A 48,437-nucleotide genomic window follows, 5' to 3' on the forward strand; every position below is an offset into this window, starting at 1 on the left:
TCAATTCGTGTATTTACCGAGATGGGGTTCAAGCTGTATTCACTCCTAATCATTACTTTGCAGATATAATGGCTTGAGTTTTATTTAAATGGAATCTTTCCCTGTGAAAATAACAACAATAATTACAGCAGCGACAGTTTTTATTGTTTTTATCCATTGATTCATTAGTTGTTGCCTCCTCAGATGTTCAATAATCTATTACCTATAATAAAGAAACAGACGATAGGCAGCCATCGATTAGAGTGACATTAAAGGTGACAAGATTGTAAGGTGAAGTGTGTTGGAAACTGAAATAGGACGGAGCAGATGACAGCTGCTTCGTCCTATTTTTTAAAGTAAGATAACGAACTAGTGTATATGGTTTTTTTCAGGGACAAAACGTCCATGCTCCGGAACTGCGATTTCTTTGAATTTTTTCGTAAGAAGCTTGAGATTATCTGTCAGTGTCGCTCCGAACATGGGTTCTCCGTGACCAGTAATCGCCAAATTCGGATTCAGGTCTTCAAGTTTCCTAACGGATTGCTCGGCAGCTTTCCAATTCGTCGTAAAATATTTTGGGGGACCGCTAATTTCCTGCTCCTGCGTTATGACCTTATATAGCGATTCCTGCTTAACCGTTGCAAAAGCATCACCGGCAATCAGAGTGCCATCCTCAGGGCGAAAAAATGAAGTATGTCCTGGTGTATGTCCTGGTGTATGAATATACTTCCAACCAGGCAGTCCCGGCACGCTGCCGTCCGTAGGAAACGGATGTACACTGTCGTCGAGGTTAATCCCTTTGTGAGGAAAAAAGGGAGACAGCTCAGAAATGAGGCCGCCGTGTACAGTAGAGTCAGCGGGCGGATAATCGGATTCACCGGTCAAATAGGGCAGTTCCAGCTTATGCGCGTAGACGGGCACATTCCAATGTTCAATCAATTCAATAATGGCACCGACATGATCGAAATGGCCATGAGTTAACAGGATCGCTTGAGGAGCAGAGTCAAAGCGCTCCTCTGCCTCTTTAATAATTTTATTAGCGGATCCTGGCATGCCCGCATCAATAAGAACCCAGCCGTCTTCTGATTTTTTTGGATCACCAATAAAACAAACATTAACGATTTGGATAGAGTAACAATAAACATCAGGCCGATAAGCCAGTCCATTTCCACTAGCAGAAGTCGTTATCGGCACAATAGAATGTTCGAATGAGCTCTCCAACGTAAAACGCCTCCTTTGTCATCATTCTCTTGTATAAACTGTCCAAATGACAGTTGCTTATGCTGTGCCCTGAGGTTGTGCTGCTTATTAACATCGCTCCCTCACCGTGCGTCTTCGTTAACATCGGATTTTTATGCTTAGAATGAAATAATATCGATTGGTACAAATTAAGGTGCATTATTTTTAGGAGGTGATGGTATTGGCGAAAACTTATGACTTGCCCAAATTTCCGGAGTCCTACTGGTCTGAAACATCGAGTCGGCAATCATCGTACGCGACACTCGAAGAGAACATAGAAGCCGATATTGCCGTCGTCGGAGGCGGTATCTCGGGTATAACAACTGCTTATTTACTAGCCCAGGATGGATTTAAAGTTGTACTCATTGAAGCGGGTCAGCTACTTAATGGAACAACGGGACATACGACTGCAAAGATTACAGCCCAGCATGATCTTATCTACGATGAGCTCATACAGCATGTTGGTACGGAGAAGGCAGCCTTATATTATAAGGCGAACAATGATGCTCTTCAATTCATTAAGGAAACCATCAAGCAATATCAAATTGAATGTGGATTTTCCGTGCAGGATGCGTATGTGTATACAGATTCGGAGGCATACATAGCTAAGCTTGAGAAGGAAATGTCCGCTTATTCAATTTTAGGGATATCCGGAGCTTACGTGGATCAAATTCCATTACAAATACCAGCTAAAGCAGCCGTCATTATGCGTAATCAAGCACAATTTCACCCTTTGCAATATTTGTATGAACTTGTGCGGAAGTTTATAGAAGCAGGAGGAGTTATTTATGAGAAAACGACAGCTATTGATGTAGAGACAGGACCTTTGCCAGAAGTCATTACAAGCAAAGGTCATCGAATCAAATGTAAGCATGTCGTCTCCTGTACTCATTTTCCTTTCTATGATGGGCATGGATTTTATTTCTCAAGAATGCATGCAGATCGCTCCTATGTACTCGGCATTCATGCCATGGATGATGTAAAAGGCGGCATGTACATAAGCGCTGAGGATCCAAAACGCTCCATACGCTATGTAGAAACAGCGGGAAATTCCAAGTTACTGCTCATAGGCGGTCAAAGCCATAAAACAGGACAGGGGATTTGTACAATTAACTATTATGAGGAGCTGAAGAGATTCGCAGAACAGCATTTTCGAATGAAAGAAATTGCTTATCGGTGGTCTGCACAGGATCTTGTTACCGGAGATAAGATACCGTATATCGGTCGAATAACAGAGTCCTCATCCAATGTTTTTATAGCGACAGGCTATCGTAAATGGGGCATGACGAATGGAACGGCAGCCGCTATACTCATTAGAGATTTAATTATGAAGAAGGATAATGCATATGAGGAACTATATGCACCATCGCGCTCGATGTCACTGGGAACGATCGCAAATCTTATCGTAGACAACGCCGATGTGGCAAAACATCTTATAGCGGGCAAACTCGAAATGACTCATAGACGTCCTGATGATTTGGCGCTGGATGAAGGAAGTGTCGTATTCATTCATGGCAAAAGAGCAGGAGCTTACAAATCTGAAGAGGGAAAGCTATTCCTCGTAGATACAACCTGCACCCATATGGGCTGTGAAGTAGAATGGAATAATGGAGATCGCACATGGGATTGTCCGTGCCATGGTTCCAGATTTGCAATAAATGGCGATGTGATGGAAGGACCAGCAGAAGAGCCTTTAAAAACCTTGCATATTCGCCATTACGAATGACCCTGTGATAGCTTCGTCGTTTTAAAACAAGGAAGGAGTAGTACATTTGTGAAGAAGAAGTGGGACTTAGCAGCTTTAGCATCCATTCCATTAATTATGACGCTCGCTAACTCGATGTTGATTCCCATATTGCCATTAATGAAGAAGAAATTGAATATTTCTTCTGTGCAATCAAGCTTAATCATAACGATTTATGCTGCAGTCTCCATTATTTGCATTCCGATCGCCGGGTATTTGTCAGATCGCTTCGGACGAAAAATCGTTATTATTATCGGTTTGTCGATTGCAGCAATCGGAGGTTTGATATCAGGTTTAGCTGCTTGGCTGATGGATTCCCACGTATATGAAGTCATTTTGGCAGGCCGATTCATTCAAGGGATCGGCGCTGCAGGCGCATTTCCCATCGTACTTCCTTTAGTAGGTGATATGTTTGAGAGTGAGGAGGAGGTAAGCAATGGGCTTGGAATGATTGAAACCTCCAATACTTTTGGGAAAGTACTCAGTCCTGTATTAGGCTCGGCGCTTGCGCTTGTTATATGGTATTTGCCACTTGCTGTTATTCCGTTCATATCCTTAATTTCAATCATCGGGGTTATCTTCCTTGTAAAAGAGCCTAAATCAAAACAAAAGCAAAAAGAAGAGAACAGTTTAAAAAAGTTTTTTCAATCGATCAAATCAATACTCGCTGAGAAGGGACACTGGCTTTATGCAATATTTGCAATTGGTGGTCTTGCGATGTTCATTATGTTCGGATTTCTATATTACTTGTCATCGGTCTTAGAGGATCGTTATAAAATTGAAGGTATTTGGAAAGGATTACTGCTTGCCATTCCTTTAAGCGCAATATGCCTCGCTTCATTCATCACTGGTAAAATCGTTGGTGAAAATAAAGCAAGAATGAAGTGGTTTATTGTCATAGGTACAGCTGTGCTTACGGGGATGATGTTAGCATGTGGAATGATGAATACGAAAGGGATATTCCTCCTAATAACCTTTATGTTTATAAGCGGCGCTGGTATCGGTCTAGCTTTGCCAAGCTTGGATGCTTTAATAACGGAAGGCATCGAGAAAAAACAGCGAGGTACGATTACCTCGCTGTATAGCAGCACTCGTTTTATAGGTGTAGCTGTAGGGCCGCTGATCGCGTCATTGCTGCTCAAAAACGAAGCTTTGTTGTTTTATATGTTTGCGGGATTCGCATTGCTCTGCTCCATATTAGCGTGGCTAACCATTAAGCCAAGCAAGCAGAAATCGATTTCGTGAGAAGGTTGTAAAAAAAGATCATTTCAGCGAATGAAGTAGCTTTCGAGAAGATGGGCTAGCTGCATGCTATCCCATCTTTATCGCGATCCAATTTTAACGAATAACCAGGGTCTCCTTTATGCAAAGGAGCAGCTCCAGCCTCTCTTACGGCAGTGCAATTGGCATAATATACGGTTTCTTCGTCTGGCTCCGGTTGCTTCAAGGCTCCATCAATAACGAATAATACACGTGTTCCGTCCTCTAAATCGCTCAAAAGATTTCCAATCCACGAACCAGCTCCGCGATTATCCTTTGGTGTTACATAAGCAATATTTGCACCGTCGCCGCCTTCTTTGCACATGGCCATCGGCCATTCATCCCGGTCATATCCTTTTTTTGTCGGAACACCCCTCAGCGAGGCATCACGATTAGCGTCAGCGCCATTTCGATCAATCGTGCAAACAGCTGAAGCTCCTGCGCGAATCGCAGCTGCAATATGCGCCATCGTTTCCGGATAACGGTCAGTAGGTAAAGTGATCGTCATTCCATAATCTGAACCAGTGGAGGCAGATTTTGAATCGGGATTAATAATTAATTGTCCGCAGCCTGTGAGGATAAGCGTGAGAGTGAGTAATGCGGCTAACCATGATCTCATGATGTATCTCCATTTCAAGTCATATGAAATCATCATACTATACGCCTTGCGGTTGCGGATAGGATGAGGTTGACAATACTGTGCAAATACGGTGAATTCCGCAATTCTAAATGATTTCAAATGATTTTAACGGAGTAAAAAAAAGAAGACCTATCGAATAGGTCTTCTGAGGAAGTGTATGAGGAAAGTATAGCAGCTTGGTGTTTAAAGGGTTACCTATTGCAGGGGATATTAATACCCCTTGCCGTAACCGCCGAAGATACCACAACTGCAAGCGATAATAACGAGCAAAATGAAAAGGACCAGAATCGTACCAGTGTTAGTGAAAGCACCGCCAACGTGACCGGACATTTTTCATAGCACCTCCTTTTGAATAGAGTACTCTGTAGGTTATGCGCCAATTATGCTTTCTGACTGGGTGTTTGTCATAGAGACATTTTTTACATGTCATTAGCCTATAAGTGCATTTTTGTCATGGAGAGATTGGAGAACTAAAGGGTATTCGGGTTAAGGAGATGCATTTTACTTTAAAACCGCTGCAGGAGGATTAGACATATCCTTGTTTTCAATGAGCCGCAATAAAAGATCAAAAAACTGTTGGCGTTGATCGGAGGAAAAGTTTTCTAACAAATTTTCTGCAATTTCGGCTTGAAATGCTAGAACCTGGCTTATATTCGCCTGCGCGATTTCTGTGAGCTGTAAAAGCGTTGCTCGACGATCTGTTGGATCGGGGATTCTGATAAGAAGTTTTTCTCGTTCCAGTGCATCAACAAAATCGGTAACGGTGCGAGCTTTAATTCCTAGTTCAGATGCTAATTCATTCATTCGGATTTTCCCGGCTTTTGAGACAACAGATAGTAAGCGAAGCCTTGGACCCGTTATTTGATAAGGCATGTTAAGTGCGGATAACTGTGTTTCAAATTCTCTTTGGATATAGTGTGTTGCTCTCATTAATACGTGAATGATGTCTATAGGTACCGGATTGTCCGAGTTAGTAAACATAAAAGCCTCCTTGATCAATTTCAGATCGTTATCATCGAGTAGTTTATATCCTATTTTAGCTTATTGCATGCTAGTTGCAAATTTCAGTTGCGAAAGTAACAAATGAACGCATTTTGAGCATTTCATTTCTTGACAGCACAAATAATAGTGTGTATCCTCAGTATATATAAATAGTGAGCTTCCTCACTATAAATGAATTTTTTTATTTTAGAATGATCAATATATTTAACTACTGGGGGGAAAGGCATGAATGGTTCGGATTTTAAAAATGGGGATAAGCTGCTGCGAGTACTCGTTGTTACTTTAATATTCTCCGTAATGAACGGTACGATGTTCAATGTGGCTCTTCCAGCAATTGGTGAAGAGTTCAATCTTATTCCTTCACAAGTGAGCTGGATTATGACCTCGTATATGGTTTTATATGCGATAGGTTCTATTGTGTTTGGGAAATTGGCAGATAAATATCGTTTGAAGGATTTATTGACTTATGGACTTATCGTCTTTGCAATCGGCTCGCTCATCGGCTTGCTTGCCACTGAGTACTGGATGATTATTGTAGGTCGCGTATTGCAAGCAGCAGGCGCTTCTGTGCTTCCAGCTACGGCTATGATTATACCAATCCGATATTTTGCACCTGAAAAGAGGGGGCGGGCACTTGGTACGTCAGCAATCGGACTTGCGCTGGGCAGTGCTTTGGGACCGGTTGTAGCAGGGTTAATTACAAGTGTAGGAAACTGGAGGCTCTTGTTCGTCATATCGTTGCTTCCGTTACTTACACTGCCGTTTTTTCGAAAATATTTGGACAATGCAAAGGGAACTGCGGAGAAAATAGATTTTATTGGCGGTGGGTTGTTGGCAGCGGCGGTTGCGCTTTTTTTGCTGGCGATTACGCAGAGCAGTGGATTGCTCTTTATAGCAGGGATTGTACTGCTTGTTCTCTTTATTGTTAGAATCCGGACGGCTTCTAATCCTTTTATTCAGCCAGGTTTATTTCGCAACAAAAACTTCTCAATTGGTTTGTTTTTAGCTTTTATAACGACGTCTATGAGCTTCAGCTTAACGTTTATGACGCCGCAATTTTTAACGGCATTAAACCAATTGTCTCCGGGCAACATTGGTTTCGTCCTTTTTCCAGCAGCTATCGCTTCCGCCATCATGGGACGCAAAGGTGGCAGGTTAGCTGACGAACGCGGCAACTTTGTTCTCGTTTCTTTCGCAACCTTATTGATTTTCTCGTGTTTTGCACTGTTATCTACTTTTGTGGGGGTATCGCCATACGTTATTGCGATTATTCTCATAGCGGGCAATGTAGGACAAACCTTCATGCAGATTGCGATGTCGAATACGATATCACGGACGCTGTCAAAAGAAGAGACGGGGGTAGGCATGGGGCTATTCTCGATGATAAACTTTATTTCGGGTGCGATTGCAATGAGCATCATTGGGAAAATGCTGGATAATGGTTCATCATCCTTTCAATTAAATCCAGTTGTAACGAACCCGACTGGGTTTGTTTACAGTAACATCTTTGTTGTTCTTGGTATTCTGATCGTTGCTGTAATCGTCGTTTATCGTCTTCAGTTTGGGGCGGCTAAACCTGCGGCAAGAGTTAGTAAAGAAAGTACCCAAATGAGGTAAGAGTATTAGTCCAGTATGTACACTCTTGTCAATTGAAAAACAACAAAACCGGATGCACCATAGATGATTATCCGTCCCAAATATTTAGTAATCTTCTCTGCAGCTTGTTCTGCTTCTTTTATTTTTGGAGATTCTTCTCCATATGATTTTTTCTTTAGGGAGAGTAATGCAAGTACTAATAGCACTAGGGCGTAGAAAAGATATTTTGCAAGAGTGGTATCAAACAAAGAAATGAATAAATGAATAAAAGTCATCCAAGGGTTATATTCGCTAGAGAAATACATGAGCATCACCAACTTTACCTAATAATTACAATTATAACACTTCATGAGCAGCCTGGCTTTGTACATTTGGCGAACATGATTGCCTGCTTGAGACTTTAATGAAAAGGGGATGCTCATCAAGTAGATTTAACTACTGATGGGCATCCCTTTGAACTATTTATAACGGTATTGTCCAAACAAACCCGAGTTGTTTCGAGTAATACACAGCGGTTGTAGTATAAAAAAGTGAATTAAGTGCACTATAATTATTGACCAAAATTGGACTAAAACAAACATTATTGGAGGCTCGCTTAATGTTAAATCGTAATGGGCAAATGGATGCTGCGATACAGGAAAATCAACAATTACAGCAAGCGCAACTAGAAGTTCAAACGGCGCATCAGCTGTTACAAGTAGAAAGTCAACAATTGCTAGAAGCAGAACAGCTATTGCAAACAGAGGTTCAACAAGTGCTGCAAGCACAACAACAGGTCAGGCAGGAACAAGAAGACGTTCAAGTGGCACAACAAATACTTCAACAGTCACAAGCTGCTGCAATGGCTTCTCAAAACAATCCAATTCAAGGTTCTTAAAAGATCATTATTTATTTGAATGAATAGTAGAGTATGTAAGAGCGCTTGAAAGATCAAGCGCTCCAAAAAAAATTACCAGGAATGATGATCACATTTGCGATGTTTCTTCTTGCCAATAATAAGAACTTTTTGACCAGGTTTAACGAATACTACTTTAATATCGTGCTTCTCGTGGTCTCTCTTTTTTCTATTGCAGCTACAACAGTTTCCCATTCGAATCAACTCCTCTCTCTCTTGTTAATCTAATATATTCATAGAATTTAAATGCGATTGGACAATTGGTACTTCAGAGAAAATTAGATGTTTGGCTAAGCTCATGAATCAAAATAGTTAGAAGCCCATTGCAAAATGAGTAACTATTACAACAATGAACGCTTCCAGAAAAAAAATAGGCGACCGCTTCCCGATTGAATACCGAGAAGCGATCGCCGCTAAATGTTCTTATTTCTCTGTTTACATGACGTGGATATGACCAGTTAACGATCAGGTTATCAAAATAGTATGTAAGAGTGCTTGAAAGACCAAGCACTCCATAAATTTAGCAGTCGTGTTTTTTAGATGTCCGATGGTGGTGTTTCTTTCCGATAACAAGAACTTTTTGACCAGGTTTAACAAATATAACTCTAACATCTTTCTCTTTTTCTTTTTCTTTTTTATTACAGTGCCAGCAACCCATTCAAATCAACTCCTCTTCTTCAGGTTAATCTAGAATATTCACCGATTTAATGATGCGATTGGACAATTGGTGTTTCAAATAAATTTGGGTAATCAACTGGGGTTATAAACAAAACCATCGTTTAATATCGTTTCCTCACGTTTCCAAATGTAAAATATACCCACAAAATCCCAATTAAATCAGCTATAATATCGTGTGTAACTATATTCCGGTAATTGTAACAACTTGGATATATACGAAAAATAACCCACCGACCATAATGAAGTGCCCCCCTTATAGTAGACATTGGAAAAACCCATAGGGGAAACCGATGATGCTTTAGGGGGGATTTTTTATGAGGAAGAAAGAACAACCAAATAAATCGTATACAAAGGAAATAAGGCAGGAAGCCGTACGGTTACATGAGGATGAGAAGTGGACGTATAGGCAAATTACTGAGAAATATGGGATACAAGATAAAGATAGGGTTCGTAAATGGGTGTATAGATTTAGGAAACAAGGCGAGTACGGATTATTGGATGATGTATTAATAGTCAAATTAAATGGTAAGGAAATCAGATATTTGGGATTACGCGAGGGTTGACTCATTCAACTAACGGGAAACTATAGTCGAATAACACACATTAATGAGCAGGCGCTGCGGTGGCCTGCTCATTGTATTAAGCTAACGGGCAGTTTACTTCAATCCGCAAGTTTTATTTAGAACAATTTGATAAATGATCGGAAGTGACTAATGAACATTCGTCTGTTGAATGACTCTGATGCCCAARTGTATAGAGAAGTAAGGTTGCGTGCATTGAAAAATGACCCCGATGCATTTGGATCAACGTATGAGCAAGAAGAAACTAAACCACTGGGGCACATTATAGAAAGGATACACCATACAAAAGATCAATTTACATTGGGATGTTTTGACGACAGTAACACATTAGTTGGCATTGTCAATTTTTCACGTGAAAACAGGCTTAAGACGGCACATAAAGGAAACATTTACGGTATGTACGTAGAGCCTCAATTTCGAGGACGGGGGGTAGGTAAAGCCCTTCTATTAGCCTTGATTGAAAGAGCAACAAAAGAATGTGAAGGGTTGGAACAGATTCATTTGACGGTTGTGTCTAATAACAAATCAGCAAAACRCTTATATGTCTCGCTGGGGTTTGAAGTTTACGGTATAGAACCACATGCATTAAAGTTTGATGAACAGTATTTCGATGAAGACTTAATGATTTTAAGATTGCGACTTTTAAACTAAAGGGTACGATAGCTCAATGAACCGCCTTTTCAGCAAGGTGGTTTCTTATGGTTAAATATCAACATTAGAATTAAACATAGCCTTATTATTAAGCTAACGGGCAGTTTACTGAATCCTCACTCCGTAACATTTGTCCATTTTTTTCGTCTATGTTAAAAAGGGGAAAGATCATCATGAAAAATTTCAAACTCGTTTTGCTGATACTTGTTTGCTTTGGAATATCAGCATGCTCAAACTCAAGCAATAATCATAAGCAACCAATCCATACAGGTAGCGATATCTTAAAAACGTTCGGTGATGAAGACTTAATTCGGATGAAGGAATTTGTAGATAGATTCAATAATAAAAAATCAGATTACGTTCTAGCAATTCCACCTTTCCTTGATGGGGGATACTCGATCTACGATTTAATTTCAGATGGTAAATTGGTAACGATCAAAAGGGATAGTACGAGGGACATTTATGGAGGCAGTAAATCAACATTCACGTGTAAGGCGATGAAAATACAAGAAGAAGGAGATGAGCAGCAGCTCGTGCTAGGCAGCTGTGAGGCGGAAGAAGGAAGCGTCGCCGAAGTGAAATTGTTTACTTTCAATGGCGATCTCTGACTCGATAGCATGTGAATAAAACCGTTTTCGAACGTTATCCATACGTTACACTAACGGGTAACGTTAGTTCAACGCAAAATGGAGCAGTTGCAGACGGCAGCTGCTCCATTTTTGATTACGCTAACTGGCAGATTTGCTCAATCATCGGGCATTATCGGACTATATTTATGGGGAGCGAGGGTGCGGCTAATCCGAGACGTTATGCAAAAGAAGATAATAGTTGGTTGAATCTATCACGCTCCTCCAAAAAAGGGCAATGGCCGCTGTATTGGAATGGAACTAATTGCGAATTTTTTATCAGCTTATTTGTTTCCTGAGCTTGGGTAAACGGAACGACTTTATCATGAATTCCATGAATAATTAATGTGGGCACATCGATCTGTCCAAGATCGTTGTAAACATTCTCGTCTCTTAGCGTGACCATAATGGCGGAAGTCGACCAATTCGCAGCTTGTAAACCCATTAGAAAGAACCATTCGGATTTCGGTTCAGAAATGTACTGAAAGAAAAAAATCCCCGTTTGGTTTTGTAGCATTTTCGGTCGGTCATTGTTTGTTTCTTCGATGATTTTATTCGTAAATTCTTTTGGAACGCTTGATGGAGACGCAGCGTCGATCAGGACGAGTTTAGATACCCCGTACCCTTTGTAACGAGCCATATAACGAATCGAGATCGCGCCTCCGGTAGAGTGTCCTGCCAGTGTTATGTTTTTTAGCTGTAACGCTTCGATGACCATACGAAGATCATCTGCTAATCTATCGAAACCGTAACCGTCGAATGGTTTATCCGAATTGCCGTATCCTCTCCAGTCCATTCCGATACAACGATATCCGAGCTTAGGAAGGAAATTGAACTGATATTCGAACTGGTTATGGTTTAACGGCCATCCATGAATAAAAAGTATCGTTTTATTTCCCTTCGGATTGATGTCCTCTATAAATACTTTTACGCCCGGTTCCACAGTAACGAAGTATCCCAAGTGTATCGCCTCAATTTTTTAAAATGTACTTCCCCATTAAGATATTCGCCCTAGGCAAGGTGAATGCCTAATTTCGGCGTCAAATTGGGTTTAGATAGTGCGTAGAGATTTCTGAGGAATAACTAGAGTGAAACAATTTCTTCAGATCATTGAGCTAACGGGCAGGATAGTTGGAAATTTGCAACATTCATTTGGGTCCTTCACATCTAATATTGAAATGTAAAAATTTGATAAATGGAGATGCATTAAGATTAAAAAGATTATTCTTTATCTTACATTATGTTGTTTTGTTTTCCTGATTGGTTGTAGTAAAGAGCCAACCGAGCAGATTTACGTAAAACCTATTGAGTACCTTGAATTATTTGGCTGGCATATTGAGGAAAAAATTAGCGAAAGAACTCAGGGGACAAAAGGCTTTCTACCTGCAACAAACGTAGGTATTGATTTGAAGCCGTATAAAGAAATTTTTATTACAACCTACTTGCTGAAAGAAAAACAAAAAACAGGAAAGAAAATATACGCTGACATTTATCAAGATAATGAAGATATTATTGGAGGAGCTGGACATTTAGATACTTGGGAGCCTGGAGAATTCTCTTTGAAAGATAAAGAAAAATTAATCAACGAAGGTATCATAAATAAATAGCATTTGTTACTCTTCATTAAACTAACGGGATACGATAGTTCGTTCATTCATTGAAGGGGCAGACCGGAATTTGGTCTGCCCCTTGGTCATTAAACAGTTCAGTTCATAGGGCTTTTTTCATTGTCTACAATATTGGGGCTTGACCATAATAGCGGGTGGGCTTTTGTCTATTTTCTGAAGTGCATGGGCTTTTGGAAATTAAATATCGCTATTAATGATGCCGCTTATTGCATTTGTGCAAAGTCTTCTGGCCGCATAGCATTCCATTCATCGCTTCGATATGCCTTACCATTATATCTTACATAATACAACATACTCAGGTTTTTAATTTCTTGTTTTAATACCTTCTTATCAAATGGTCCATTCCCGAAAATTTCATTTAAATCTTCATTTAATAAAGTCAAAATTTCATCCGGCATCATGGCGTTACTGTTATCGATAAGTTCTGACCCAGAGTATTCCAAGTTCATTTTAATCTTAAATCCCGAACTGATAATCCCTTTAATTAATAATGTGGAGCTACTCTTTGGTTTTTGTTTAATTTCATCAAAAAACACTGAACAATCAATACCTTCTGGAATCAATGGAACACCTCATCATCTAATTTCACTACTAAACAGGAGTCTATTAGTATTGTACACTTTATTTATCTATTTCTCTCACTTATTTAAGATGCTTCATTATTATTTTGATATTAAAGCTGGTTTTATTCTCCTCCTATTTAGAATAAATAAGTGTAAGATTCGATGAGGTTGGTCAGTCTAAACAAATCATCAGATACTGAAAAATAAGTATTGGACTGAGTATTAAATGAAGCCTTAAACAGAATGAATTTGGAAAAAGTGAGCGGCTAGTCGAAGCTCAACAGGAAAAGTCAGAACTGATATTAACTGTAATATTCTGGTATAGTGATGATAGAGCGCCTATTTAGGAGGAATTATTTGTGAGTCAATATGAGACTATAACCAAAGCTCTAATGTCTAGATTTAATGATAATGTATTAACAATTCAGACTGCAGGTGGAGAAACTTATCAAACAATTTGTACTTTTAATCCACCAGCTTCGTTGCATGAAATTGAAAGCATGTGTAAATTAAAGAATTGGTCATTACCGATAGATTATAAACATTTTTTATTATATTCAAATGGTGCGCGATTGTTTGATGTTGTAAGAACCTATGGGGGATTTGAATTATTTAGTATTGATGAAATTATACAGAACCATTATGATTACATGCTTGACAACTGGATACCCATAGCAAGTCACCAAGGTGATCTTTTATTAATCGATTCTTCACGATCTGATGGTGATAATTATTTATTTTGGCGAGATTTCGGAGAGCTTATTGACCAACAAACTTTTTCTTTTAAAATCAATTTTAGAACGTGGTTTGAAAGGATTATACTTTGCCAGGGAGAAAGGTTCTGGTTATGGCAGAATTAATAAAGTATAAAATTTTTTTATAATGGGCTCAACGTTAAGAAGACTCTTGCAATTTATGCAGGAGTCTTCCTTATTTACTAATTTAAAGAACGTTAATATAATCTGTTACAGACTTTATTTTGTTTATTCTAATCCCTCGTCGCATATTTTCAAAATGTATCGAATTTTTTATAACGATAGAGGAAGTGCCACATTTCACATAAATCTGGTTCGGCTACAGTAATTTAGCTAGTAGAATGAAAGCATAAGACTAAGTCTGAGCATTATATGAAGCCCTATACAGAATGAATTTGGAAAATAAAGCGTTAGATTACAGGTTGATGCCGAACTTCGGAGCAAATATATTTTGAGTCATTTATAGTAGAGAAGATTCTAAGCCTGTGAAATGGCAAGGATGGAAAGCATGAATAAGGTTAATCACTTAGATCCGCAGAGTAATAAAATGTGGTCAAGTAGTAGAAAGATGCTATCTGAACATGTGCAGCGATAAATAAACAGCGTTAGGGACTGAAGGAACTAAAAGCAAAAAGATCCTTAAATATTTTCATTAAATGTTAATTGTTTTCAATTAAATAATGGGCAACAATACATAATTCGTCCTAATTTCATAAAATAGATTCATGCCTAAACATGATTAGACGCAAGTCCTTCCTCAATAAAGATGATCTGCATATGATTAATGAAATATCTTTAAGGGAGGCAATTAAGAATGAGATTTTCTGAGTTTAATAGGAATAAAAAATTAATACTAAAGCCTTTGAAAATTCGAATAGATGTTATAACGATACGGAAAAAAATATGCAAACTTGAAGTTGAAGAATTGGCAGAATCAGCAAAGTGTCGAGGACAGCGCGGGAGGGGACCGCGCGGGTGTAGGGGACCGCGCGGGTGTAGGGGACCGCGCGGGTGTAGGGGACCACGTGGGCCAAGGGGACCACGTGGATTTAAAGGAGTTCAAGGCCCTCGAGGGCCACAAGGAATCCAAGGTCCTCGAGGTCCTCGAGGGCCCCGAGGGGTCCAAGGAACTCCTGGAGTTTTTTCGCCTGCTTATGGTTATATATTCGATAATGCTGATCAGTTGCTCACTAAGACTCCGCCTGGTAGTATAGTTCGTTTTAATCAATTTAATCAACCTGGCTCAGTAACTTTTGGAGGAATTACAGTAACGACTAATTCATTAACGGTTGCTGCAGCTGGTGATTATGCGGTTTTATGGGAAACTATTTTTTTAGCATCTGATTCAACTCATCAACACTGTGCATTTGGAATTTTTGTAAACGGCACTCTTCAAGATTCCACTCGAAGTGGTGAAGCCATTTTCGTGGGGCAACAAACAGGTTCAATTGACGGCGACGCAATATTATCTCTACTAGCAGGGGATGTGATAACCCTTCGTGCACTCATACCTGCAACTAGTACGCAGAACGATATTACACTTACATCAACTGTATTATATCCTGGAGCTGTTCAGCCAATTAATAGTGCATCACTTCGGGTTATTAAATTGGGACCATCATAAGGGCACTAAACTTCTTTTTGTTTTACAAAAGCATATAGAACTTATGTCTTTTGGAAGAAATTAAAAATATAGAATAACAGATTCATTTTTTAACATCCCCCTAAGGAAAATTCCAAAAAAATATAGAAGGGAGACGATAGAGGGGTGGACAATTAGAGGACAACCATATAGATTCTATTCAATGAAAATCATAATAACCTTATCAAAATAAGGCTTTGCACAAAAAATCGGGCGCCCCTTTCGGGGCGCCCTTTTCATGGGAGAGGAGAATTCATTCTTTATGTTGAACCTGTAATCCTACGGTATTACTGGATTAGTACAGCACCGAATTTTGCTCTAGATAGTCGGAAATAGGCTGCTTTTGTGAATTTGGGCGACAAATGGGCGACAAATGACTTTAAGATTAAAATGAAATTTATTTCTGTATTACTATATTACTGAATTACAAAACGTTCACAGAATAAGCTTTAGTGGTTTCCATTTTGTTAATGACTAACTTAGAAGAACAGATATATAATATAGAGTATTAAATAGTGGCAATAATGAGTTTAAGCTTCAGTAATTAGCAAGATGAAAAATTATATTCAGGAGGATAAAATGCTAATTGAACACGAGAAATTAGATTTTTCAAACGTAGATAAAAATGGACTTAAACTATCTGAAAGCGAAATCAACGAAAAATATCAGCGTGGCGAATTGCGGATTATTACAGAACAGGGTCGTTATCCTCTTCAAAATATAAAAGAAATTCTAAGTAAGAATATGAAATTTGATCCAGAATATCAACGGAGAAGGGTCTGGAATGATACCCAAAAATCTAGATTGATAGAATCATTTATTATAAACATCCCTGTCCCACCTGTGTTCCTTTACGAGATTGAGTTTTCTAAATATGAAGTAATGGATGGTTTGCAAAGACTATCGACCCTCTACGATTTCTACGACAATAAATTTGCATTGACAGGATTAGAAGTATGGCCAGAATTGAACGAGAAAAAATATGTTGACCTACCAGAAAAGATTCAGAGAGGAATTGATAGGAGATATATTTCAACAATAGTAATATTGAATGAAACAGCTAAGGATAAGATTGAAGAACAAACACTGAAAAAGTACGTATTTGAACGTCTAAACACTGGAGGAACGAAATTAACTGATCAGGAAACAAGAAATGCTTTATATGACGGGAAAATGAATTCTTTGTGCATAGAAATTGCTAAGGAAAATACAATTTTCCATAAGCTTTGGAATATTAAGCCTTTTAAAAATGACGATGATGATATTGATCCTGACGAATTTGAAGAAATAAATGATTCAGAGGGAAGGGATCGAAAGATTTACGTAAGGATGGAGGATGTAGAATTAGTACTTCGCTTTTTCGCATATCGCCAACTAGAATCCATTTCTGTAGGTAACGTAAAGGATATATTGGATCTTTATTTGAAAGAAGCAAATTTACATTATCAAGATAATACTATATTACAATTAAAAGAATTATTTAATAAGACTATGTCTTTAACCGAAGCTATTTTTGGGGATAAAGCATTTTTATTATATACAAAGAGAAAAAATGAAGGCTTTAATTGGTACCGTAGACCTTCTAAATTAGTATATGATCCTTTATTGAGTGAATTAAGTGAGTTTGTAAACGATACTGAAAAATCTTTAAAGTTAATTAAAAATAAAGCATTGATAATTGGAAAAATGGAAAGTCTTTTTAAGGAAAATGTTACTGATTTTAATGGTAGGAATAACAATAAGAGTGATGTTATAAGAAGAAAATCCCTATTCAAAGCCCTCTTTCAAGAAGTATTAGGAGAAGTATAGAAGATGCAGGAGATGCTAGAATTAAACGTTGACTTTCAAAAAAACTTATCAACATTGGAAGATTATATATCATTTAATAAAGATAACAAAGAAGCAAATTACAGAGAATATCGAGATATAGTTTATGGCGCTATTATTAATAGAGGGTATACTCTATGGGAAACTTATGTTAAAGATCTATTCTTTTCTTTTTTTACGTTAAAAAAACAAGAATATTATGATAATAACACTCTCATTGAAAAATACAAATTGTATGAATTACCAGGTTTTCTTTTTGAGGCTGCGCAATTTGATTTAGCAAATGAGAGCATTACATTTAAATTAAATAAAGATATTGTTTCATTTACCAGTAAGAACATGGACATGAAGGAAATGTCGAAATTATTTAAAAGAATTGAAATCGATATTCAAAATAAAATTGATAATAACGATGAATTAAAGAATGCTATAACTTCATTCGAATTAGCTTTTGAAAATGGCTTGCTTGAACAAAAAAAACCCACACAAGCAATAAAAAGGATTATTCAAGAAAGAAATCTTGTATCGCATTATGCACATATCGATAATTTTCAAAGTATAGATATACTACTTGAATGGATAAGATATTATAAACTATTAGGTAAAGTTCTTTGCAAAACTATTTGTCTTGAATACATAAAAACTGTTGATTCTGTGAAAAAAATAATTGGTGAATGTAAGAATGCATTAGGGAATGAAATTTTGCTAGTTGATATCAACAGTGAGATTAATTTTGATAAATCAACACTTTTGTATGTATACAGCGATAATAAAATAATTGATGTTGTAATACCCGTATCGTTTATGGTCAATGATAATGAAGTTTCAGTTATAAATTCAAACGATAAGGCAGGAATTAGGCTAAAAACAATTTTCGAATATAATACTAGAATCAAGAAAGAGTATAAATATTATTTGATAGATGCAATTTAATTGTGTAGGTATTAAAAGGAGCAGTATTGAATAATTATACTGCTCCAATGTTCAATTATTGTTACTTTTAATGTCATCAAATACTGTAGCAGCAGCCTGATCAACTGACTCGAATATGTGACCATAAATCTCCAACATCTTTATGTTTGAATGCCCGACACGCTTCGCTATCGCTTCTGAATGGACATTTTTATAAATCATCCACGAGACTGACGTGTGTCTTAGATCATGTAAACGGATTGGCTTCAGCTGGTGACGGCGATGGAAGTCAATCCATTTCTTTGTGAACCATTGTGGATCGTAGGGCATACCGTCTGGGTGACAGAAAATAAATGAATGCTTACCATCGGCCCACTGATCAAGAAGCTCTGAACGCTCGGCATCGCGTTCAGCATTCAGTAGGCGAAGCTCGATTAATAATGATTCGGAAAGAGCAATCTTACGTGACTTACCGTTTTTAGGCGGTTTTAAAATGGGAGCTCCTTCTTTCAATTTAGGTATAGATTGAGTGATGTAAAGATGACCGAGTTCGAGATTAATTTTGGACCATTCTAAACCTGAAATCTCACCACGGCGCATGCCAGTTGTCACGGCTAATGTAATTGCTGTTCTTAATTGAAGTGACTCATGCTCAAGAGCCTCAAATAGCTGCTTTATTTCCTTCTCATCGTAAACCTCCATTTCTTTGACATCGTCCTCCTTAGGCTTCTTAATACCGGTCATTGGATTATCCTTAATGACTTTCCATTCCATTGCTTTAGTAAATATGCTTTTTAAAACGCGATAGTTATACACTAGGCTTGCGGACTTTAACGGACCGGAACCATCAAGGCGTGCATTAGGCTGCCGAAGCATATCCATAAAATCGAGAATGTGCAGAGTTTTGATTTGTTCCATGTACATATGGCCGAAGAAGGGGGCGATTCTCTTCTTAGTATGGAATATGTAACTTACGATTGTTTTCTCCTCTAACTCCACCCGAACAAAATTCCTTTCCCAATCCTTCAGGAAATCATTAAATGTCATTTTGCCAGGCGTAAGATAAACTCCTGACTCCACCATAATTTTAAACTTAGTTAATTCGGTGTTTAAGTACTCCTGTAGCCTTTTAGGCGCTCGAAGTAAGGCTGGATCTGTGACTTTGACCGTTTGATACCGTCTTATTTTTTTGCCCATTGTGTCATACCCAAGTTCTATAGTCAGTGTCCAAGAGTTTTGTCCTCGCTTACGAATGCTTGACATAGCTTTTTACCTCCTTTTTATGGTTATTTCCATTGAACTTTCGAACGAATCTCTGCTTCTAATACGTCTTCAATATCAGTGACTCGGAGAATGAGCCGTTGAATGTCGTTGACTTCAACTTGCTGACCAGAGCCATCTAAAGTCTTAATGATGTAGTTCCTAAGAGAAGGGAGATGAAGGCCAAAAAGAGTAGGATCATGAGGGTGTCGAACATAGACATGGTCCGGAACTGACAAAGCTAGTACATCGGTTTCGATCTCATCAAAGGTAAAGCGCTCGAATGGGGTTTCGATACTTATGTAAATTGTTTTAGTCCAATCAAAAGTAAAATAATTGATCATCATCCAAAGTGGGAAAAGACGTGCGTTATCGATGTCGAGATCATATAGTACAGAAATTTTCATCGTGATGTTATCTCTCCTTGTTATTTGCTATTTGTTTATTTAATTGTTCAAGGATTCTGTTCGTTGTATCTGTATAAGCATACTTGATCTTGGCAGGAGTGGATCGAGCTCGTAAATTATTGTCTTGACGTTCTCTATTAATCCGACCAAGTATTTGTTCAATACGTTGTTTTACGAATGAATAGGGGAGCTTGAACGCTTCAGATAGTATTTTGAGATAGTAGGAGCTATGTTGTATTGGTTTGAACTCCTCAAGCATGTAAGCCGGCATAGCAGCGTACAACTGGAATAAAGCGGCTTGTGATTCCTGTAAGCTCACAAAAGCAGGAGAGAGGCTTCTCTGATCTCCTACGTGCATGGCTGGATGACATAGTTCATGGAAAAAGGCAAGTCGCTGCTCGTATGCGTCCAGATGAATGTTAATAAAAATCATACAGTCATTGTCGTTATCATAAATGACCTTTGATTCTCCTTCTGAGTAGGCGATGTATGTATTAAATAGGGCGCCGATGTTATCGATATTTAAATCAGTTGCGCTATGGATTCCTCGCTCTTGATATTTTTTATTAATCCAAAGCTCCATGTCTGATGGTTTGTAGAGTTCAAGATTGAAAAAATGCAAGTCTAATCCCTCCGTATGAGAATGTATGTTCGTATTTTGGGGTAAAAAATATAGCCCGAGAAAAGGCTATTATTTTTTATTATTTTTTTCTTGTTCTTGTTCCTTCTTACGTTTTTCCTTAAAGGATCGGAACATTGCTAATTGCTCTTTCAGATGCTCGGCTTCCTCTTCATCAATTTCTTCAGGAGGTCCGCCTAGATAAGCAATAAATACTTCAGATTCCGATTCTTGATTTACTCTTGGGCTCTTAATATCAGTCCGTCCCTGTAAATAATCAATTGAAACATTAAAAGTATCAGCTATTTTATTAATCGTGTCAATTGGTGGTTCCTTTGTTCCATTTTCATATGCAGTAAATGTAGGTCGAGCAACTCCAATCAAATTAGCGACGAATTCCTGAGTCCATTTAGGATCGGAGTTTTTTTTTAGCTCACGTTCTGCTTTTAATCTTTTACCAAATACAAGCATAATGAACACCAACTTTAATGGGATAGCATAATTATAATGTTCCTAAGAGAAACTTTAAAGCTATGTTCCTTTAAGTATAACATAATCGTTGACATGTTCCTTATAGTAACATATAATTCGATTATAAAGTTACTTAAAGGAACATCTGGAGGTGAACATGATGAGAAGATGGCTAAAGTTAGCTAGAGAAAAAGCAAATTTAACTCATGAGAAAATAGCTGACGATGCTGGAATTTCAAGAAGTTATTATACTAATATTGAAAATGGTTCAAAAACTCCTTCTGTTGAAGTTGCAAAATCTATAGCCAATGTATTGACGATAAAATGGGAACTTTTTTTTGAAGATAAACGTTCCTTTAAAGAACATTTATTGACAGTGAAAAGTTCGTAATTTTCTTTAGAGAGGAAGTTTTAGAATGAAACGTCAAACCTTAAACGTTCAAGAAGCTGCCGATTTCATCGGCGTATCAGCATGGCTGATTTACGACATGGTGCGATTGAAACAAATACCGGCCATTCGTATTCGAACTCGGATCTTTTTCAGAATAGAAACCTTGAAGCAATGGATGTCTGATAAAGAATCCGCAGCATTAGAAATAGATGCAATATGAACCATATTCAAAAAACTGCCCGACATCGGGAAGGATGCCGGGCTATATGAGGGGAACGTTGGCAATAGGTAAAGCAGTAACGGTATAAACACATTTTACGACAACATGATTGCCGTGTCTGTTCCAAATTGGAACGTAAGGAGGATAGAAGGATGCGGCCTGGATTTGGAGCGGTATTACATGCATGTCGAGAACGAGCAGGGATGAGCCAGGAAAAGTTGGCTGAGATGCTTAATCGTTCGCGGAGTTGTATTAGCAAGTTCGAAAAAGATCATAAGCTGCCTGATATGAGCACATTTTTAGTTTGGCTGGAGAAGACGAATGCAAAGGATGTTGGCTATGCCTTAGTCAGTGGGATGGACCCAGCAACTGTATTACAAACAGTCCTGCAAGTTGCAGGAGTAGCCTAAGGAGGAATTGTTTATGTCGAGAGATCAATTGGTCGAGGAAGCCCTCGCTGCTGGTAAAGCTGCTAAGCACAATTTGAAATTCATTAAGAACAATCCAGATAAGGTGAATCAGAACAAGATGCCCGATATGGAAGCATATTTGCAAATGTTGGTTCGTTTTGAGGCCAGTGAAAAGAAAAATGCCCGTCGGCTAGGACGGACATCGTTACGGACCCGTTTGAAGAATCTCGTTGTGTCTATTATAGCACATCCAAGGGAGTCATTGTGAGAGCTTATTATGCTGCCAAACAGAGTGATCAAAGAAAGGAGGAAGTACATTGGCTTGGATTGAGAGTCATCAAGAACTAGCAAGGCATCCGAAAACAAAGCGTTTGTCGCGAAAGTTAGGCGTTAGCGTTCCGGCAGCTATCGGTCATTTACATATGTTGTGGTGGTGGGCTATTGATTATGCCCAAGACGGCAATATATCCGACTATGATCCAGAGGACATTGCGGAAGCAGTAGAGTGGCCCATAGAAAACGCAGACAAACTCTTGCAAGCCCTTGAGGATGCTGAGTTTATCGATAGAGTGGAACGGTGTGTCACTATTCACGATTGGTTCGATTATGCGGGACGTCTGGTGGACAAYCGWGAAAAGAACAAGGAAAGGAAACGGAAGTCACGCGAGAATGCTAAGAAAGGTAAAGAGAGTCACACTGATGTCACGCGTGACACAACCGTGACTCTTGGTGACGGCAAAAGCGGTCACGGGGCTACAGTACCGGACCTTACCTTACCTAACCAGACCTTACCTAACCAGACCCAACAGAACCATACCAGTACAAAAAAAGAGCAGGGAGAAAAATCGCTTGCTGGTGGTGGCATTGATCCTGCTAATAATCCATTTCGCCTTTTTGAAACTGAGGGCTTCGGAACAATCAGTATGGTCATTGCTGATAAATTGAACTTTTTCATTGATGACTACGGGGAACGGTGGACATGTGAGGCAATGAAAGCAGCTGTTGTAGCAGGCAAACGAAACTTAACTTATGTCAAAGGTATTCTTGAGCGTTACAGAACTGACGGAGTGGACGAGCCTTGGAACACTGTTAAGAAGCCAACAAGAGCGCAAAGCCGATCAGGTAAACCACAGATTGAGATTGTCGCAGAAGACCGTACGAAGACAGCTATAACCGATGAGAGTCTTCGAGAGTTATGTGATTTAGCAAGAAGAGCAGATGGTCTTCCGAAAGCTACTGAGGGAGATTACCTTGAATTTATCCGAATAGCAAGAAAGGAGTGAGTCAATGTCTGTTGCAACAAGAAAGAACAAAACAGTTGTCTGTGAGGAGCTTAAATATGATTGGCATTCTGAGGAGTTAATCGAGATAGGCCGCTTATGGCAGGAGCAATTCACAATTAACCATATCGCTCGATATTTTAGACGGGATCGAAGGGAAGTCGTTATTGCGCTTCTTGAGATCCTAAATGATACGCAACTCCAGCTATTGTTTGGCGACAAATGGGGCGTAAGGACATACCGAAAGCCGATTAAAGCCGTTTGTATCGACTAGTGTGGAAGACAGCTTTTAATTGAAACTTGATACAACATAATGAATACGGAAATACATGAGGGAGGCAAGAAAGAACCTCCCTGCTAATCTCGCCAAACCTACCGGTGTTCTACCAGGTCGATTGCACCAAGAATAAGATGGGCAAGTCCAAAACCTAGAACACCAGTACCAACAAGTTTGTACTTGCTTTTAAGCAGTGTAGCACCAGAAGCAGAAACCACAGTTCCAAGAACGGCAGGAATCAAACCTTCGCGCATATACAGCACCCCTTTTGGTTTTGTTTAGCAAGACATTTTTATTATGCTTCAAAACTACTTTTTTAATCCAAATTGAACCGGATTTAAGTGAAAGAACACCGACTGAGTATTGAAGAACATAAGAGGTGAATTCCTATGTCAGCTCAATTAGGTTTTAAAGCAATACAGATGATAAATGAATCCCTTGCTCCCATTATTAAATCGGGAAAAAGGATAGACCGGATTAAACTTGTAGTTTGTCCTACATCACCTATCGCGCAGGCTACAGTCGTAGATACAATGTACGGATTATTGCTAGTCGTACCAGGAGAGTATGTGAAGAAGGGTATTTCCTATCTAATAGAAAGCCCGATGACTCGAGGAGGGATTGGTTTTAATTGGGTATCAAAGCAAGCTGTAGCAAAATGAAAAAAATCCTTCGGTAGCTGTTGGGGAACGGACTCCGAAGGATTTATGCAAAACTCATCTTCTATTATAACAGAGAGGATGAGGGGAATGTTGGCAATGGCAAATGATTTCGATCATCAAATGGAGTTATTTCAAAGGGCGACGGTAGCCGATATAAAGGAGTCAAAAAAACATTTAAACCTATTTTTGAAATATCAAGCTATGATTGCGGAATTTGAGCGGCGCGGCTTTGAAACGTTATCTATGCAGCAACATGATTTATATAAATCGCTTAAGAATAGGGTGCTAAATCTTCAAAGTGCAATTAATCTCATTATTGATGTAGAAGTTCGAGAGATTATCGAGTATCGGTACATTGCCGGAAATAAGCATGTCGTAACTCTTAATCATTTTGCAGAGGGTATGGATGACCGCACAGTTGAACGGAAATTATGCAAAGGGATCGAATCGGTTGCGGAGTCACTCAAAATTATGACGGTAAAATGACGCTATTTAGTCGGCAAACAGTCGGTGAWGTGTCGTTATGATGCCGCTACGAATTACTCACAATAGGGGTACAGTGGAATTCATAGAGCAGAACGTTGCTCGGGTGAATCCTACTGTACCCTTATCAAATGTAGGACTCGGCCATGCGGTGGGTCTATCGTAGACCTTAGACGTTTATCGTCAAGCGTGTGGAGAAGAGGTGGGGTTGGAAACCCCATGCAAGGGCTTGTCCCTTGTTCAGTTTGTCGGATCATTCCGATGAGTTGAAGAACGGATAAGATTATTTTCTGTCCATGTGGGCAGCTTTTTTATTTCCTAGAAGGAGCGTGTTTGAATGGTAGCTAAGCAGAAGCCGCCGCCGATTATCCAGCCGCTTAAATGTCGTGGCTGCATATGGGGAAGATGGCAGGATACAGTTCAAGTTTGTGCTAGGGTGAGGTGCGTGAAGGATGTTGAAATGGTTAGTTAAGCTATTAAAGTGGGGCGGTCTACTAAAGCGGGGTGGTGATATGAAATATGTTCAACCGATTCGCGATATACGCAAGGTTGAGGCGATTAAACATTACTTAAGAATTCGAAATGAACGCGATTATGTATTGTTCATGATTGGTATTAATACTGGCTTTCGTATATCAGACATACGATGGTTAACCGTTAAGGACGTTAAGGGAACACACATAGAAATCATAGAAGGCAAGACTAAAAAGCTTAAGAAAATAAAGATTCGTAAAACGCTCAGGAAGGCATTAGACGATTTTATAAAGGGCAAACAGGATTACGAATATTTGTTTACAGGTCGTAGCAAGAAACATACAGGCATTGCAGGTGAACCGATTGATAGTAGCACAGCATACAAAATATTAAGTAAAGCCGCACGCGATAATGGAGTAGAAGAGATTGGGACGCATTCCATGAGGAAAACGTTTGGTTATCATTTTTACCTCAAAACAAAGGACATAGCGTTACTAATGGAGCTCTTTAATCATAGTGAACAGTCCATAACTTTACGCTACATTGGGATCAAACAGGACAGCTTGGATGAGGCTATGGACGATTTTGAGCTGTAGAATTCCTCTTAATAAAGATACTGTGGAACTCATTTTATAGGAATAAGAATTTATCTATATATCATCATAGTTTTTTAGAAATTGATGAATTCCCTTCCCTATACACTGAGGGGAACTCAAATGGCTGTTTTGGGGCAAAGAACGCTGTGAACGACCAATCGAGGCTAGCTGCCTAAACAGGCAATTGGAAACAATTGTAATAAAATAGGAAAACTAACTTAATTCCTCTCTGAGAGTAGGTGAGGTGATGTAATGTCGAGAGCTAGAAGCCCTGATAGAGAGCGCGCATTCAAGGTTTGGTGTTATAGTGGCAGGAAAATGAAGCCTTCTGAGATCGCCTCTGAGATGGGTATAAATGCGTCTCTTGTTCGTAAGTGGAAGAGCTTGGATAGATGGGAGGAACAATCAGATCCTCTTCCTCGAAGCCGCGGTGCACCAATAGGGAGTAGGAATGCTTTAGGTAATCGAGGCGGACCAGGAGCACCAAAGCGAAACCAGTTTGCATACAAGACTGGGGAGTATGCCTCTATATGGCTCGACGCATTGGAGCCTGATGAAAAAATACTTCTGTTTGAAGTCGAAACAGATCCGGTTACTCAACTGCAGAACGAAATGAGACTGCTTGAACTGAGAGAACGACGAATGCTTCAATTGCGGTCAAGAATCTTGGATGATTGGGATTTACACGAGACAATAAGTAAAAGTCAGCTCGTTGACGAGGATGAGACTGCATACACGATTATTGACCATGATGGGAAAGTCTCCTACATGTCCGTGAAGCAGCCTAAGTTTATGGAAGTTGAACGAGTGACCAAAACGCCTCAGAAATTAGAACGCATCCTTGCTATTGAGGATGCTCTTACTCGTGTACAGGACAAGAAGGCAAAACTAATTGATCTGATTAATAAGATTGAAATGCGCGCGTTGTCGGATGAAGAGCAGAAGCTGCGTATCGAGAAGCTTAAGGCAGAAATAAATGCAATGAATGAAAAGGCGTGGTGACATGGCAAGGTACACAGTGCTACATAACTTTTATGGCAGCCAGTCGTGGCAAACCTTTCGAATGTTTATCATTAATGAGCGCGGCCTGCGCTGTGAGTATTGTAAACAGAGGGTGTTAAAGTCAAGCGAGCTGACGTTGCACCATATTAAGGAGCTCACGCCGGAGAACGTTCATGATGTTAATATCGGACTTAACCCCGCAAACATTATGGTTGTACATCATGAGTGCCATAACAAGATTCATGGACGATTCGGTCATCAAATGACTAATGGCGTATTCGTAGTTTATGGACCGCCAATGGCTGGAAAGACAAATTATGTCCGTGATCGTATGCGCCGTGGTGATTTGGTTGTGGATATGGATCAATTGTATTCAGCCGTGTCTCTTCTTCCTGATTATGATAAACCGATCAATTTGTTTAGCAATGTGATTGGTATACATAACCTGTTGATCGACAACATCAAGACGAGGCTAGGTAAGTGGAGTAGCGCTTGGGTTATCGGTGGTTATGCAGATCGTTACAAGCGTGAGCGTTTGGTTCATGACTTGGGAGCTGAGCTTATCTTCTGCGATGTGAGTAGGGAGGAATGTCTTCGGCGCTTGGAGATCGATGAGGACAGAAGATACCGCAATGATGAATGGTCACAGTACATTAACAAATGGTTTGACAGTTATGTTCCATAATAATCCCAAGCGCATGGGAATATGGATTATTTGGTAATCTAAAATTTTGTTGATTTTCTTATTAAGCTAACGGGATACGATAGTTCATTAACGAAAGGGCTGCCTAGTGAGACCGCTGCAAAAGTCTATTTTTTTCAGAACAACAAAAGGGTTTTAAAAAACGAGCCTCTAGAATCGCTTCTAAGGCTCGCGTTTAGGGAGTTACTTTTGCAGCGGTCTCCCGAGTGGTAGCTCTTTTTTAAAGTTTTTTAATAAATCGATAGATATGGCTGTTCATTTTATAAATCGTTCACCTATCCCAGAAACACATATAGCTATATAATACTGGGAGGCTATTAAGAAGGAGTATAAGATAGACTGGCGCTAAATGAGAGTTGGGTGATATTAGCTGCTGAGGGATCCGACGATTCACGCGTCCTTATACGAATACCAATACGATCACCCGGTTCGACTGTAAATGAATCGACATTTATATTGGTTGCTGTATAGAAAGTACCGGCAGTAACCGTATTAGTAGGACCTCCAAAAGTAAGCGAGCTAGTCAGCGGAGTTGTCACGTAAAATGAAGAAAGATGACTAATCCCATTATTTGGATCTGAAGGTGCGAAGAAAACTGTAAAATCATATATAAGAGGTGTCACATTTATAGAAGTCACTGATGCAACCAATAAATCTGCGCTTATTTGTAAATTTTGAACGGTTCCCGCAAAAGGAATTGGGAAAGCAAAACCACCTGCATTTGGTGGCATAGTTGATTCTCCAGAACCGTCAATAATTTCAACCGTGCGATTACCAAAACCCATTAAAATTGGAGCAGCTGCTTGAACTGCAGTACCATCGAGGATGATACCCGTTGAAAATGGAATTAATCCTCCAGCTCCTGCTGGTCCTCGCGCTCCTCGAACACCCCGAAAGCCTCGAAAGCCTCGAGGTCCTGTTTGACCGGCTGCTCCTGTCGGACCGGCTGGTCCGACAGGACCTCGGCTACCGTTTGCTCCTCTATTTCCATTAATGACTTGATTATTGACGATAACGGGGCAGCAAGCTTTATCTGGTTTATTAACAATACGCTTTTTACAAGATTTCAAAACTATTCACCTCCATGTTAGTAGAATATATTATGAAGTTCTTCTAGTATTTGATTGGGTTAAAAGTAGATATTTTCATAAACTATAAACTATTTTATGGAAAATTGACGATTGCCTCTGTAAATTCCACTACTAAGCTCCATATGTTAAGATACTGCACCATAACCTGTGATAAGTACGAAGGTTATAGTAGAGAGCGGCTATCGCTCAACAAACGGGTACGATAGTTTAGAAAAATTAATAATTATAGAAAAAAATTTGGTTTTTAGATCCCCCCAGCTAAAAACTTTTAAAATTTAGCCAAGGGACCGTAAGGGGGACACAAATTTCACATAAACCGAAAAAATTGAAAATGGAGGGAGAGCAAATGAACTTTGAAAAAAAGTGACGTCTATGTGGCAGAGTTGGAGAAATTGAACAAGATATTTGAAGAAGTCGAACCGTCCAAAACTAAGCTGGTCGAAGGATTAATTGAAGATGCGGCGTTTTTGAGAGCTGAGAACCACGTACTTAGGCAATCAATCGCAATCACAGGCATGGTTAAGATCCATCCGCAAAATCATGAATTGCAGAGGCCGGTAGAGACAGGCAAACAGTATTTAAAAAACGTTAACGCCTATTCGGTAGTAATCAAAACGTTAAACGGTATATTGAGTAAAAACATGCTTGAAGGTGATGATGCGTTTGATGAATTCATGCGAAACGCAGCAGGGGCATAGCTACCTTCTAGAATATAATATGGCCATTAAGGATGACGAAATCATTGCAGGCATGGAACTCATCCAGCAGCTCGATAATCTGATTGAGGATTTGGACAATCCTGCCTTTGTCTATGACACGAAGGATGCTCACTTCCGGATCAACTTTATTGAAAACTTTTGTAAGCATACGAAAAGCCCTTTTTACGGTGTGCCATTTCATTTGGAACTGTGGGAGAAAGCTTTTATCGAGGCGTTCTATTCGTTTAAATGGAGCGAGCATGGTTATGAGGAGTATTATGGCGAGAAGCCACCGAAAGAACTCCTGAGGCGGTTCAAGAAAGCGATCCTTTTAATTGCTCGAAAGAATGGCAAGTCTACGTTATGCGCTGCACTCGGATTAACGGAGCTCATGTGCGGGACTGGTGGAAATGACATTGTGTGTTCATCGAATGACGATGCCCAGGCAAACATTATTTTCGAAGAGATCAATAACATGCGCGAACAATTCGATCCAAAGGACAAGCGAACGCATAAAAATATGAAGGGTATATTTAACCTTCGTAATAAAAGCAAGGTTTTCAAAATTTCGGATCGGACCAAAAACAAGGAAGGCCGGAACATTGACGGCGCGATCTTGGACGAGTCAAACGAAATGACCGATAACGTTATTGCTAAATCTATCGACCAATCGCAATCGACAAAAGATGAACCATGGTTTATTAATATCACCACTGAGGGATTCGTTAACGATGGCTATTTAGACGATGAATTGAAATACGGCCGAAGCGTGCTTGCGAAGGAGATAGAAGACCATACAATTCTTGTGTGGCTTTATACGCAAGACAGCGAAGCGGAGGTTTGGCAAGATCAAAAGTCATGGTCAAAGTCGAATCCCAGCCTGGGCACCATCAAGAAGCCAAAATATATTAAAGACCAAATCCGTACAGCCCAACACAAAAAGGCTGAACGGATTTTTATGTTAGCCAAAGATTTTAATATCAAGCAAAACAACGCAGCAGCTTGGTTAATGGCCGAAGAGCTGGCTAACGATTCGACCTTTGATTTAGAGGAGTTTCGAGGTTCCTTTGCAATTGGCGGCGTGGACTTATCGAAATCGGGTGACCTTGCATGTGCCCGTATGATGTTTATCCGCAAAGGTAAGAAGTATACCCGCGCACAGTATTTCATTCCAGAATCGAAGCTTGCTTTGTTGACGAGTGAGGACTTACCCAAATTTACGGAGTGGATTCGTGAAGGCAGGATTACGGTATCGGATGGGAACGAGAATGACTTCCGACTAGTGACCGCATGGTTCATTAAGATGGTCAAGGAATTCGGCATCAAGTTTTATAAGATTGGCTATGACAAATGGTCTGCCGTCTACTGGGTGAAGGAGATGGAAGAGACCGGGTTTGATATGGTTCGTGTTACGCAGGACTGGGCACCGATCAGCGAGCCGATGAAGCTTGTTGAAGCAGACTTGCGAAGTAAACTGATTAATTACAATGATGATTCTCTAGATCGTTGGTGCTTGGAGAATACGGCATTAACGATTAATAACAAAATGGAGATCATGCCAATAAAAGTACAGGGCAAAGAGGATAAGAAAATCGATGGCGCGGTTACGATCATCTTTTGTTATCGCGTTTACATCGACAATCGATCCGAATTCCTTGAACTTGCTAAGAGAGCGGGGTGAACAAGTGGCAATAAAAGAAGCATTAAAAGTGCTGTTTAAGAAAGACAATAGCCAACTTAGACATGCGCAAATGATGAATGGCAGCCTGCCGATTTTTAGTCAATTCGGACAGAACGTCTATGCTTCTGATGTCGTGCAGACCTGCATTGATATTATTGCAACGGAATGCAGCAAGCTTATGCCGAAGCATATTCGTGAAGGCAATGACGGGATGCAGCACGTTCCAAAAGGAAACCTGAATCGATTGTTTAAATTTGCACCTAACCCACTCATGACAACTAGGGATTTCATCGAAAAAATCATTTGGCTGCTCTATCTGAATTACAATGCGTTTATTTATCCGGCATATGAGCTCGTTGAGAACAATGGTATCGTATCCAAGGTCTATACAGGCTTCTATCCTCTTAATCCATCACAAGTGGATTTTTTGCAGGACCTAAACGGTACACTCCTTGTGAAACTTCACTTTGCTGGCGGCGATCATTTTACGCTTTTGTATTCCGATGTGATTCACTTGCGGAAAAAGTTTTCTCTGAATGAAATCATGGGTGGGGGTGCGAATGGTCAGCCGGATAATGCTGCCCTGCTTAAGGTGCTTCAGATCAATGACAGTGTGCTTCAAGGATTGGAAAAGGGTATTAAAACGAGTATGGCTGTACGTGGCATTATGAAAATAAATACGCTAACAGACGATGATGCGCAGCGTGCAGAACGTGCAAGGATTGAAGCACTTCTTGAATCAGGTTCGACGGGTATTTTACCACTGGATTTAAAGGGTGAGTTTACTCCAATTACCATTGATCCAAAGATAATTGATCCGGTATCGTTGGAATTTCTTCAGAGTAAAGTGCTTTACTGGTTTGGCATGTCGCTTCCTATTTTTACGGGAGACTACTCCGACGATCAGTACCAGGCTTTCTATGAAAAAACATTGGAACCAATCGTTATTAGTTTGGGACAAGCATTTTCAAAAACGATATTTACTAATCGCGAGCTTGATGTTGGAAATGAGATTGTCTTTTATCAGAAAGACATGATGTATCTAAGTACAAACATGAAATTAAATCTGCTTAAGACAGCTGGCGAGCAAGGATTGTTGACTGACAATCAGAAGCTTGCTTTGCTTGGTTATCCACCATTGGAAGATGGAGGTAGACGAACACAATCGCTTAATTACGTAGATACACGAATGATTAACGCCTACCAAATGGCGAATAAGAACACTGCGAAAGGAGAAGAAAGCAATGAGCAAGCATAAGAAATCGGAATCCATTTATGAACCGGTTAAACGCAGCTTCGGCATTGTAGATCTACGTGCAGCCGAAGACGGTTCGTTTATTGAGGGGCATCCAGCCGTATATGATCAACGAACTAACATTGGTGGCTGGTTTAATGAAATCATTGAGCGTGGCGCGTTCGATACTTGCAATTTTGATGACGTACTGTTCAGCGTGAATCATGATTTGAGAAAGATTCCGTTAGCCAGAAGCCGCAGGAATAATGGTAACTCGACAATGCAATTGCGAACAGACGAGCGTGGACTTTATATCAAAGCGGATCTGGATGTTGAAAACAACAACGAAGCCAAGGCACTCTATAGCGCAGTAAAACGAGAAGACATCGACGGGATGTCTTTTATTTTTTATGTGGGTGAGGAGACTTGGGAGGATCTTGAGACAGATACTCCCACAAGAAGAATAAGTAAGATCACAAAAGTTATTGAAGTGAGTGCGGTCAACTTCCCGGCATATTCTGGGACTGACATAAATGCTCGTGACAAGTCTGTATTGGATAATGCAGCAAAGGCATTGGAGAATGCCCGGTCTATGTTGGATAACAAACCAAACGAGCTAGAGCTTTTGAAATTAAAAAATCAAATATTGATGAAGGGTTAAGGTGAACGATTATGAATAAAAAGAAACTTCTAGCATTACTTGCAAAGAAAGAGGCACGTAAGGCTGAACTAGGAACAAAAGCCTCCGCTGCAACAACGGTTGAAGAGTTACGGAGCATTAATGCAGAGCTGGAACTGTTAAATGGCGAAATTTTGGAGTTCCGCAGCATCACAGACGGTATGTCCGATGACGAGGAACCAATTGCAGGTGGTTCGGGAGAACAAAGAGGAACACAGCCTCCGACTCCTGGTCAGTCTGCTGTTCCGCCAGTTGCCATTGCTTCTTTTGGACTTGGTGGTCATCAGCAACAACGTGGAATTGATCCGGTTGATGTATTTGACACATTGGAGTATCGAAACGCATTCAAAATTTATGCGACGACTGGCGAAAAAACGCCTGAGCTTCTGAAGCACAAAGCTCCAGATATTCGGGCGAATGCAATGAGCACAACCACGGATGTTGCGGCAGTAATTCCAACAACTATCCTTAATGAAGTAATTCAAAAGCTGTCTGTTTATGGTCAGATCTTCAAACGAATCCGTCAGATGAACATACCTGGCGGCGTTGAAGTCCCAATTCTTTCACTTAAGCCAGTTGCAACATGGATTGGCGAGACAACACCTTCTGACAAGCAAAAGACGGAAGCCAAGACAAAGGTCAGTTTCTTATATTACGGATTGGAGTGCAAAGTTTCCATTTCACTTTTGGCTGGTACGGTTACGTTGGCTGGATTTGAATCGACCATCACTAAATTAATTGTGGAAGCAATGGTTAAAGCCATCGATTTGGCAGTTATAAGGGGTACAGGAACAGGCTCTCCACTCGGCATCGTCAACGATTCGAGGATTCCAGCAGCGCAGGTTGTTACCATGACAGCATTGGAGATCTCTGCTTACGATTCGTGGTCTGAGAAAGTGTTTGCTACTTTGCCATTGGCATATCAAGCGGAAGCTGTATTCATCATGGCATCGGGTACATTTGAAGGCAAGATTAATGGCATGGTTGATGCTAGTGGTCAACCGATCAGCCGAGTGAACTTCGGAATTACTGGTGGATCGCAAAAGTTGTTTGGTGGTCGAGAAGTCATCTTGGTAGAAAATGATGTAATTCCACCATTTAATAGTGCAGCAACTGGTGATGTGATTGGTATTTATTGCAATCTTAATAACTATGGATTTAACTCTAATTTGCAAATGCAAATGTTCCGTTGGTTTGACCACGATACAAACGAATGGGTAGATAAAGCGATTCTTATCGCTGATGGCAAGCTCCTTGACCCTAACGGTATTGTTTTAATCAAGAAAGCGGCAACAACCTAAAACACGCCGGATGGTGAAGATAATGACAAATGAAAGGTTGCTCACGGAATGCAAAATCGGACTGAACATTCCGATTAGCAGTAGTGCCTTTGACGGAGTGCTTAATCAAAAGCTATTAACTGTAAAAGGCTATATGCAAGGAGCGGGCGTTTCTGTTGATGCATTTGAAAGCGATCTAGCTGTTGGTGTAATCGCAATGGGTGTGTGCGACCTGTGGAATGTGCAGGGAGGGGAGACGAAGTTCTCCCCTGTTTTTCATACGCTACTAACTCAGCTGGCCGTGAGGTGATGACATGACGCAACGTTTTGACAGAGTTGTTTACTTGATCCGCACTACGACAACAGAGAATGCAATAGGCGATCCCATTAAAACGGTATCGAGAAGAGAAACATTTGCAGAAGAAAATAGCGTACGACAATCGGAACATTATCAAGCTGCTGCTAACGGTTTGAAATTGGAGCTCACGTTCGTTGTTTGGACGGCAGAGTACCAAGATGAACCCCAGCTTGAATATGAGGGGACAGTTTACGTTATTAGCAGGACGTTTAAACGTAAGGACGAGAGGACAGAACTTGTCTGCTCTGGCCTTGTGAACGAGGTGGTTTAATATGGCGATGCCACGTACTGTACGCGTCACCCGAAACGGAGTCGAATGGATTTCCAATATCGACCGTACGTTATACACGATAAAGCAACTTGAAATGGCGGGATTGCGCGAGGTGGGCAAGATCGTTAGAAAGTTGGTTATGCAACAAGCCAAAAAGCAAGTCGGTATGAAGCGATCTAAGCGGATAATGCGTTCCTTTCAATACTGGGCCAGAAAGCGTGAGCGGGATTTGGTCCTGGGAATCAAGCATAACACTTGGTATGGAGCAGAGCAGGAGCTAGGCACTCGCGGACAGCGTAAGAAGGCTATACTCATGGACGCTGTATTAAATAATGTTGATGATATCCGGCGAGTAATGGGGATTTACATTGCATCTATTGAGGATCTTAACAGGGCAGAGGGATTGATTCAGGATGACGGTAGCTGGGTGGGGGACGAATGAGCAAGATTGTTGAGCTTCGAAAAACGATTGTTGCTTTGCTTAAGAAAAAGCATCCAAAAATATATTACGAGATTGCGCCAGCAGAAGAACCATATCCAATCGTTGTCTATGATCTTCCTAACGCGTTCGGAAGTGACGAATCAACTGAGATTTTCGTCCTTCATGTTGATGCTTGGGATGCTCCAGATGATGGCGACACGTTGCCGCTTGAAATGCTTATCGACGAATTGAATGCTGCTTTAAATAAACAAGTCATCCGCACTAACGGGATGGCTTTTTCTTTTCATCGGGATACACGGCTGCCGCTTACAGATCCCGATAAGCGCTTGCGAGGCAGGCGGCTTATATATCAAGTTCGTACATTTGGAGGGGATTAGATGCCACAACATTCAGGCTTTACACCACAAACGGGAGATCGTTTGGTTTTAGACGCGGGAGCATTTTACAAAAACTATGATTTAAACACAAACACAGGAACGCTCTTAGGTGCAACACGAGGAGGTGGAGAATTTAAGGCAGTTCCATCTATGAGAGCAATCGAAGTCGATGGAGTCAAGGGGCGAGCCAAAGGGTTGAACGCGATTGATTCATGGGACGTCACGATAATGGCCAACATGCTGGAGATTACACCACAAATGCTGGCGTCAGCTCTAGCGACTGGATCAGTAGATTCAGCGACCAATAATATGTATGACATAATCACTGCTAGCAATACCATTTCAATTGCAAACTACCTGGATAACATCACTTGGGTTGGACGCTTAAGCGGCAGTAATAACCCCGTAATCATTCAGATTTTTAACGCGCTGAACACAGAGGGTGTCACGTTGAAAACCGAGGATAAAGGAGAGAGCGTATTACCTGTAACATTCGCAGCTCACTATGATGCCTTTGATTTGGATATGGTGCCATTTAAGATTTATTATCCTAAACTGTCAGGGGATACTACACCGCCAACGGTTACAGTTGTTCCAGCTGATGCTGCAACAGCTATTGCAGTAAGTGCTAGCGTGGTTTGGACGTTTAACGAGGCAATCAATCCTACGCTTGTTAATCCATCTAACTTCCTTCTTATCAAAGCGGACGGTACAAACGTACCAGGCGCATTGACAATCAATGCAGCTAAGACGGTGGTCACACTAAAACCAACCACCAATATGACAGCGGCTTCGGATCATATCGCGATTGCATCATCAAATATCAAGGATCTGAATGGCAACTCACTTGTGCAGAAGACAAGCAAATTCAGAACGGCTTAAAAAATAAACGGAGAGGGCAGCAATGCCCTCTTTCGTCATTTCATGGAGGGTTAACTTATGGAACCAATCAAACTAAGAAAGCTGCAGCTGAAAGATATTTTTCCGATGTCCCGCATTATCAAGAAGATTGGCATTAAAGAAATTATGAAGCAGGCAGCTGCGGCACTTGAAGAAAATAAAGAAGCAGCAAGCAAACGGACAACTGAAGCTAAGCAAATGCAAGCGGGAGTGGAGATGCTTGCAGTGGTGCTGGAGAATATTCATCTTGCAGAGAAGGAAGTGACAGACTTTCTGGCTAGTCTAGCTGGTATGGAATCAGAGAAATTTGCTGAGCTCGATATTGAGCAACTCGCTAGTGTATTTGACCAATTTAAAGGTTTGCCTGGTCTTTCAAGTTTTTTGAAGCAAGCAAGTCAATAGATGAGGTTGAGGTTATTGACTTGTTGCTCAAACGATACGGCCAGATCGATTATGTGCTGCAGATGGACGTTGAAGCGGGCATCGAGCAAATCAACAAGGTATATGAGATGGAATCCAAACAGCAAAGTTGGGAGATGTACCTGACCAGATATGCAAATATGACACAAGAAAACTATGTCTCTTTTGATGACTTCTATAAGCCCAAACAAACAGTGTCGCCTCCGCAATCAAAGAAAACCAAGCAAGAGATCCTTGATGATGCCGAGTCTATTCTTGCAGCTTTTCGCGGGAAGGAGGCTGTTTAAACCATGGAAATATTCCGCTTATTCGGTACGATTTTGGTTGAAAGCAATGCAGGCGAAGCACTTGATGATGTCGAGGAAAATGGAGAAAGAGCGCAAGATAGGCTTGCAGAGGTTGCGAGCGCAGCCGGTGCGCTTGTTTTGTCTCTGGCAGCTGTTGGAGCAGCAGCGGTGCTTGCCTTAGGTGTTAAGTCCGTACAGGTAGCTGACGAGTTTCGGATAGCGATGAATGGACTAGCTAGTGAAACAGGATTGACTGCGGATGAAATGAAAGAGTATGAGGAAATAACCAAACGGATCTACAACCGTAACCTTGGTGAGAATTTTGAAGATATCGCTAAGTCGATGGCGAAGGTTAAGCAATTAACGGGTCAATCGGGTGCGGAGCTAGAAGCTTTCACAGCGAATGCTTTAATGTTGCGGGATACCTTCGAGTTTGAGGTAGAAGGATCTGTACAATCGGTTAACATACTTATGCAAAAGTTTGGGATAACCGCAGACCAAGCCTACACACTTATTGCTCAAGGGGCACAGCAGGGAGCCAATGCAAACGGTGATTTGACTGAGGTGCTTGCAGAGTTTGCTCCTCACTTTGCAGCACTAGGATTCAGCGCAGAACAATTTACGGACATTCTGATTCAAGGAGCAAAAGACGGATCATTCCAAGTTGCGCTCGTCGGGGATGCCATTAAAGAGTTTACGATCTTAAGTAAGGATGCGTCAGATAGCACAAGTGAAGCATTTACCTCTTTAGGTCTGGATGCTCAAGGCATGATGAATGCTTTCGCTGGAGGCGGGGAGCAAGCGCAGATAGCCTTTCAACAAGTCATGTCCGGTTTATCTGGCTTGGAAGATCCGATTGCTCGAAATCAAATCGGTATTGCGCTGTTTGGTGGTAAGTTTGAGGATTTAGAAGCAGCGGGAATTATGGCTTTAGGYAATGTAAAGAGCTACACGGATTCTACTGCCAAAACGCTCGAAGACATTAATAAAATTAAATATGATTCATTCAGTCAAGCAATCAAGGGTATTGGYCGGATGTTTGAAACTGGCGTYATGATTCCAATTGGTGAAAAGATATTACCGAAGTTRAACGAATTTGCCGAGTGGTTTAAAGGTAAAATGCCACARATCGAGGCGGTTATTTTRGCCGCARCTGACGTCATTATAGGYGGTTTTAYYTTGTTTGCAAATGCAATTCAATGGRTYGTTGATAAAGCAAAYATYYTATTGCCKGTYYTAGGATTTGTTGCCGCTGCTTTACTCGCACAAATGGTCATAAACACCATTGTAATGATCTACAACAAATGGAAGYTGGCYACAACCGCGATGACTACCGCGCAATGGCTACTTAACCTTGCAATGACAGCTAATCCAATAGGACTKGTTGCGGCGGCCATAGGGCTGCTTATYGCGGCTGGTATCGCCTTRTATATGAACTGGGASAAGGTATCTGGATTCTTACTTGGGACATGGAATGCAATTAAAGAAGCAGCCGTAARTATTTGGAATGGCCTTACTGAATTCTTTAAAACGTGGGGTTCTACTCTGCTTATGACCTTAACGGGACCGATTGGTATGACCRTAGGCATGATTATCAAGTATTGGGACGAAATCAAAGCATTTACACTAAATGTGTGGAATGCGATTATGAGCTTTTTTACGAATGAWGTTCCAGCAGCATTYAATCAGTTCGTWAAYTTCTTTGCSGAGCTTCCTGGTAAGATCCTYGGCTWTCTYGAAGATTTGTTCWTRGTKAARATTCCKTATGCGGTTGGTTWTGTCATCGGSTATATGATTAMKGCAGTGTCCGAGGGCATACCRAAGGTCATYCAGTTTTTTGCRGAGCTRCCRGAGAARGTWTGGAYGTGGCTGCTTAAATTAATTACTGATGTCAATCAGTGGCGTAATGATATGATCGCTAGCGCTATTCAGATGGGARCGGARTTTGTAGMTAAGATTATAAGCTTTTTTRCRACACTGCCGGAKAAGGTTTGGACKTGGCTYGTKAATACGTTKAAYCGWATTGTGCAGTGGCATCAAAACGCMGCWASACAAGCGGCAGATGCGGGGAAAGCGATAATTGACGCGATTATCCAATTCRTWAGTCAACTACCKTCAGCCATTGCTTCATGGTTTATGGGTGTGATTACGRCAATTGTAGCYTTTGCYAAAAATGCTTATGAGGCRGCYAGCAATATYGGSAAAAATATCTTAAATGGGATTGTCGATTTTGTTAAAAGCATCCCMGCTAAGATCGAGGAGTTTGTTGGCGGYATTGTKGGMCGRGTMATGGAGATWGCCRGWAARGTSAAARAWGCRATTWCGGGTATYTTYAARAGCGGMARYGATGGGATACARGCAGGTGTTAARGCRTCRGGATCRAMGGCRACKATAACCATACCGGCWCATGCYGAYGGWACRARSTTTGCWCCAGGCGGYTTGTCRCTTGTTGGAGARAARGGGCCTGAACTTGTKAAYATGCCGCGAGGAAGTCAAGTATACAATGCGAACGATACGCAGGATATACTTAACGGCGGTGGTGGCGTTACGGTTATACACACTCATGTTTATATGGACAGCCGCGAAATATCAACAAGTGTGAGTCAACATCAAAACGAAGGTATTCGGACGAGGGGGAGAGCGCGTGGCAGTTTATAACGGCGGATTTACATTGCGTCCAGTAGATGATCCGCTTGATGTACGCACAGCCTTACAGCTTGGTATGCACATGACGCGTTCATCAAAGCGTCCGATCTTGTCCGGAACAGTGGATAGTACATCCGCTATCGCAGGCAAGCACGGCGCTTTTTATTTTGGAGCAAAGCTTGCTCCCCTACAATTCGGTTTGGACTGTGCAATGTTCATGTCGAATCCGATTGAGTTGCAGGCTGCAGCTGACCGCTTAGCTGAGTTTATACTCGACTCAAGTGGCTCGCCGCGACAGCTTGAGCTAGTTTTTGATATTAAGCCAGGTAAAAAATATTTGGTTTACTATTCGGGGTCGCTAGACATTGGCCGCGTGGTTGGTTTCGGTGAATTTGTTTTGCCTTTGATCGCATATGATCCATTTAGTTATCAAACGGATCTTTCAAACACGCTGACATGGGATAGCGAGGTACTCATGGTCAATGATTTGTTAACCTTCGATGATGGTTTTGATTTTATAATAGCTGGTACGCAGACGGTTGAGGTTGTGAATTATGGAGCGCTGGAGATATGGCCAACTATTAAAATCGTCGGTAGCTTCATCACGCTATATATTAAGCTTGGTGATCGTACCTTGGTTTACGGTGAGTCAGTCGCATCAGGGACAGTCACGATAGATAATGAGCGGATGCAGGCAAAGCTCGCCGCAACCAACAAGAACAATAAAGTTTCAGGGCGCTGGATCAAGCTCGCTCCTGGACGTAATAATGTAGAGATAGGTGGCACAGGGCTCAATTGCTCTGTGTCATTTGTTTTTGCAGCAAAGTATACGTGAGGTGATAATATGGCTGATTTAATACCGCCAGGCTCGACACTTAAAGCGGGCAAAAATGCGATTAATGCAAAAATAGCAGTTCTCGAAGCTGAGGGAGCTTCACAGCAGAAACAAATCAATGCTGAAGAGCAGGCGAGGATCGCGGCGGACGTAGCACATGCAGGAGCAGCGGTAGCGCATACAGCCGAGCAAATACAGTATGGTGCTGGGCAGAGTGTCAAACAGAAATTCGACTCCCAGCAAGCGCAAATTGCAACTGAGGAGCAGGCTCGGATCGTGGCGGACGCATTACATGCAGGATCAGCTGTAGCGCATACATCCGAGCAGATACAGTATGCTGTGGGACAGAGTGTAAAGCAAAAACTTGATTTGCAGCAAGCACGAATAGATAACATCATCGGAGGCCCTGCATCGAGTCCTGCTGAGCCTGTAGATGCGCGACTTGGAGCAGATGGAACGGCTAGGCCTACGCTAGGTACATTAATTCGAGAGATACATGGTAAGCAGCTGGCTCAGAATGATCAATCCACGACGATCAAACAAGGTACAGGTGTTATCAATACGTCTCAAGCATCGACAGCTGAATTTACTATACAAGGACGAACGTTGGTCAACCTTCTAGGTCGCGATGGAAATTTCGAGAAAGATTCGAACGGCGATGGCGTAGCAGACGGGTGGGGTCTTGTTAGTGTTATTTCTCCTTCTCTGCAAAACGGAGCTGAAATTGGTTCTAAATTTCAACGTTTCATAGCGTCAGGCGGCGGCATAGCTACAGGTATCCAGCACGCCATTACGCTAAGTGCTGGCAAGTACTATGTCATAATCGGAAGGTCAAAGGTTATTAACGGAGGCGATCCAGATTTACAATCAAATATGCGGATTGCAAACGCAGCTAACGCCCAATTATCCTCTTCAACACTCGTAACGTCAGGCACATGGTCAACTATTTATATCAAAAGAATAGCAGATGGGACAGAAGCTAGTGTTCGATTGTGCGGAAGTGGCAATGCGGGGAATCGCACTTGTGATTTTGACGGCATCCGGATATATGAGGTTTCGGCAGAGGAATATGCAAAAATCGACGTAGATCCAGAATACACAGGGGAAAAGCTTGCAGCTAAGTTCCCGTATGTGGACAGCGTGCAGCATTTGGTTAACCCGGTTATTCGCAAGAAGGGTAAGAACCTAATGTCAACAAGGTTTGATGTCATACATGCAGAGGCTGTTATAACTGCTCCGTACAAATTAACACTAACAGCTAACGCTGCATGGAGAGAGATATATATCGATTATCCAGTAGTCCCAAATACTGCGTATATACTTTATGTTGTCAATAACGGCGTTATAGCGTTAAAAACGCTAGATGCAAATAAGGCTCAAATTTCAAGTGTGGGGTATTCGTCGGTACAGACGTTCACGAAAACGACTGAAGCAAATGCGGCGTATATCCGAGTTATGTTTAGTAACTCGACGGTGGGGACTTTTACCTTTTCGGATTGGCAACTAGAATTAGGTAACGTTGCAACCCAATTCGAGCCTCAAAACGACGATTACATGTATCTCCCTACTCTCCTGGCATCGAACGTAGATGGAAGCGTTAGGGACACGTACAACAGCGCATTAGGTACGGTGTCGCGAAGAATTAAAACGGGTGTGGTGCTGGATGGTTCGTTACTGTGGAATTTTCCATCAGGTGGGGATTATACAGGGTTTAAGCGAGTAAGAGTTTCTAACTGGAGTACGATATTTCCTATTTTTGGGTTTACAGGTGGCGGGGCTCAAACGAGTATAGGAAAAACCAATACTCAAAAGTTTAACGGACAGATACTGGTAAATGCAGATTACCCAGATTCTTGGATCTCATCCGATCGGTTTGGATGCGGATCAACTTATGATCTCTTGGATATTGCAATTGCGGATCCGGATAGCGGTTGGGGCGAAACGTACACACCGTCAACGCCAGAAATGCAAGCTTACTTCAACGGCTGGCAAATGAACAACGGAACGGTAGGCACTCCCTACGCATCGGGCACTAAGAAATGGACGCCTTTAGTTAGTCCGAAGGCTACGTTAGAGGGTAAGATTGCAGGGAGTGTGGTTGAGAATCCGCATATTGTAAAGTGGGGATTCAATAATACTTTGATCTCTCCTTCTGGCAGCTGGGGGGGGGAAGATAGTCAAGCGCAATATGATACCGCGAAAACATTAGATGGAGTAGTGAGAACTATGACCACAGCTACTATCGGTCAAATTTCACAAAGGTTGGAATCGAAAAATCTAATAGAACACGTTTTACATGAGCATGGTTCGTGGGTTTTTGGTGCGGCTTCTACCGTTGCTGAACGTGTGGCGTGGCTTAAAGATAATGTGTTGAAACTTGCGGGAAATTGGTTTGGAAACGCTAGCGGGTCAGCAGGCAATAAGGCATATTTAAACATTTGGAAAGCCAGTACGAACCTATGGCAAGTTCCGAAAACACATACTAGCGCAGCCATTACAGCGCTAAATTATCCACATAGTTTCGCTACAGCTACATTGGGGGATTTGATTGATGTAAACGGATTCGTCCATTTCATAGCCTATGCCGATGCAGCGGGGCCGATAGCGAACCCGACAACTGCACCGGTATTAAGCGCTTCTGGAACAGGCAGCGGGCTAGCGGCTGGTACGTATTATGTTCACTACGCTTTTCTTGCGGATGCTAATGGGGAAACGATTAGAAGCCCAGAAGCTAGTATCACAATTACGTCAGGTCAAAATATAAACGTTACTGTTCCCGCTATGCCTTTCGGTACGCGACAAACAAACATTTATATGGGTACAGCTACAGGAGTGACAAAACGGCAAAGCAACACGAAGACAACAGCATATATACAATCGACTGCATTAGACACAACGAGTGCCAACTCGCCTGTATCCAATACGTCCGTTGTATTATCTGCGGTTAATACGGACTATTTCGAGCTTGAAGTCGAGCTAAACGTCAGCGTGCTTCCTACAGCAAAGCCACTATCTTACACACCGTACACTTTGGATTACCAGTTTGCGGCGGCTGTAGAAGAAACGGTTGTTGCAGAGGGATCAATTGGGCTGCAATCGGGCGGGAACCAAGTCGAACTGATTGAGGGTGTTGTAATTCGGGAGTTGGCAACTCCGGGTTTATATAGTGGATATTATCGGATTTCAGATAATGTCAGTGCTCCGAGTGGTAATCTGGAAAACAAGAATGAAAAAATCATTGACATATACAAAAACGGAATTAAGGAAACAAGTAAATGGCAAATAGATACAATTTCACCTTACGGAAATCAACGAGCCATAATAAAAGAGTCTGATTACGATGTTACAGCTGAATACACAGTCACCTATCTTCCATTGGACAAGTTTAACAGAACAACGAACGCCATTGATATGACTGTACAGTATAAAAGCAATCCAAAAATGGTACAAGATCAGCTAGTTCAGAATATGGCGGATCTTGAGACACAGGGATCTATAAACGTGCGAGCGATTGCGGAGCTTTATAAAAGAGTGAAGGCTTTAGGAGGATAGAACATGAAACTAGAATCGTTGCGTGAGTGGTTAATAGCAAAAGGTATACCGGCAATGGAACTGGATGAAGTGTCCGAACCTCCTGTTATCCGTGACATAGGCGAGGCACTTACACTATCTTTGCAGAATGATGACATGATAGGGGCTGTGCTGGTTGAGATGATGTTGCAAATTGCTGAGCTACAAGCAGAGGTTTCAGCTTTGAAAGGAGGAAATGCCTAATGCTGACGTTTTATAAGTTTCGGGTAGACAATGGGATGCTCCAACTTTCTGAAGTGCCAAACCCTTATCAAAATCAAATGAGGTTGCAAGGTTATACGGACATCGAAGAGGCAGGCGAGGGAGAGTGACGGATAACATTATCGTTATTTATGACAAGCTTGAAACGGGCTTTAATCATTTCGGGCTTGCGGTCATTCGAAATACCATCGATCCTGGCCCGCGTATCTTTCAACGATTAAATGCTGAGTATACTTGTGACTTTTCCGTACCTTACACCGATGATGCCATCCCTTATCTAGAAGAGGAGAACATCGTTAAGGTATCCGGCCAATTGTTTATTATCCGAATGATTGAGGAGAGCAGAAACGCATCCGGCCAATTAATTGCAAAGGTATTTGCTGAGCATGTTTGTACGGAGCTCATAACCGAGTATATGCCGCTGCTTCAATACACGGGTGCTACAGCTTCCGCTATCGTAGATGGCATATTAGACAATACTCGATTTACTGGCAATACAATAGCTGTTACGTCTTTACATGACTTTACAGTAGAGCGTAAGAGTGCGGTGTGGGGATTAAACCATTTTATAGCACTGACTGATGCCGAAATGAAACGGGACAATTTTAATCTAACATTCAAGCCTCAGATCGGTGCAGACAATGGCGTGTGGATCAGCTACCGTAAAAACCTTAAGAGCATATCCCGTACAAAAGAGAGCCGAGGTGTCATTACTCGGCTTTTTGTGTTTGGAAAGGATGGGATTACGCTGCCGCATCCTATTGATAGTCCGCATATTGGCTTGTACCCGCGTCCCAAATGCGGAGAAGTTACATTTGATGATATTGAGGATTTACAAGTGCTGAAGACTAATGGCGAGGCTTACTTAGCTACCGTTGACACGTATTTGCTTTCATATGTTGCGGATGTAACAGAGCTTAAAGGTGTAAAGGGGTACGGTGATAGTGAAGCTTTTGAGCTTGGTGATACAGTCCATATCCACGAAGAGGATCTAAAAATAGAAGTGACGGCTCGCATTGTAGAATACGAGGAGTATCCTCTATCTCCTGAGCGTTCACGCGTAGTACTTGCTAATTTCCTTCCAAGTCTCACAGATACATTGACAAAGATGCAAGATACAGCAAGGGTTGTTGAGAGTGTGACAACTGGCGGTGGGCGTATTAGCACGGGCTGGATTGAAGGGAAGATAAACACTCTTAAAAATCAGCTTGTTGCTTCAGGCGCGTATGCGAGTGCTGAAGTGCTACCAAATGAAGGCTTTTTGCTGGAGAACACAGACATAAACAGTTCTGACTATGGTGCATTGTATCTTGGCCCTGGTATCTTTGCCATCGCATCCGAAAAGGTTGGCGGCAATTGGAACTGGCGAACGTTTGGCAAAGGATCAGGCTTTACGGCTGATGTTATTAATGCAGGCATACTAAATGCAAGTCTTATTCGGATTAATTCGGAAACCACTTTCGATCCTGGCTATGATCCAAGCACAAAAGAAACGCCGACAGGTGCACAACAGAAAGCAAATGCAGCAGCTAATGCCGCGCAGCAAGCAGCAGAAGCGGTTGCTACAGCTAAAGCCAAACTCGCTCAAGAAGAAGCAATTGCTCATGCTGATGGAATCGTAACGGAAGAAGAACAGGCTCGAATTAATCAAGCAGCAGAGAATCTTGAAACAGCTTTGACAAATGCGACCACAAAAGCAAATGCAGCGAAGCAAGCAGCCATTGAAGCGGCAGCAATTGACGCGCAGAATAAAGCGAACGCGGCACAGCAAGCAGCAGAGGCGGTTGCAGCAGCTAAAGCCCAGTTAGCACAAGAGGAAGCAATTGCTCATGCTGACGGAATCGTAACGGCAGAAGAACAGGCTCGTATTAATCAAGCAGCAGAGAACCTTGAAACAGCTTTGACGAATGCAACTACAAAAGCGAATGCAGCGAAACAAGCAGCCATTGAAGCCGCGGCACTTGACGCGCAGAATAAAGCGAACGCGGCACAGCAAGCAGCAGAGGCGGTTGCAGCAGCCAAAGCCCAACTTGCCCAAGAAGAGGCAATTGCTCATGCTGACGGCATCGTAACGGCGGAAGAACAGGCTCGTATAAATCAAGCTACACAGAATCTTACTGCTGCTAAAACAGATGCAACCACAAAAGCAAACGCAGCTGAGCAAGCCGCCAAAGATGCAAGCATTCTTAAGGGTGTTAAGTACAAAAGCGTATATATGGACGCTAACGGGTTTCACATCGATAACCAAACGGGCGAGGTTGTCCGAATGGGCGAGTGGGCATCAGGAAAGTTTGGTGTTGCTGGATATCATAATGATGGCAGCATTACAGCTCTTGGTCCTGATGGTCTAATACGTATTGTTGGAGGGAGTCCGAAGCCTTATAACTATTTAACAGCAGCGGGCTCGGGGGAGACAGGTGCAGGAAATTACTATGATGGCGGCGGTGGACGGTTTGATAGTGGAAATCCTGATAACATTGCAAACGTGACAATAGTGTTACCTTCTGATTTCAAAAATAAGGATTTTACAATCGCGTTATCTTTCAAGGGTGCAGATGGTTATAAATATGCATCAATGGACGGAGAGTCGTTTTGGGTTCCCTTTTGTGATGGGGGCACTTATTTAGATGTGGTGAACATTAATAAAGCAGATGGTACATTCACCGTAAAAGGACATCACTATTATTATGTAGTCGATCCCAGTACATCTGTTGGTTATCATAAATTTCACGCAATTCAATTTACGTATACGGTGGTGGCATGATGTTTGAAGTTTCATTACGCGGTGGGGACTCATCTTTTAATAGTAATTTCCGCAATGTGTTAATTCATATGCTTTCAGGCAGTTTGGAAGGATACATCTTCAATGAATTTGATCAATGTCTATTTCGGCTTGATGACGTCATTGCGTATGAGGATGAAAATGGGAATATGGTGAATGTGGGCACCGCTTAGACGGGGCCCATTTTATTACTCAGGAAAAAAATTAGTCTGATACAGAGAAGGATATTATGAGGAGATGAGCAGGCATGTATAAACAATGGTTGTCGGTAGAGATGACAGAAGGAAAAACAATTGCTACGGCTTTAGGTGCAGTATTGGCACCGTGGGTATCTTTGATTTATGGAGACGGACGAGTTATCCCAGTCGCTATTTTACTATTTGTTATTGCTTTAGATTGGATTACAGGTATTGCGGCTGCTCGTAAGGATAAGACATACTCATCTCAATATGGTATTAGGGAAGGACTGCCGCGAACACTATTTTTGTTGGCAATCCCCGCATTTGCTAATCTCCTGGACGCTTTGATGTCAATGCCAGGATTGTTTTTTTATGCCATTACACTAGGTATTGTCTATCATACATGGCAATCGTTGACGGCGAATGCTTATCGCGCTGGTTGGGGCAATTGGATTCCAAAAGCGGTCATGGCACATATAGAGTCCGAGCTTAAAGCTAAGGTTGATCGTGCAAGCAAGCGTGGTGCAGATAATGAAGGAGTGGACAAGCGTGGTTAATTATACGATTGACCATATTCCAAAAGGGACGGCTAAAAATCGCCGTCCTGCGCTGTTTATGACAGCTACAAGCATAACCATTCATAATACGGGCAATCCGAAGAGCTCAGCGGAAAATGAGAGAGCGTGGCTTACTAATCCGTCAAATAGCCGAACAGCATCCTATCATATTGTTGTGGACGAGAGAGAAGCTATCGAATGTTTGCCACTCAACGAAAATGCTTGGCACTCAGGAGACGGAGCTGGAAGCAAAAGCGGGAACCGAACTTCAATCGGCATCGAGATATGCGAGAGCGGCGACTATGCCAAGACTCTCGCCAATGCAGTGGAGTTAGTAGCAAGTATGCTTAATGCTCGCGGCTGGGGTGTGGATAAGCTGCGCCGTCACTATGATTGGAGCGGTAAGGTGTGCCCGCGTTTGATGCACAACAATGGTAGCTGGAGCGGATGGATTG

The 48,437-nt window shown here is 41.3% G+C and carries 56 protein-coding genes and 1 pseudogene (1 of these 57 cut by a window edge); 44 read left to right on the forward strand and 13 right to left on the reverse strand.

The window, feature by feature from the left end:
• Positions 1 to 32, reverse strand: the start of a protein-coding gene (locus AC787_RS27415; RefSeq protein WP_235561135.1) for a DUF418 domain-containing protein. 1,024 nt of this gene lie to the left of the window's left edge; 32 of the gene's 1,056 nt are visible here — the first part of the coding sequence; the start codon lies at positions 30 to 32; its stop codon lies beyond the left edge, outside the window.
• 316 nt (positions 33 to 348) lie between these two features.
• The gene (locus tag AC787_RS27420) at positions 349 to 1,200 is read right to left on the reverse strand and encodes an MBL fold metallo-hydrolase (protein WP_054028095.1); all 852 of its coding nucleotides are present in this window, start codon (positions 1,198 to 1,200) and stop codon (positions 349 to 351) included.
• Positions 1,201 to 1,399: 199 nt separating this feature from the next.
• On the opposite strand from AC787_RS27420, the gene AC787_RS27425 reads away from it, so the two are divergent.
• Positions 1,400 to 2,944, forward strand: a complete 1,545-nt coding sequence (locus tag AC787_RS27425) for an FAD-dependent oxidoreductase (protein ID WP_235561136.1) — start codon at positions 1,400 to 1,402, stop codon at positions 2,942 to 2,944.
• A gap of 48 nt (positions 2,945 to 2,992) precedes the next feature.
• On the forward strand, positions 2,993 to 4,207 hold the full coding sequence (locus AC787_RS27430) for an MFS transporter (RefSeq protein ID WP_235561137.1): 1,215 nt from the start codon (positions 2,993 to 2,995) through the stop codon (positions 4,205 to 4,207).
• 55 nt (positions 4,208 to 4,262) lie between these two features.
• Here the strand turns inward: AC787_RS27430 and AC787_RS34925 are convergent, their stop codons facing one another.
• The 3 genes and pseudogenes from AC787_RS34925 to AC787_RS27440 form a co-directional block, all read right to left on the reverse strand.
• Positions 4,263 to 4,409 (reverse strand): excalibur calcium-binding domain-containing protein, encoded by a 147-nt coding sequence (locus AC787_RS34925; protein WP_235561142.1) that lies wholly within the window; start codon positions 4,407 to 4,409, stop codon positions 4,263 to 4,265.
• A gap of 6 nt (positions 4,410 to 4,415) precedes the next feature.
• A pseudogene (locus AC787_RS34930) lies at positions 4,416 to 4,841 on the reverse strand (DNA-entry nuclease); the annotation flags it as partial.
• A 522-nt stretch (positions 4,842 to 5,363) separates the two neighbouring features.
• Positions 5,364 to 5,843, reverse strand: coding sequence for a MarR family winged helix-turn-helix transcriptional regulator (locus AC787_RS27440; protein WP_054028098.1), 480 nt, complete (start codon positions 5,841 to 5,843; stop codon positions 5,364 to 5,366).
• 246 nt (positions 5,844 to 6,089) lie between these two features.
• On the opposite strand from AC787_RS27440, the gene AC787_RS27445 reads away from it, so the two are divergent.
• From AC787_RS27445 to AC787_RS27470, 5 genes are all read left to right on the forward strand, one after another.
• Entirely contained in the window at positions 6,090 to 7,481 is a 1,392-nt protein-coding gene (locus AC787_RS27445) for an MFS transporter (RefSeq protein ID WP_054028099.1), read from the forward strand.
• Positions 7,482 to 8,058: 577 nt separating this feature from the next.
• Positions 8,059 to 8,337, forward strand: a complete 279-nt coding sequence (locus tag AC787_RS27455; protein ID WP_054028101.1) for a hypothetical protein — start codon at positions 8,059 to 8,061, stop codon at positions 8,335 to 8,337.
• Between the two features lie 1,010 nt (positions 8,338 to 9,347).
• A complete protein-coding gene (locus AC787_RS27460) occupies positions 9,348 to 9,596 on the forward strand; it encodes a helix-turn-helix domain-containing protein (protein ID WP_063847681.1) in 249 nt (82 codons plus the stop codon).
• A gap of 150 nt (positions 9,597 to 9,746) precedes the next feature.
• Complete coding sequence (locus AC787_RS27465; RefSeq protein WP_054028102.1) at positions 9,747 to 10,265, forward strand: GNAT family N-acetyltransferase; 519 nt, start codon at positions 9,747 to 9,749, stop codon at positions 10,263 to 10,265.
• A gap of 173 nt (positions 10,266 to 10,438) precedes the next feature.
• A complete protein-coding gene (locus AC787_RS27470; RefSeq protein WP_054028103.1) occupies positions 10,439 to 10,873 on the forward strand; it encodes a DUF4362 domain-containing protein in 435 nt (144 codons plus the stop codon).
• 199 nt (positions 10,874 to 11,072) lie between these two features.
• On the opposite strand, the gene AC787_RS27475 is transcribed toward AC787_RS27470, so the two are convergent.
• On the reverse strand, positions 11,073 to 11,852 hold the full coding sequence (locus tag AC787_RS27475) for an alpha/beta fold hydrolase (protein WP_054028104.1): 780 nt from the start codon (positions 11,850 to 11,852) through the stop codon (positions 11,073 to 11,075).
• A 445-nt stretch (positions 11,853 to 12,297) separates the two neighbouring features.
• On the opposite strand from AC787_RS27475, the gene AC787_RS34215 reads away from it, so the two are divergent.
• The gene (locus AC787_RS34215) at positions 12,298 to 12,498 is read left to right on the forward strand and encodes a hypothetical protein (RefSeq protein WP_054028105.1); all 201 of its coding nucleotides are present in this window, start codon (positions 12,298 to 12,300) and stop codon (positions 12,496 to 12,498) included.
• 224 nt (positions 12,499 to 12,722) lie between these two features.
• On the opposite strand, the gene AC787_RS27485 is transcribed toward AC787_RS34215, so the two are convergent.
• A complete protein-coding gene (locus AC787_RS27485) occupies positions 12,723 to 13,082 on the reverse strand; it encodes a hypothetical protein (protein ID WP_054028106.1) in 360 nt (119 codons plus the stop codon).
• A 359-nt stretch (positions 13,083 to 13,441) separates the two neighbouring features.
• Here AC787_RS27485 and AC787_RS27490 point away from each other — a divergent pair, with 359 nt between their 5' ends.
• The 4 genes from AC787_RS27490 to AC787_RS27505 all read left to right on the forward strand — a co-directional run bounded on the left by AC787_RS27490 (position 13,442) and on the right by AC787_RS27505 (position 18,239).
• The gene (locus tag AC787_RS27490) at positions 13,442 to 13,942 is read left to right on the forward strand and encodes an SMI1/KNR4 family protein (protein ID WP_054028107.1); all 501 of its coding nucleotides are present in this window, start codon (positions 13,442 to 13,444) and stop codon (positions 13,940 to 13,942) included.
• Positions 13,943 to 15,020: 1,078 nt separating this feature from the next.
• Positions 15,021 to 15,461, forward strand: coding sequence for a hypothetical protein (locus AC787_RS34935; RefSeq protein WP_152970762.1), 441 nt, complete (start codon positions 15,021 to 15,023; stop codon positions 15,459 to 15,461).
• Positions 15,462 to 16,058: 597 nt separating this feature from the next.
• The gene (locus AC787_RS27500) at positions 16,059 to 17,288 is read left to right on the forward strand and encodes a DUF262 domain-containing protein (protein ID WP_054028109.1); all 1,230 of its coding nucleotides are present in this window, start codon (positions 16,059 to 16,061) and stop codon (positions 17,286 to 17,288) included.
• Between the two features lie 3 nt (positions 17,289 to 17,291).
• Positions 17,292 to 18,239 carry a HEPN domain-containing protein gene (locus AC787_RS27505; RefSeq protein ID WP_054028110.1) on the forward strand — a complete coding sequence of 316 codons (948 nt, stop codon included), beginning with the start codon at positions 17,292 to 17,294 and terminating at the stop codon, positions 18,237 to 18,239.
• A gap of 51 nt (positions 18,240 to 18,290) precedes the next feature.
• On the opposite strand, the gene AC787_RS27510 is transcribed toward AC787_RS27505, so the two are convergent.
• The 4 genes from AC787_RS27510 to AC787_RS27525 all read right to left on the reverse strand — a co-directional run bounded on the left by AC787_RS27510 (position 18,291) and on the right by AC787_RS27525 (position 20,975).
• Positions 18,291 to 19,481 (reverse strand): tyrosine-type recombinase/integrase, encoded by a 1,191-nt coding sequence (locus tag AC787_RS27510; protein ID WP_054028111.1) that lies wholly within the window; start codon positions 19,479 to 19,481, stop codon positions 18,291 to 18,293.
• Positions 19,482 to 19,504: 23 nt separating this feature from the next.
• Positions 19,505 to 19,885 (reverse strand): hypothetical protein, encoded by a 381-nt coding sequence (locus AC787_RS27515; RefSeq protein ID WP_054028112.1) that lies wholly within the window; start codon positions 19,883 to 19,885, stop codon positions 19,505 to 19,507.
• A 7-nt stretch (positions 19,886 to 19,892) separates the two neighbouring features.
• A complete protein-coding gene (locus tag AC787_RS27520; protein ID WP_054028113.1) occupies positions 19,893 to 20,507 on the reverse strand; it encodes an ImmA/IrrE family metallo-endopeptidase in 615 nt (204 codons plus the stop codon).
• A gap of 69 nt (positions 20,508 to 20,576) precedes the next feature.
• Positions 20,577 to 20,975: a helix-turn-helix domain-containing protein gene (locus AC787_RS27525; RefSeq protein WP_054028114.1), complete on the reverse strand. Its 399-nt coding sequence runs from the start codon at positions 20,973 to 20,975 to the stop codon at positions 20,577 to 20,579.
• A 157-nt stretch (positions 20,976 to 21,132) separates the two neighbouring features.
• On the opposite strand from AC787_RS27525, the gene AC787_RS27530 reads away from it, so the two are divergent.
• The 6 genes from AC787_RS27530 (at position 21,133) to AC787_RS27555 (ending at position 23,550) form a co-directional block, all read left to right on the forward strand.
• Positions 21,133 to 21,366 carry a helix-turn-helix domain-containing protein gene (locus tag AC787_RS27530; RefSeq protein ID WP_082361181.1) on the forward strand — a complete coding sequence of 78 codons (234 nt, stop codon included), beginning with the start codon at positions 21,133 to 21,135 and terminating at the stop codon, positions 21,364 to 21,366.
• Between the two features lie 25 nt (positions 21,367 to 21,391).
• Positions 21,392 to 21,586 (forward strand): helix-turn-helix domain-containing protein, encoded by a 195-nt coding sequence (locus AC787_RS27535; RefSeq protein WP_054028116.1) that lies wholly within the window; start codon positions 21,392 to 21,394, stop codon positions 21,584 to 21,586.
• Between the two features lie 152 nt (positions 21,587 to 21,738).
• Positions 21,739 to 21,996: a helix-turn-helix domain-containing protein gene (locus AC787_RS27540; RefSeq protein ID WP_054028117.1), complete on the forward strand. Its 258-nt coding sequence runs from the start codon at positions 21,739 to 21,741 to the stop codon at positions 21,994 to 21,996.
• Between the two features lie 13 nt (positions 21,997 to 22,009).
• Complete coding sequence (locus AC787_RS27545) at positions 22,010 to 22,264, forward strand: hypothetical protein (protein ID WP_054028118.1); 255 nt, start codon at positions 22,010 to 22,012, stop codon at positions 22,262 to 22,264.
• Positions 22,265 to 22,313: 49 nt separating this feature from the next.
• Positions 22,314 to 23,279 (forward strand): DnaD domain protein, encoded by a 966-nt coding sequence (locus AC787_RS27550; protein WP_054028119.1) that lies wholly within the window; start codon positions 22,314 to 22,316, stop codon positions 23,277 to 23,279.
• Between the two features lie 4 nt (positions 23,280 to 23,283).
• A complete protein-coding gene (locus AC787_RS27555; protein ID WP_054028120.1) occupies positions 23,284 to 23,550 on the forward strand; it encodes a hypothetical protein in 267 nt (88 codons plus the stop codon).
• 98 nt (positions 23,551 to 23,648) lie between these two features.
• On the opposite strand, the gene AC787_RS27560 is transcribed toward AC787_RS27555, so the two are convergent.
• Positions 23,649 to 23,807, reverse strand: a complete 159-nt coding sequence (locus tag AC787_RS27560) for a hypothetical protein (protein WP_054023675.1) — start codon at positions 23,805 to 23,807, stop codon at positions 23,649 to 23,651.
• A 135-nt stretch (positions 23,808 to 23,942) separates the two neighbouring features.
• Between AC787_RS27560 and AC787_RS27565 the strand changes: the two genes are divergently transcribed.
• From AC787_RS27565 to AC787_RS27585, 6 genes are all read left to right on the forward strand, one after another.
• Complete coding sequence (locus AC787_RS27565) at positions 23,943 to 24,215, forward strand: hypothetical protein (RefSeq protein WP_054028121.1); 273 nt, start codon at positions 23,943 to 23,945, stop codon at positions 24,213 to 24,215.
• 96 nt (positions 24,216 to 24,311) lie between these two features.
• The gene (locus AC787_RS27570; RefSeq protein ID WP_054028122.1) at positions 24,312 to 24,701 is read left to right on the forward strand and encodes a hypothetical protein; all 390 of its coding nucleotides are present in this window, start codon (positions 24,312 to 24,314) and stop codon (positions 24,699 to 24,701) included.
• Positions 24,702 to 25,035: 334 nt separating this feature from the next.
• The gene (locus AC787_RS35120; protein ID WP_268760207.1) at positions 25,036 to 25,170 is read left to right on the forward strand and encodes a hypothetical protein; all 135 of its coding nucleotides are present in this window, start codon (positions 25,036 to 25,038) and stop codon (positions 25,168 to 25,170) included.
• Positions 25,171 to 25,210: 40 nt separating this feature from the next.
• Positions 25,211 to 25,768, forward strand: coding sequence for a tyrosine-type recombinase/integrase (locus AC787_RS27575; RefSeq protein ID WP_054028229.1), 558 nt, complete (start codon positions 25,211 to 25,213; stop codon positions 25,766 to 25,768).
• A gap of 252 nt (positions 25,769 to 26,020) precedes the next feature.
• Positions 26,021 to 26,770 carry a phage terminase small subunit gene (gene terS, locus AC787_RS27580; protein WP_054028123.1) on the forward strand — a complete coding sequence of 250 codons (750 nt, stop codon included), beginning with the start codon at positions 26,021 to 26,023 and terminating at the stop codon, positions 26,768 to 26,770.
• A gap of 1 nt (position 26,771) precedes the next feature.
• Entirely contained in the window at positions 26,772 to 27,455 is a 684-nt protein-coding gene (locus AC787_RS27585; protein ID WP_054028124.1) for an HNH endonuclease, read from the forward strand.
• Between the two features lie 335 nt (positions 27,456 to 27,790).
• Here the strand turns inward: AC787_RS27585 and AC787_RS27590 are convergent, their stop codons facing one another.
• A complete protein-coding gene (locus tag AC787_RS27590) occupies positions 27,791 to 28,543 on the reverse strand; it encodes a hypothetical protein (protein WP_054028125.1) in 753 nt (250 codons plus the stop codon).
• 374 nt (positions 28,544 to 28,917) lie between these two features.
• Between AC787_RS27590 and AC787_RS27595 the strand changes: the two genes are divergently transcribed.
• The 20 genes from AC787_RS27595 to AC787_RS27690 all read left to right on the forward strand — a co-directional run.
• Complete coding sequence (locus AC787_RS27595) at positions 28,918 to 29,262, forward strand: hypothetical protein (protein WP_054028126.1); 345 nt, start codon at positions 28,918 to 28,920, stop codon at positions 29,260 to 29,262.
• Complete coding sequence (locus AC787_RS27600) at positions 29,231 to 30,943, forward strand: terminase large subunit (protein ID WP_152970787.1); 1,713 nt, start codon at positions 29,231 to 29,233, stop codon at positions 30,941 to 30,943. Before AC787_RS27595 ends, AC787_RS27600 begins: the two co-directional genes overlap by 32 nt.
• Positions 30,858 to 32,201, forward strand: a complete 1,344-nt coding sequence (locus AC787_RS27605) for a phage portal protein (protein ID WP_082361184.1) — start codon at positions 30,858 to 30,860, stop codon at positions 32,199 to 32,201. The genes AC787_RS27600 and AC787_RS27605 overlap by 86 nt, the downstream gene beginning before the upstream one ends.
• Positions 32,188 to 32,838, forward strand: coding sequence for an HK97 family phage prohead protease (locus tag AC787_RS27610; protein ID WP_054028128.1), 651 nt, complete (start codon positions 32,188 to 32,190; stop codon positions 32,836 to 32,838). The genes AC787_RS27605 and AC787_RS27610 overlap by 14 nt, the downstream gene beginning before the upstream one ends.
• Before the next feature lie 11 nt (positions 32,839 to 32,849).
• The gene (locus AC787_RS27615) at positions 32,850 to 34,157 is read left to right on the forward strand and encodes a phage major capsid protein (RefSeq protein WP_054028129.1); all 1,308 of its coding nucleotides are present in this window, start codon (positions 32,850 to 32,852) and stop codon (positions 34,155 to 34,157) included.
• A 22-nt stretch (positions 34,158 to 34,179) separates the two neighbouring features.
• Entirely contained in the window at positions 34,180 to 34,446 is a 267-nt protein-coding gene (locus AC787_RS27620; protein ID WP_054028130.1) for a hypothetical protein, read from the forward strand.
• A 4-nt stretch (positions 34,447 to 34,450) separates the two neighbouring features.
• Positions 34,451 to 34,765, forward strand: coding sequence for a phage head closure protein (locus tag AC787_RS27625; protein WP_054028131.1), 315 nt, complete (start codon positions 34,451 to 34,453; stop codon positions 34,763 to 34,765).
• A gap of 1 nt (position 34,766) precedes the next feature.
• Positions 34,767 to 35,207, forward strand: coding sequence for a hypothetical protein (locus AC787_RS27630; protein ID WP_054028132.1), 441 nt, complete (start codon positions 34,767 to 34,769; stop codon positions 35,205 to 35,207).
• Positions 35,204 to 35,584 carry a hypothetical protein gene (locus tag AC787_RS27635; protein WP_054028133.1) on the forward strand — a complete coding sequence of 127 codons (381 nt, stop codon included), beginning with the start codon at positions 35,204 to 35,206 and terminating at the stop codon, positions 35,582 to 35,584. Before AC787_RS27630 ends, AC787_RS27635 begins: the two co-directional genes overlap by 4 nt.
• Positions 35,585 to 36,466, forward strand: a complete 882-nt coding sequence (locus AC787_RS34225) for an Ig-like domain-containing protein (RefSeq protein ID WP_063847682.1) — start codon at positions 35,585 to 35,587, stop codon at positions 36,464 to 36,466. It begins immediately after the preceding gene.
• A 57-nt stretch (positions 36,467 to 36,523) separates the two neighbouring features.
• Complete coding sequence (locus AC787_RS27645; protein ID WP_054028134.1) at positions 36,524 to 36,886, forward strand: hypothetical protein; 363 nt, start codon at positions 36,524 to 36,526, stop codon at positions 36,884 to 36,886.
• A 20-nt stretch (positions 36,887 to 36,906) separates the two neighbouring features.
• On the forward strand, positions 36,907 to 37,191 hold the full coding sequence (locus AC787_RS27650; RefSeq protein WP_054028135.1) for a hypothetical protein: 285 nt from the start codon (positions 36,907 to 36,909) through the stop codon (positions 37,189 to 37,191).
• A 264-nt stretch (positions 37,192 to 37,455) separates the two neighbouring features.
• A complete protein-coding gene (locus tag AC787_RS35460; protein ID WP_414731009.1) occupies positions 37,456 to 39,849 on the forward strand; it encodes a phage tail tape measure protein in 2,394 nt (797 codons plus the stop codon).
• Entirely contained in the window at positions 39,836 to 40,672 is an 837-nt protein-coding gene (locus AC787_RS27660; RefSeq protein ID WP_054028137.1) for a phage tail domain-containing protein, read from the forward strand. Before AC787_RS35460 ends, AC787_RS27660 begins: the two co-directional genes overlap by 14 nt.
• Positions 40,673 to 40,681: 9 nt before the next feature.
• Complete coding sequence (locus tag AC787_RS27665) at positions 40,682 to 44,224, forward strand: hypothetical protein (RefSeq protein ID WP_054028138.1); 3,543 nt, start codon at positions 40,682 to 40,684, stop codon at positions 44,222 to 44,224.
• A gap of 3 nt (positions 44,225 to 44,227) precedes the next feature.
• The gene (locus AC787_RS27670; protein WP_054028139.1) at positions 44,228 to 44,446 is read left to right on the forward strand and encodes a hypothetical protein; all 219 of its coding nucleotides are present in this window, start codon (positions 44,228 to 44,230) and stop codon (positions 44,444 to 44,446) included.
• The gene (locus AC787_RS35125; RefSeq protein WP_268760209.1) at positions 44,446 to 44,574 is read left to right on the forward strand and encodes a hypothetical protein; all 129 of its coding nucleotides are present in this window, start codon (positions 44,446 to 44,448) and stop codon (positions 44,572 to 44,574) included. The genes AC787_RS27670 and AC787_RS35125 overlap by 1 nt, the downstream gene beginning before the upstream one ends.
• Positions 44,571 to 47,228 carry a prophage endopeptidase tail family protein gene (locus AC787_RS27675; protein WP_054028140.1) on the forward strand — a complete coding sequence of 886 codons (2,658 nt, stop codon included), beginning with the start codon at positions 44,571 to 44,573 and terminating at the stop codon, positions 47,226 to 47,228. Before AC787_RS35125 ends, AC787_RS27675 begins: the two co-directional genes overlap by 4 nt.
• 265 nt (positions 47,229 to 47,493) lie before the next feature.
• A complete protein-coding gene (locus tag AC787_RS27685; RefSeq protein WP_054028142.1) occupies positions 47,494 to 47,982 on the forward strand; it encodes a phage holin family protein in 489 nt (162 codons plus the stop codon).
• Positions 47,975 to 48,437, forward strand: a 463-nt coding sequence (locus AC787_RS27690) for an N-acetylmuramoyl-L-alanine amidase family protein (RefSeq protein ID WP_235561138.1), incomplete at its 3' end; no start/stop codon positions are given. The genes AC787_RS27685 and AC787_RS27690, both read left to right, overlap by 8 nt.

The organism is Bacillus sp. FJAT-28004, from assembly GCF_001280845.1.
In the GTDB taxonomy this organism is placed as follows: Bacteria; Bacillota; Bacilli; order Paenibacillales; family Paenibacillaceae; genus Pristimantibacillus.

Coding starts and splice junctions, on each gene's coding strand:
- AC787_RS27525 (WP_054028114.1), bottom strand. CDS start 20,975: ATGCTTGTATTTGGTAAAAGATTAAAAGCAGAACGTGAGCTAAAAAAA.
- AC787_RS35125 (WP_268760209.1), top strand. CDS start 44,446: ATGCTGACGTTTTATAAGTTTCGGGTAGACAATGGGATGCTCCAACTT.
- AC787_RS27625 (WP_054028131.1), top strand. CDS start 34,451: ATGACGCAACGTTTTGACAGAGTTGTTTACTTGATCCGCACTACGACA.
- AC787_RS27440 (WP_054028098.1), bottom strand. CDS start 5,843: ATGTTTACTAACTCGGACAATCCGGTACCTATAGACATCATTCACGTA.
- AC787_RS27610 (WP_054028128.1), top strand. CDS start 32,188: ATGAGCAAGCATAAGAAATCGGAATCCATTTATGAACCGGTTAAACGC.
- AC787_RS27505 (WP_054028110.1), top strand. CDS start 17,292: ATGCAGGAGATGCTAGAATTAAACGTTGACTTTCAAAAAAACTTATCA.
- terS (WP_054028123.1), top strand. CDS start 26,021: ATGTCGAGAGCTAGAAGCCCTGATAGAGAGCGCGCATTCAAGGTTTGG.
- AC787_RS27570 (WP_054028122.1), top strand. CDS start 24,312: ATGGCAAATGATTTCGATCATCAAATGGAGTTATTTCAAAGGGCGACG.
- AC787_RS27500 (WP_054028109.1), top strand. CDS start 16,059: ATGCTAATTGAACACGAGAAATTAGATTTTTCAAACGTAGATAAAAAT.
- AC787_RS27515 (WP_054028112.1), bottom strand. CDS start 19,885: ATGAAAATTTCTGTACTATATGATCTCGACATCGATAACGCACGTCTT.
- AC787_RS27670 (WP_054028139.1), top strand. CDS start 44,228: ATGAAACTAGAATCGTTGCGTGAGTGGTTAATAGCAAAAGGTATACCG.
- AC787_RS27555 (WP_054028120.1), top strand. CDS start 23,284: ATGTCTGTTGCAACAAGAAAGAACAAAACAGTTGTCTGTGAGGAGCTT.
- AC787_RS27530 (WP_082361181.1), top strand. CDS start 21,133: ATGATGAGAAGATGGCTAAAGTTAGCTAGAGAAAAAGCAAATTTAACT.
- AC787_RS27455 (WP_054028101.1), top strand. CDS start 8,059: ATGTTAAATCGTAATGGGCAAATGGATGCTGCGATACAGGAAAATCAA.
- AC787_RS27645 (WP_054028134.1), top strand. CDS start 36,524: ATGGAACCAATCAAACTAAGAAAGCTGCAGCTGAAAGATATTTTTCCG.
- AC787_RS27685 (WP_054028142.1), top strand. CDS start 47,494: ATGTATAAACAATGGTTGTCGGTAGAGATGACAGAAGGAAAAACAATT.
- AC787_RS27560 (WP_054023675.1), bottom strand. CDS start 23,807: ATGCGCGAAGGTTTGATTCCTGCCGTTCTTGGAACTGTGGTTTCTGCT.
- AC787_RS27665 (WP_054028138.1), top strand. CDS start 40,682: ATGGCTGATTTAATACCGCCAGGCTCGACACTTAAAGCGGGCAAAAAT.
- AC787_RS27535 (WP_054028116.1), top strand. CDS start 21,392: ATGAAACGTCAAACCTTAAACGTTCAAGAAGCTGCCGATTTCATCGGC.
- AC787_RS27620 (WP_054028130.1), top strand. CDS start 34,180: ATGACAAATGAAAGGTTGCTCACGGAATGCAAAATCGGACTGAACATT.
- AC787_RS27575 (WP_054028229.1), top strand. CDS start 25,211: ATGAAATATGTTCAACCGATTCGCGATATACGCAAGGTTGAGGCGATT.
- AC787_RS27635 (WP_054028133.1), top strand. CDS start 35,204: ATGAGCAAGATTGTTGAGCTTCGAAAAACGATTGTTGCTTTGCTTAAG.
- AC787_RS27605 (WP_082361184.1), top strand. CDS start 30,858: ATGGCGCGGTTACGATCATCTTTTGTTATCGCGTTTACATCGACAATC.
- AC787_RS27600 (WP_152970787.1), top strand. CDS start 29,231: ATGAATTCATGCGAAACGCAGCAGGGGCATAGCTACCTTCTAGAATAT.
- AC787_RS27460 (WP_063847681.1), top strand. CDS start 9,348: ATGAGGAAGAAAGAACAACCAAATAAATCGTATACAAAGGAAATAAGG.
- AC787_RS27545 (WP_054028118.1), top strand. CDS start 22,010: ATGTCGAGAGATCAATTGGTCGAGGAAGCCCTCGCTGCTGGTAAAGCT.
- AC787_RS27445 (WP_054028099.1), top strand. CDS start 6,090: ATGAATGGTTCGGATTTTAAAAATGGGGATAAGCTGCTGCGAGTACTC.
- AC787_RS35120 (WP_268760207.1), top strand. CDS start 25,036: ATGGTAGCTAAGCAGAAGCCGCCGCCGATTATCCAGCCGCTTAAATGT.
- AC787_RS34225 (WP_063847682.1), top strand. CDS start 35,585: ATGCCACAACATTCAGGCTTTACACCACAAACGGGAGATCGTTTGGTT.
- AC787_RS27630 (WP_054028132.1), top strand. CDS start 34,767: ATGGCGATGCCACGTACTGTACGCGTCACCCGAAACGGAGTCGAATGG.
- AC787_RS27565 (WP_054028121.1), top strand. CDS start 23,943: ATGTCAGCTCAATTAGGTTTTAAAGCAATACAGATGATAAATGAATCC.
- AC787_RS27540 (WP_054028117.1), top strand. CDS start 21,739: ATGCGGCCTGGATTTGGAGCGGTATTACATGCATGTCGAGAACGAGCA.
- AC787_RS27585 (WP_054028124.1), top strand. CDS start 26,772: ATGGCAAGGTACACAGTGCTACATAACTTTTATGGCAGCCAGTCGTGG.
- AC787_RS27615 (WP_054028129.1), top strand. CDS start 32,850: ATGAATAAAAAGAAACTTCTAGCATTACTTGCAAAGAAAGAGGCACGT.
- AC787_RS27470 (WP_054028103.1), top strand. CDS start 10,439: ATGAAAAATTTCAAACTCGTTTTGCTGATACTTGTTTGCTTTGGAATA.
- AC787_RS27510 (WP_054028111.1), bottom strand. CDS start 19,481: ATGTCAAGCATTCGTAAGCGAGGACAAAACTCTTGGACACTGACTATA.